The organism is Vagococcus changpingensis, from assembly GCF_058211775.1.
On the sequence record NZ_JBYVZB010000004.1, the window covers coordinates 1 to 57,671 of the forward strand.

Annotated in this window: 52 protein-coding genes, 1 tRNA gene, 1 pseudogene and 2 riboswitches (1 of these 56 running past the window's edge); of the genes and pseudogenes, 16 read left to right on the top strand and 38 right to left on the bottom strand. The window is 32.8% G+C overall.

Annotation, left to right across the window (positions count from 1 at the left end):
* Positions 1 to 153, top strand: a pseudogene (locus AC37UB_RS08360) (IS5/IS1182 family transposase); the annotation flags it as partial.
* Positions 154 to 212: 59 nt separating this feature from the next.
* On the opposite strand, the gene AC37UB_RS08365 reads toward AC37UB_RS08360, so the two are convergent.
* Complete coding sequence (locus AC37UB_RS08365) at positions 213 to 1,946, bottom strand: pyruvate oxidase (protein ID WP_490685594.1); 1,734 nt, start codon at positions 1,944 to 1,946, stop codon at positions 213 to 215.
* Between the two features lie 201 nt (positions 1,947 to 2,147).
* Entirely contained in the window at positions 2,148 to 2,756 is a 609-nt protein-coding gene (locus AC37UB_RS08370; RefSeq protein WP_490685622.1) for a carbohydrate-binding domain-containing protein, read from the bottom strand.
* Positions 2,757 to 3,271: 515 nt separating this feature from the next.
* On the opposite strand from AC37UB_RS08370, the gene AC37UB_RS08375 reads away from it, so the two are divergent.
* Positions 3,272 to 3,475, top strand: a complete 204-nt coding sequence (locus AC37UB_RS08375) for a GNAT family N-acetyltransferase (RefSeq protein ID WP_490685595.1) — start codon at positions 3,272 to 3,274, stop codon at positions 3,473 to 3,475.
* 626 nt (positions 3,476 to 4,101) lie between these two features.
* On the opposite strand, the gene add is transcribed toward AC37UB_RS08375, so the two are convergent.
* The 12 genes from add to rlmH form a co-directional block, all read right to left on the bottom strand.
* Positions 4,102 to 5,103: an adenosine deaminase gene (gene add / locus AC37UB_RS08380; RefSeq protein WP_241699691.1), complete on the bottom strand. Its 1,002-nt coding sequence runs from the start codon at positions 5,101 to 5,103 to the stop codon at positions 4,102 to 4,104.
* Positions 5,104 to 5,367: 264 nt separating this feature from the next.
* On the bottom strand, positions 5,368 to 7,476 hold the full coding sequence (locus tag AC37UB_RS08385; protein WP_158559452.1) for a transglycosylase domain-containing protein: 2,109 nt from the start codon (positions 7,474 to 7,476) through the stop codon (positions 5,368 to 5,370).
* A 138-nt stretch (positions 7,477 to 7,614) separates the two neighbouring features.
* A complete protein-coding gene (locus AC37UB_RS08390) occupies positions 7,615 to 8,871 on the bottom strand; it encodes a PASTA domain-containing protein (protein WP_490685596.1) in 1,257 nt (418 codons plus the stop codon).
* Positions 8,872 to 9,242: 371 nt separating this feature from the next.
* The gene (locus AC37UB_RS08395) at positions 9,243 to 10,406 is read right to left on the bottom strand and encodes a hypothetical protein (protein WP_490685597.1); all 1,164 of its coding nucleotides are present in this window, start codon (positions 10,404 to 10,406) and stop codon (positions 9,243 to 9,245) included.
* A 643-nt stretch (positions 10,407 to 11,049) separates the two neighbouring features.
* Positions 11,050 to 11,217: a hypothetical protein gene (locus AC37UB_RS08400; protein ID WP_490685598.1), complete on the bottom strand. Its 168-nt coding sequence runs from the start codon at positions 11,215 to 11,217 to the stop codon at positions 11,050 to 11,052.
* Positions 11,218 to 11,522: 305 nt separating this feature from the next.
* Positions 11,523 to 12,881 (bottom strand): HAMP domain-containing sensor histidine kinase, encoded by a 1,359-nt coding sequence (locus tag AC37UB_RS08405; RefSeq protein WP_490685599.1) that lies wholly within the window; start codon positions 12,879 to 12,881, stop codon positions 11,523 to 11,525.
* Positions 12,878 to 13,537, bottom strand: coding sequence for a response regulator transcription factor (locus tag AC37UB_RS08410; protein WP_071456210.1), 660 nt, complete (start codon positions 13,535 to 13,537; stop codon positions 12,878 to 12,880). The genes AC37UB_RS08405 and AC37UB_RS08410 overlap by 4 nt, the downstream gene beginning before the upstream one ends.
* A gap of 15 nt (positions 13,538 to 13,552) precedes the next feature.
* Positions 13,553 to 14,764, bottom strand: coding sequence for an ABC transporter permease (locus AC37UB_RS08415; protein ID WP_490685600.1), 1,212 nt, complete (start codon positions 14,762 to 14,764; stop codon positions 13,553 to 13,555).
* Positions 14,765 to 15,451, bottom strand: coding sequence for an ABC transporter ATP-binding protein (locus AC37UB_RS08420; RefSeq protein ID WP_118251243.1), 687 nt, complete (start codon positions 15,449 to 15,451; stop codon positions 14,765 to 14,767). It lies immediately after the preceding gene.
* Between the two features lies 1 nt (position 15,452).
* Positions 15,453 to 16,688, bottom strand: a complete 1,236-nt coding sequence (locus AC37UB_RS08425; protein WP_490685601.1) for an HlyD family secretion protein — start codon at positions 16,686 to 16,688, stop codon at positions 15,453 to 15,455.
* A 19-nt stretch (positions 16,689 to 16,707) separates the two neighbouring features.
* Positions 16,708 to 16,956 (bottom strand): hypothetical protein, encoded by a 249-nt coding sequence (locus AC37UB_RS08430; protein ID WP_084657150.1) that lies wholly within the window; start codon positions 16,954 to 16,956, stop codon positions 16,708 to 16,710.
* Between the two features lie 544 nt (positions 16,957 to 17,500).
* Positions 17,501 to 17,980 (bottom strand): 23S rRNA (pseudouridine(1915)-N(3))-methyltransferase RlmH, encoded by a 480-nt coding sequence (gene rlmH / locus AC37UB_RS08435; protein WP_490685602.1) that lies wholly within the window; start codon positions 17,978 to 17,980, stop codon positions 17,501 to 17,503.
* A 299-nt stretch (positions 17,981 to 18,279) separates the two neighbouring features.
* On the opposite strand from rlmH, the gene AC37UB_RS08440 reads away from it, so the two are divergent.
* On the top strand, positions 18,280 to 19,647 hold the full coding sequence (locus AC37UB_RS08440; protein WP_490685603.1) for a S1C family serine protease: 1,368 nt from the start codon (positions 18,280 to 18,282) through the stop codon (positions 19,645 to 19,647).
* 61 nt (positions 19,648 to 19,708) lie between these two features.
* Here the strand turns inward: AC37UB_RS08440 and AC37UB_RS08445 are convergent, their stop codons facing one another.
* From AC37UB_RS08445 to AC37UB_RS08480, 8 genes are all read right to left on the bottom strand, one after another.
* Positions 19,709 to 20,524 carry an MBL fold metallo-hydrolase gene (locus AC37UB_RS08445; RefSeq protein ID WP_490685604.1) on the bottom strand — a complete coding sequence of 272 codons (816 nt, stop codon included), beginning with the start codon at positions 20,522 to 20,524 and terminating at the stop codon, positions 19,709 to 19,711.
* A gap of 12 nt (positions 20,525 to 20,536) precedes the next feature.
* Complete coding sequence (locus AC37UB_RS08450) at positions 20,537 to 21,370, bottom strand: two-component system regulatory protein YycI (protein WP_490685605.1); 834 nt, start codon at positions 21,368 to 21,370, stop codon at positions 20,537 to 20,539.
* Positions 21,370 to 22,659 (bottom strand): YycH family regulatory protein, encoded by a 1,290-nt coding sequence (locus AC37UB_RS08455; protein ID WP_490685606.1) that lies wholly within the window; start codon positions 22,657 to 22,659, stop codon positions 21,370 to 21,372. Before AC37UB_RS08455 ends, AC37UB_RS08450 begins: the two co-directional genes overlap by 1 nt.
* On the bottom strand, positions 22,656 to 24,482 hold the full coding sequence (walK, locus tag AC37UB_RS08460; RefSeq protein ID WP_117973461.1) for a cell wall metabolism sensor histidine kinase WalK: 1,827 nt from the start codon (positions 24,480 to 24,482) through the stop codon (positions 22,656 to 22,658). Before walK ends, AC37UB_RS08455 begins: the two co-directional genes overlap by 4 nt.
* Positions 24,483 to 24,494: 12 nt before the next feature.
* Entirely contained in the window at positions 24,495 to 25,199 is a 705-nt protein-coding gene (gene yycF, locus AC37UB_RS08465; protein ID WP_241699562.1) for a response regulator YycF, read from the bottom strand.
* A gap of 433 nt (positions 25,200 to 25,632) precedes the next feature.
* On the bottom strand, positions 25,633 to 25,938 hold the full coding sequence (locus AC37UB_RS08470) for a hypothetical protein (RefSeq protein WP_117973463.1): 306 nt from the start codon (positions 25,936 to 25,938) through the stop codon (positions 25,633 to 25,635).
* A 189-nt stretch (positions 25,939 to 26,127) separates the two neighbouring features.
* Positions 26,128 to 26,200 (bottom strand) — tRNA-Lys (locus AC37UB_RS08475).
* Positions 26,201 to 26,253: 53 nt separating this feature from the next.
* Entirely contained in the window at positions 26,254 to 26,820 is a 567-nt protein-coding gene (locus tag AC37UB_RS08480; RefSeq protein ID WP_117973464.1) for a hypothetical protein, read from the bottom strand.
* A gap of 415 nt (positions 26,821 to 27,235) precedes the next feature.
* On the opposite strand from AC37UB_RS08480, the gene nrdH reads away from it, so the two are divergent.
* From nrdH to nrdF, 4 genes are read left to right on the top strand one after another with little or no spacing between them, the layout of a single operon-like run.
* A complete protein-coding gene (gene nrdH / locus AC37UB_RS08485; protein WP_117973465.1) occupies positions 27,236 to 27,469 on the top strand; it encodes a glutaredoxin-like protein NrdH in 234 nt (77 codons plus the stop codon).
* Between the two features lie 2 nt (positions 27,470 to 27,471).
* Positions 27,472 to 27,852 carry a class Ib ribonucleoside-diphosphate reductase assembly flavoprotein NrdI gene (nrdI, locus tag AC37UB_RS08490; protein WP_117973466.1) on the top strand — a complete coding sequence of 127 codons (381 nt, stop codon included), beginning with the start codon at positions 27,472 to 27,474 and terminating at the stop codon, positions 27,850 to 27,852.
* Positions 27,830 to 29,992 (top strand): class 1b ribonucleoside-diphosphate reductase subunit alpha, encoded by a 2,163-nt coding sequence (gene nrdE / locus AC37UB_RS08495; protein WP_117973529.1) that lies wholly within the window; start codon positions 27,830 to 27,832, stop codon positions 29,990 to 29,992. The genes nrdI and nrdE overlap by 23 nt, the downstream gene beginning before the upstream one ends.
* A gap of 13 nt (positions 29,993 to 30,005) precedes the next feature.
* Entirely contained in the window at positions 30,006 to 30,977 is a 972-nt protein-coding gene (gene nrdF, locus AC37UB_RS08500) for a class 1b ribonucleoside-diphosphate reductase subunit beta (protein WP_117973467.1), read from the top strand.
* A gap of 155 nt (positions 30,978 to 31,132) precedes the next feature.
* Here the strand turns inward: nrdF and AC37UB_RS08505 are convergent, their stop codons facing one another.
* From AC37UB_RS08505 to AC37UB_RS08530, 6 genes are all read right to left on the bottom strand, one after another.
* The gene (locus AC37UB_RS08505; RefSeq protein WP_490685607.1) at positions 31,133 to 31,363 is read right to left on the bottom strand and encodes a hypothetical protein; all 231 of its coding nucleotides are present in this window, start codon (positions 31,361 to 31,363) and stop codon (positions 31,133 to 31,135) included.
* A gap of 172 nt (positions 31,364 to 31,535) precedes the next feature.
* Positions 31,536 to 32,096 (bottom strand): energy-coupled thiamine transporter ThiT, encoded by a 561-nt coding sequence (gene thiT / locus AC37UB_RS08510; protein WP_117973469.1) that lies wholly within the window; start codon positions 32,094 to 32,096, stop codon positions 31,536 to 31,538.
* A 62-nt stretch (positions 32,097 to 32,158) separates the two neighbouring features.
* Positions 32,159 to 32,260, bottom strand: a riboswitch (TPP riboswitch).
* A gap of 542 nt (positions 32,261 to 32,802) precedes the next feature.
* Entirely contained in the window at positions 32,803 to 33,315 is a 513-nt protein-coding gene (locus tag AC37UB_RS08515; protein ID WP_117973470.1) for a DNA topology modulation protein, read from the bottom strand.
* A 100-nt stretch (positions 33,316 to 33,415) separates the two neighbouring features.
* Entirely contained in the window at positions 33,416 to 34,297 is an 882-nt protein-coding gene (locus AC37UB_RS08520; RefSeq protein WP_241699564.1) for a hypothetical protein, read from the bottom strand.
* Between the two features lie 15 nt (positions 34,298 to 34,312).
* Positions 34,313 to 34,981 carry a class D sortase gene (locus tag AC37UB_RS08525; protein WP_242094028.1) on the bottom strand — a complete coding sequence of 223 codons (669 nt, stop codon included), beginning with the start codon at positions 34,979 to 34,981 and terminating at the stop codon, positions 34,313 to 34,315.
* Positions 34,981 to 35,550, bottom strand: coding sequence for a hypothetical protein (locus AC37UB_RS08530; RefSeq protein ID WP_490685608.1), 570 nt, complete (start codon positions 35,548 to 35,550; stop codon positions 34,981 to 34,983). The genes AC37UB_RS08525 and AC37UB_RS08530 overlap by 1 nt, the downstream gene beginning before the upstream one ends.
* 262 nt (positions 35,551 to 35,812) lie before the next feature.
* Here AC37UB_RS08530 and AC37UB_RS08535 point away from each other — a divergent pair, with 262 nt between their 5' ends.
* From AC37UB_RS08535 to AC37UB_RS08560, 6 genes are all read left to right on the top strand, one after another.
* Complete coding sequence (locus AC37UB_RS08535) at positions 35,813 to 35,908, top strand: S26 family signal peptidase (protein ID WP_371821052.1); 96 nt, start codon at positions 35,813 to 35,815, stop codon at positions 35,906 to 35,908.
* A 44-nt stretch (positions 35,909 to 35,952) separates the two neighbouring features.
* Positions 35,953 to 36,114, top strand: coding sequence for a S26 family signal peptidase (locus tag AC37UB_RS08540; RefSeq protein ID WP_371821051.1), 162 nt, complete (start codon positions 35,953 to 35,955; stop codon positions 36,112 to 36,114).
* 16 nt (positions 36,115 to 36,130) lie between these two features.
* Positions 36,131 to 36,544: a helix-turn-helix domain-containing protein gene (locus tag AC37UB_RS08545; protein ID WP_490685609.1), complete on the top strand. Its 414-nt coding sequence runs from the start codon at positions 36,131 to 36,133 to the stop codon at positions 36,542 to 36,544.
* A gap of 308 nt (positions 36,545 to 36,852) precedes the next feature.
* Positions 36,853 to 37,956: a YibE/F family protein gene (locus AC37UB_RS08550; RefSeq protein ID WP_117973475.1), complete on the top strand. Its 1,104-nt coding sequence runs from the start codon at positions 36,853 to 36,855 to the stop codon at positions 37,954 to 37,956.
* Positions 37,946 to 38,692 (top strand): YibE/F family protein, encoded by a 747-nt coding sequence (locus tag AC37UB_RS08555; RefSeq protein WP_158559456.1) that lies wholly within the window; start codon positions 37,946 to 37,948, stop codon positions 38,690 to 38,692. Before AC37UB_RS08550 ends, AC37UB_RS08555 begins: the two co-directional genes overlap by 11 nt.
* A 35-nt stretch (positions 38,693 to 38,727) precedes the next feature.
* Positions 38,728 to 38,892: riboswitch (M-box (ykoK) riboswitch) on the top strand.
* Positions 38,893 to 38,963: 71 nt separating this feature from the next.
* Positions 38,964 to 39,104: a hypothetical protein gene (locus AC37UB_RS08560; protein ID WP_158559457.1), complete on the top strand. Its 141-nt coding sequence runs from the start codon at positions 38,964 to 38,966 to the stop codon at positions 39,102 to 39,104.
* 499 nt (positions 39,105 to 39,603) lie between these two features.
* Here the strand turns inward: AC37UB_RS08560 and AC37UB_RS08565 are convergent, their stop codons facing one another.
* Together AC37UB_RS08565 and AC37UB_RS08570 are read right to left on the bottom strand one after the other, a co-directional pair.
* The gene (locus tag AC37UB_RS08565) at positions 39,604 to 40,710 is read right to left on the bottom strand and encodes an NADH-dependent flavin oxidoreductase (protein WP_117973531.1); all 1,107 of its coding nucleotides are present in this window, start codon (positions 40,708 to 40,710) and stop codon (positions 39,604 to 39,606) included.
* Between the two features lie 105 nt (positions 40,711 to 40,815).
* Complete coding sequence (locus tag AC37UB_RS08570) at positions 40,816 to 41,184, bottom strand: transcriptional regulator, SarA/Rot family (RefSeq protein WP_117973477.1); 369 nt, start codon at positions 41,182 to 41,184, stop codon at positions 40,816 to 40,818.
* A gap of 454 nt (positions 41,185 to 41,638) precedes the next feature.
* Between AC37UB_RS08570 and AC37UB_RS08575 the strand changes: the two genes are divergently transcribed.
* Positions 41,639 to 43,072 (top strand): catalase, encoded by a 1,434-nt coding sequence (locus tag AC37UB_RS08575; protein WP_117973478.1) that lies wholly within the window; start codon positions 41,639 to 41,641, stop codon positions 43,070 to 43,072.
* A 206-nt stretch (positions 43,073 to 43,278) separates the two neighbouring features.
* Here the strand turns inward: AC37UB_RS08575 and AC37UB_RS08580 are convergent, their stop codons facing one another.
* The 5 genes from AC37UB_RS08580 to AC37UB_RS08600 all read right to left on the bottom strand — a co-directional run bounded on the left by AC37UB_RS08580 (position 43,279) and on the right by AC37UB_RS08600 (position 53,819).
* Complete coding sequence (locus tag AC37UB_RS08580; RefSeq protein ID WP_117973479.1) at positions 43,279 to 44,994, bottom strand: ABC transporter ATP-binding protein; 1,716 nt, start codon at positions 44,992 to 44,994, stop codon at positions 43,279 to 43,281.
* An 81-nt stretch (positions 44,995 to 45,075) separates the two neighbouring features.
* Positions 45,076 to 48,294, bottom strand: a complete 3,219-nt coding sequence (locus AC37UB_RS08585) for a DEAD/DEAH box helicase (protein ID WP_241699568.1) — start codon at positions 48,292 to 48,294, stop codon at positions 45,076 to 45,078.
* 11 nt (positions 48,295 to 48,305) lie between these two features.
* Positions 48,306 to 51,437, bottom strand: a complete 3,132-nt coding sequence (locus AC37UB_RS08590; RefSeq protein WP_490685610.1) for an AAA family ATPase — start codon at positions 51,435 to 51,437, stop codon at positions 48,306 to 48,308.
* A gap of 10 nt (positions 51,438 to 51,447) precedes the next feature.
* Positions 51,448 to 52,581: an exonuclease SbcCD subunit D gene (locus AC37UB_RS08595; RefSeq protein ID WP_117973482.1), complete on the bottom strand. Its 1,134-nt coding sequence runs from the start codon at positions 52,579 to 52,581 to the stop codon at positions 51,448 to 51,450.
* A 599-nt stretch (positions 52,582 to 53,180) separates the two neighbouring features.
* Positions 53,181 to 53,819, bottom strand: a complete 639-nt coding sequence (locus tag AC37UB_RS08600) for a lysophospholipid acyltransferase family protein (RefSeq protein WP_117973483.1) — start codon at positions 53,817 to 53,819, stop codon at positions 53,181 to 53,183.
* Positions 53,820 to 53,947: 128 nt separating this feature from the next.
* Here AC37UB_RS08600 and AC37UB_RS08605 point away from each other — a divergent pair, with 128 nt between their 5' ends.
* The gene (locus AC37UB_RS08605; protein WP_490685611.1) at positions 53,948 to 54,694 is read left to right on the top strand and encodes a tRNA1(Val) (adenine(37)-N6)-methyltransferase; all 747 of its coding nucleotides are present in this window, start codon (positions 53,948 to 53,950) and stop codon (positions 54,692 to 54,694) included.
* Positions 54,681 to 54,944, top strand: coding sequence for a GIY-YIG nuclease family protein (locus AC37UB_RS08610; RefSeq protein ID WP_490685612.1), 264 nt, complete (start codon positions 54,681 to 54,683; stop codon positions 54,942 to 54,944). The genes AC37UB_RS08605 and AC37UB_RS08610 overlap by 14 nt, the downstream gene beginning before the upstream one ends.
* A 218-nt stretch (positions 54,945 to 55,162) precedes the next feature.
* Here AC37UB_RS08610 and acpP read toward each other — a convergent pair whose 3' ends face one another.
* The 3 genes from acpP to recG all read right to left on the bottom strand — a co-directional run.
* Positions 55,163 to 55,402, bottom strand: coding sequence for an acyl carrier protein (gene acpP, locus AC37UB_RS08615; protein ID WP_117973486.1), 240 nt, complete (start codon positions 55,400 to 55,402; stop codon positions 55,163 to 55,165).
* A 66-nt stretch (positions 55,403 to 55,468) separates the two neighbouring features.
* A complete protein-coding gene (gene plsX / locus AC37UB_RS08620; RefSeq protein WP_490685613.1) occupies positions 55,469 to 56,473 on the bottom strand; it encodes a phosphate acyltransferase PlsX in 1,005 nt (334 codons plus the stop codon).
* A 45-nt stretch (positions 56,474 to 56,518) separates the two neighbouring features.
* On the bottom strand, positions 56,519 to 57,671 hold the 3' portion of the coding sequence (gene recG / locus AC37UB_RS08625; RefSeq protein WP_490685614.1) for an ATP-dependent DNA helicase RecG. 887 nt of this gene lie beyond the right edge of the window; the window shows 1,153 of its 2,040 coding nt (coding positions 888–2,040); the start codon falls outside the window, past its right edge; it ends in the stop codon at positions 56,519 to 56,521.

Here is a 57,671-nt window from a genome sequence, read left to right on the forward strand (position 1 = left end):
TGAAAATTGGGCTTACTTTCGCATGTCTTAATATAAAAAAATTAGCAAAAATGCTTAAATTAAGAGACCTAGAGGGCTCTATTTTTAATTTTTTACCTACATTAATCATAGAATATAAAAAAGACAATCCAATTACTCTTAATGAGTAATTAGTTTGTCTTCACTCTAAAACTACTCATTATGATAATGAGTAGTTTTTTTATTGCCATTTATTAAAAAAATTGACGTATAATCTCTTTTAATGGCGGTAATGTTGGCATTTTATGCTCTTGAACAATCGATTCAACAGAAAATTTTCCATACCCTTTTGCTTCATCCCAAACAATTTTTCCTGGTAATGGTGCATCATCTGCTACATAAACATTGACTAGAGTTGGAATAGTCACTTCTTTTAAAGTAGGGAGTAACTTTTCTAATTCTTCAGGTGTACGGGCAGTATAACCTACCCCTCCACATGCCTCAGCTACCTTAGCATAGTCTATATCATGTAAATCAATCTCATAATTAAGTTGACCAGCTGATTGTTGCTCATATTCAATAAAAGCAAGTTTTTGATTATTTAAGACAAATTGAACAAAGGGCAACTTATATTTTACTGCTGTTACAAAATCTTGCATCACCATAGAAAATGCCCCATCTCCTGCGATTGAAATAGTTTGTCTCTCTGGGTAATTTAATTTAGCAGCCAATGCTCCTGGTAGGGCACACCCCATCGTTCCTAACCATGCTGAAATAAGGTAAGATTGAGTTGGTTGCACCTTTAGGAATCTTGCTCCCCATGAGGTAGATGTCCCAACATCAATTGAGAAAATGGTATCTTTTTTAGCTATTTTTTCAATTGAATCCATAAGAAACGCAGGATGAATAATTTCTCCTTTTCTACTTCTCTCTTCTTCCATCCAATTATTCCAATGACTCATAGTTTGTTGGCAAGCTAATAAAAAGCGATCATTTTTGTATACCTCACCATATGACAAGATAGCCTCTAAAAAATCTTTCACGTCAGCTTCTATTGCTACATCTAATGGGAATCTAGTACCCATCACATCGGGATTAATATCTACCTGAATACCGCGACACCCTTTGTTAGGTAAATAATCCACATAAGGATAGTTCGTTCCAAGCAATAAGATTAAATCTGCCTCTTTCATTGCTTCATACGCTGGTTTTGTTCCTAATTTACCAACATTTCCTAAAGAATTTGGATGATTATCAGCTATAGTACCTTTACTTGGCATCGTTTGAATGATTGGTAAATGATTTTTTTCAATAAAATCCTTTAATTCTTTACCACTATTTTTTGCACCAACTCCGGATAATACGATTGGATGCTGAGCTTCTTGAAGTAATTGAATAACTTTTTCAATGTCTTGCTTTTCAATGGCTGGTGTTTTAAAAATATTTTCTTTCCCAGTAACATTTTTATATGTATTTGGAATCATTTTAGCTGGTAAATCATCTGGTATTGTTAACACTGCAACACCATGTTGATTAATAGCTGTACGAATTCCTTCATCTAATAGGCGAGGTAGAGACTCTGCTGATTGTACCATCTTATTAAAAACAGCAACATCTTGAAACATCTCTGTTGTATCTACTTCTTGAAAGAAATTTGAATTAACTAAAGAGGAACTTACTTGTCCTACAATAGCTAATACTGGGACATGATCCATTTTAGCGTCATATAAACCAGTTAAAAGATGAATAGCACCAGGTCCGCCAATTGATAGACAAACGCCAATATTACCTGTCAACTTCGCTTCACTGGCCGCCGCTAAAGAGGCTACTTCCTCATGTCTAACTTGAATAAATTCTATTTCATTCTTCTTTTTTCGAAGGGCATCAACTGTTGTATCCACCGAATCGCCCGGTAAACCATATACACGCTCTATATTCCAAGATTCCATAACTTCCATCATGATATCAGATGCTTTTGTTTTTCCCATCATTCATTCCACCTCTCCTAGTTATAAGACTTATTTTACATCTTAATTCAAAAACAAACAAAAATTTAAATCTAAAAGAGATTATTTTTTTTTATATATTTTTTATATTTCAAAACAAACATAAAAGAAATAAAAAATCGATTATCGTATTGGATAATCGATTTTTCATTATTTTTATTATTCGGCTAATGGTTAAAATAATTAGTGTCTGCCACCCCCCATTCTTGCACCGCCTCCCATCATATTCTCAGGAATCTTATTAACTTCTTCACCATTTACAATTATGTCTCCATTTGAATCAATCGCGTCCGTATCGCCTTCTCCCACCGTGATATCAATTGTTCCATCATTGATGGTTATGATAGGCTCTGAAAAATTAGAAGCTGCAGCGTTAATAGCATCGTCAGACGCTTTTATTGTGATATTACCACCATTAATTGGCATCAAGGTTGCCTCTAATCCTTCTACACTAATTTGAATGTCAATAGTACCATCATCTATCACCATTTTTTCCTCTGCATGTATAGCATTATCTTCGCTTTTTATAATGTAATTACCAGAAATAAATTTCAAATCATCTTTCGATACAATACCGTCAGCAAAATTGGACACAACATTTAGGGTTCCAGTCCCCGTAAAAATTAAGTCATCTTTTGAATAAATTGTACCATCAATACTCTCATCACTTCGTGTTGCCGAATCTTCTAATGTGTTATTACTACCCTCAGATAATTCAATAACTGTATTTTTAGCTTGCTCTACGTAAATAGCTTCTCCTTCATTACTTTTAATTGTAACACCATTTAAAATAAGGCGAACATTTCACTCCATATTAATATGAACTCCAGCTATTAATGAACCTGTTAACTCATATGTGCCAGCTTCAGTTATATTAAGAGTTTCATTATTTAAGGTTATTTTTTTAGTTGGCAGACTATCCCAATCAATGTCTTCGTCTCCATTATCTAAATCAACCTCATTTGTTCCAGTTTGACTATCTTTAGTAGAAGTTGATATAGCACTTGTGACAATACTTTTAATTGATTCAGACGAATCATCTTTAGCAGTTAAATTGATTTGGGTAAAGAAAATTGTCCCAATAATAATGAAACATGCTCATCCAATATACAACCATTTTTTTATAGATTTCATTATAAGTTCCTCCCTAATAAATTATAGTTATTTAACTTAAGACACATTTTAGCGTTAAAAACTTAAACTAACCTAAAAAAGAAACTCTCTATTTTCCTGATAAACAGTATTTCTATAATAAATTAAAAGAAAGAACATTTTTTGGCTATTTTAAAAAAGGATTCTTTAAATACATGTATTTGTGTGATTTAAAAGTTAATTCGAACTATCGTCAACAAGGAATTGTGAAACAACTAATAAAAAGAGGATTATCATTGGTATTAAATCAAGGTTATAAAGGTATTTATACTCAAGGGCAGGATAATAATCTATCAGCTTGTCTGTTCTACCTAAAATGCGGTTTTAATATAGGCGTACTTGACACTAAAGTATATTAAAGAACTACTAAAGAAGATAAAAAAGACATCTATTTCTATTTAGATGCTTAAATTTTATACTAAATTATCCAAAATAATAAAAAGTTAATAATTTATAAAAAAGTCAGATAAATCAATGGTTGATTTATCTGACTTTTTTATTTAAATATCATAGTTTCTATCACTTTTTGAACAAAATGGTTATCTAAATAAAATGAGCAATAGATAAAATAAAAGGCTCAAGCAAAACAATATAATAAGTATGAGCAACCATTTGGATAAATTTTTATATGCATTCTTTAAAGTAGAGTATTTTCGTGCATCAAAATGATTTTGTAAATTTTTAGCTCCTTGTTTTGACCAATTATCTTTGTCTGCCATATTCAATAAAACATTAAAATCCTTATCATATTGGAGAATTTCCCAGATTGATAAGGTATAGAAGTAGCTTCAACGATATAAGACTTCGATTGCTTATCGATATACATATTAAAATGATACACATACGGTTTTATCAAATCTTTTTCAACTTCTACTTTATTAATTTCTTTTATGTTTACATAATTATCCAATACTTCCTCCATAGAAAAGTAGACAGGTTTCAATTTATAACCATTCATCAGTAGATAATACATAAAATAAACTCATTAATATATATACTCTCTATGTATCATATTTTTTAACCTTTCTTTTACTTCCGCACTTGAAAAAGATGCTTCTACAGCATTTAAATTCAATTGTTTCATCTCAGCTAATGTAAGATCAAAATAGGTTGCTAATAAAAAAAACTCATTAGTCAAATTCGTATTAGAGACTGTGCGATTATCCGTATTTATAGAACATAAAATATGATGATCTAAAAATAACCTAAAAGGGTACTCTTCCCATGTTTCTATAGCATTAGTTTGAATATTACTAGTAGGACATAATTCCAATAAGACATGCTGATTAGCACAATATTCCATTGCTTCGACACTATCTTTAATAACCACACCATGACCAATCCTCGTTGCTCCCATCTCGATTGCTTCAATCACATGTTGAATACAGCCACATTCTCCCGAGTGCAAAGTTATATTCAACTTTGATTGTGTCGCAATAGAAACAACCTCCTTGATTTGTCTATTTGATACAGCTTTCTCATCCCCAGCAAAATCAAACCCAGCAACTGGTTTATCTTTTAACTGATTAATACTATCTACAAGCTCCATATTCTTTGTTGTTTGATGGTGCCTCATAGCAGATACTAACAAGTTAACTTGTACATCAACTTCCTCCTGAGCCTTATCTATCCCTTTCATCACAGCTTGAATAATCTGCTCAACACTTAAGTTATTTCGCTGATGGAGTAGTGGAGCAAACCGAATCTCTATGTAACGAACATTTTCTTCTCCAACTTGTTTAACTAAATCATAAGCCGCTATTTCTAGATTTTCTTCATTTTGAAGTAATGCCAACACACTATCAAAGCTCTCCAAGTATTCTCTCAAATCTAGACATTTTTTAGGTGCTACGACCTTATCTAATTCCTTTAATGGAATTTTTTCTTTAATTGCTAGTTTCTTTAAAGTTTCCATTGAAATCGAACCATCTAAATGACAATGTAACTCTATTTTTGGTAATTGTTTGATTTTTTCTCTTGTTAACAAACTATTTCCCCTTTCTTATTCAGCCATGCTTGTATTTTTTGCAATTATTCATAGAATCATACTAAAATCTGTTGGTTTAAGCAAATTATTATCATTTTAAATATAGGTACTTAATCACATAGATAGTTTCATGATGATAGAAAAAAAGTTCATAAAAACAGTATATCAAAGATAAGATAAATATAAAAAATATCCCCGCTGAATTCATGTAATAGAAATCAACAGAGATAGTTTTTATCATCATCATGTAAAATTTATATTCCCCTAATCTTGATACGTTTGATCTAATATTTCTTTTGTTTTTAAATAATCTTCTTCAAGGGAATGATATTTGTCTATATCTTTTTCATCAATTTTCTTATTTTGTATCTTTAATTTGTCTAAATCAGTATCAGATAAAGTGTCTAATTTAGGAATAAGTGGATTAGATTGTTGGTTACTTTTGAAAACTTCATTTCCAAATTCAAATGATTTAGCTTCTCTACCATTCATCATGACTTTAAAAGCACTATTCATTAAATATACTCTTCCTTGATTTGCTGTCTCATGTGGATAAGTCGTTGGTGCATAAGTCGCATCAACATAGGTTGGACTTCCTAGCCACGTAGCAATTGAAATCTCAGGTGATGCCATCACCAGAAGCGAATCTGGAGATTTAGTTTGACTGTTTGGTACAGAACTCTCAAAATTGCTTGAACCTGACTTCATCACATAAGTATCTTGACTAAAACCTGTATATTTAGGTCCAGCATACGGCTCTGATCCATTCTCTCCAGTCACTTCTTTTAGCATACTCACTATAGTTTTGGTCGTGCTTGAACTCATCGTTCGCTCGCTTTCAACATCAGAAAGTTTTATTTTGACAGAGTCCGTTTCAATACTTTCAATAGTTGTAGGCTCAACTCGAACGCCGTCATTTCCAAAAACGCTAAATGCAGATGACAATGCTAAAACATTCGTTGGATAATTAATTGCTTGCTCTGCTGTGTAAGTTGAGCCTTTTGGGTTATAAGATGCCAAACCCAAAGGTTCCATCATGCTGTTTTTTTGTTGGTCATTTGTCATTTGAAATGCTTCTACTGCAGCCGTATTAAGTGATAAGCCTAAAGCAAAAGAAGCACTTACCTGACCAAAATTTTGATTGCCATAGTTATTAACTTTCCAGTCGCCTACTGTGAAAGAACTCCCCTTTTGCCTCGTATTTGGTGTCAGTCCAGCATACTCAACGGCTGGAGCATAATCTAGTAAAGGTTTAATCGTAGAGCCTGATGAACGTGTTGCAGTATATGGAATGAGTGGGTTATCTGAATTAGTTGCAAGACCAAGGATGTGTCCTGTTTTCGTGTCTACTACTGAAAGAGCAGTCAAACTTTCTTTATGCTCAATATAGCCATTAGGTAATCGGTCATCTTGAGGATAAGTTCCCTCTACTATATTGTGCAATTCTTTTAATTGATGACTATCTGCATAAGTTTTGACTGTAATCGTTGTATTTTGTGGTAAATTTAATCTGCTTAGTTCATCTTTAACTTTTGAAACGTAAGATTGATATTCTTTGGGTGTGCTTTGTTGTTTGTATCTTTTTAATGTAAACTCTTCATTTTCACTTTTAACCATGTCTACTGTTTGCTCATATATTTTTTTACTAATGAGTTCTTTGTCTTTCATAATAGATAGAACAGTAAGAGTCCGCTCCTTTCCACTTTTTTCAAAGTCTTGAACATAGACTGAAGGAGATTGACCTAAACCAGCCATATAAGCCATTTGAGCGACTTGTTTTGGGTCATTCTTATCTATATTAGACATATCATTACCAAATAGCTCAATTGATGCTGCTCTAACTCCTACAGTATTAGGTGTTAAACGTAATTCATTTAAATACGCTTTTAAAATCTCATCACGATTATATTTTAATGATAATTTTCTAGCATCAATTAATTGAATAATCTTATCTGACAATGAATTTTTATTGTTTGAACCAAACACCATGATTTTAACCAATTGTTGCTCAATGGTTGAAGCACCTCTAGAAACAACTTTTTTCCCTAATTTCTTTCTAACTTGAGAAACTACTGCCCCCATTGTGTCTTTGATAGAAAAGCCATTTGTTTTTCTAGTATAAAAAGAAGCATCTTCTACTGCTAGTAGTGTATCTAAATATAATTGATTCACATTCCAAGTTGGATTGTGTTGAACTGGATCAAATTTAACGACGACATTATTTTTATCTAATGGTTCACCATTTTTATCTAAAATAATGAAAGATTGTGTAATCTTATCATCAATGTTTTGAATTTCAAGTAAAGAACTATAAGGACTATATCGTTTGCTCATACTATAAGTTCCTATCGACATAGATAATATCATCATCATGGCTACCATCCCTAGAATGATTACGGCTAAATGGCGACGATTAAGAAACGTTGAACGTTTCTTAGAAACTTTTTTTTAGACATTGTAGACCTCCTTTTTCCTATTTATTAACCATACTGTTTATAAATAACAACATGATTAATCACTTGATTCTGTTGTCTCCTCTGTACTGGGTGAGGTAGTTTCACTAGTTGTCGAAGAGATAGAAGTAGAGGTAGAAGACGAAGTAGACAAGCTACTCGATTCTGAAGAAAATGCTTTTTTGACAATAGGTTGATTCTCCACTACTACTTGGATGGTAGATCCTTTAACAATAAATTGATAGGTTTGAGGTGAAGGTTCTTGTTTTAAAATTTTATCTTTTTCATCCCTATCCCAACTTTCCGTATCACGGATATCATCAGGGGCTGTTTCACCATTTTTATACGTCGTGTTAGTATAACCTTGTATACTTAAATTTAAGTTTAATTGGTTCATTTCTTGCTTAGCTTCTCTAACAGTCATCCCAACTAAATCTGGCATGTCGACTGATTTTTTAATTAGTTTCTCGTTAGTTTCTAAATTAGATTGAAGGTCACTATATTTTCTTTTAAACTCCTCTTCCATAGTTTTTGACTGAAGATAATTATTTGCCAAATCAACATATCCACTTAGTTCCATTCCAAATTTAGTATTCGGTGCGGGTATAGCTTCTAAAAGATTACGATAAGAATAAACTTGATGTTTAATGTTATTCGCTTCAATTATATTGTCATTTATTTCATCTAATAAACTAACAGATTTTTGAAAGCTTTGCTCATTTGTGACTGTTAGCATCCCTTCTTGATTATATATTTTGTTCAATAAATCTAGTAATTCTTGTCCATCTGTACTCATCTTTTCAGCATTTGTAACAGTTGCTTCTTGAAAGATATCCCTTAATTTATTATATTGTCTCGGTAGGACACTTCTGTAGTACATAATATACAATTCTTCAATATCTTCATCTTCTATAATGTCGATATGTTTCCTTAGATTCACCATAGTAGCATCAATATCTGAAATAGCTGTTTTTCCCTCCATTACTTCTAATAGTGATGCTTCATTTTTAGATAGTTGTTTAACTTTTTCATCATTTGCTTCATATAACCAAGACTCAAATGCATTATTTTTTAAAGCTCTTATTAATCTGGTATCTGTCTCTTCAATCTTAGTGAGAAGATAGATCTCTTCTTGAGTGATATTTTGTGCCTCAGGTATATCATTAATATAATGATATGCTTTGAAAAATAAATAGGCACTGACTAAACTAATTATTAGAAAAAATGAAATAATAAATCGTTTCCAAGATTTACTTAGTTTCTTATATTTTTTATTCTTTGTTTTAGATATCCTCACACGTTTTTTCTTTTTCATTTCGGATAACCTCATGTATCTTTTATGATTAATATAATTCTATATTTTTTTGATAAATATGTAATTAATTATACACTAAAATAGAACAAAAAAGACAAGATACCTATACTCAAAAAAATAGATTAATAGCTACCTCATAATAACTAATAAAAAACTAAGATAGACATCATCCCAAAAACTCTTAGTTCAATCAATTAATTCCATTTACATTTGAATAATGATTACTCTTCATCTATCGTCTTTTGCGTGTTAAAGAACATTCTTCCTGTCAATAAATATCCTACAGACTGGTTAATACAGAGTCGTTTTCTCAATAAATATTGATAGATAAATGATTTAATAAACTCTTACAGTAATTCATATAGCAGGTCTTACTCAATTTTCTTATACGTTGTTTCTCCCATTTTAATCGTTTGATCATCAATTAATTCTAACGTCATAGTTTTATCTGTCAAAACAATGGTTAGTGTATTTACATCAAGTGTTACCTCTTCCACTTGTTTTTTCTCAATTGGTTCACCTGGTCCTCTGAAGATTTCCACTTCACTATCTGAAACAATTGTAAAGAAACTATCTCCTGGTACAACTCCCCACTTACCTACCATCTCTTGTAACTTTTCTTTTCCTTTATTAGCTGGTGATTTAACTATTTCCCCCGCTGCAATATCTGTGTCTAATATTTGATCCCAACTTGTATCACGACTTAAATTTCTAGGTTGACCATCTCTTGGCATATCATTATACATATTGCCATCATAATCAATCGCAATGGTTGTTCCAGGTGCTTTTTCAAAACCTGGCACATAAATATTAACACTGTATCGATAATCACCCTCTGTATTTTCATCCGATAATACACGATATGAATAACCATTGGATTTTGATTGATACATATGAGCTAATACCCATTCTCCAAAAGCATCAACTGTTTTAAACAAGGCTCTAGTATCTTTGGTAGGCTGCATCTCTTTTTTTGCTTCATCAAACGTTTTAACTGCTGTTTTATCCTCTGAAAGAATACTATATGTATCATCACTAACTGATTGATTTTTAACCTCATCTTTTTTCAACCCATATGTTAACAAGATTGATCCGTCATCTTCTAAATATAATCTTTCAAAATCTGATTTAGTACTATGTTCATCTAGCGCTAAATACTTTGAAGGGTTAGTTGGCAACACAGTATAAGTTTTATTAGTAGATGGTCTTAAAATAATTTCATCACCGTGAATGAGATATTCTCCTTCAGTATATGTTATACTTTTTTCTCCAACCACGCTATAGTCACTAACTTCTTTATATTTATTTCCCTTAAGAAACGTAAAAGCTAAAGTATGTTTCCCCATTTTACCCTGAAAATTCTTTCCAACAATTGATGCTTGTTTATTCTCTGTAGAATTTGTTGTCTTTATCTCTTTCATCACTGAACTTGTTGACTCTATAGTTGAATTTGTAGCACCCTGTTCTTTGCTTGTACATCCAGATAAAACTCCCCCCATACAACAAAGCAATACCAATAATACACGATAACTCATTTGTCTCCTCCTAATAATTTAATTTATAATTTTTTATTAAAAATAATAAAATTATTTTACCATATACTTCACTAATAATCGTACTGATTTTATAAACTAATTAGGTTTATAACAAAAATAAATCGGATGCTGATAATAAATAAATTAGTCTTTATAAAAATTAATATCCTCTCACGAAAACAAGGCGCCTTTAATAGTCCTAGAAGTGCTTATTATATGTATACTCTTCTCTAAAGAGATTTCCGCAATAGACCATCCACCAAAATTCGAGAATCTTTATATTTTTGCTACTCTGACCCATTTATTGTATTTCTCAATCTATCATCAATTTTTTGTTAACTGTTAATTGTTCTATCATATCAGGTGTATCCGAATGCTACTGTTGTATCTGAATTACACTAACTTTCCAACTTATTCATACATCCTGAAAATAAAACTAAACTACTAAATAAAAAACTTACTTTCATTATACATACTCATCCATCTAATCTACTCTATCATTCTTCAGTATCTATACTAATAACAATTGATTAGTCGTACCTCCTACAACTTATTCTTCTGTTTACTCTAAAATAGTATATTAAGAATACGTTTTTAATCAATTATTTTTAACATTAAAACAAAAATAACGTTTATTATATATTTATTTTTCTAGTTCGCTTATATGTTGATTATTCATAAAGCATATTAAAGATAGTCTAATAAATCCCTTTGTTATGTAATAATGATTATTTCTATCTAGTTTCATTTTCATAGCTTCTACTTCTACTTCTACTTCTACTTCTACTGGATAATAAATTCTTTTGACCATAAAAAAAACACCTCCGTTAATTTCATTTTACATGAATTCAACGAGGGTATTTTTAGATTTGTCTTGCCTTCTGGGGTCAGTTCCGTTCCTAATCTAAATGGATTGCCCTTTGAAAATCTTGTTCTTATTTGTAATACTCTAAACTCACCTTGATAAACAAGGTTTATTTCATTAAATATTTTACTAGTTGTAGAATCAAGTTAACCACCAAATAATAAATAACACACACATATAACAAAATCCTATATATCGTAAAGTATCATAAATATAGACTGATTTCTAATTACTTATGATTGACTGTCATATTAAAAGACAACTGTTACAACAAATAGCTGTTGTTCATCGATAGTTATATCAACCTTCCAATTGTTTTTATCAGCGAGTTGCTTAACGATAAACAATCCTAAGCCTGATCCACCATCTTGTTTATTTCTGCTATAATCGGAACGATAAAACGGTTCGAATAGCTGCATAGGGTTATCTAATTCAATATTTGAACACAGATTTTTAACACAAAATATATTGTCCTCTAAAATAACTTGAATAGTGGTCTGAATCGTACTATACCGAAATGCATTACTTAAAATATTAGAAATAACACGTTCTATCATTAAACGGTTTCCCAAAACATTAGAATTTCCAGAAAACTCTTTCGTTACTTGATAATTTCCCAATTCTGATAATAATAAATAAGATTCTAATTGCTCATTCACAATTTCTTTTAGCGATACCGTTTCAACATTATCTTCTAATTGTTTTATGTTATCTAGAGAGGAAATAGATAAAATATTTTGAACCAAGTTAGATTGATTGATTAATAATTCACGACACATTTTTAGATACGTATCGTGGTCTTTAAACTTACCAACATTATATATCATCCCTTCAACAATACCCATCATTCCGGCCAAAGGGGTCTTTAATTCATGTGATGCCATTCTCATAAACTCAGATTTGGATTTTTCAACTTGTTCGACTTTGTCTACCTCTTTTTTTAGTGCTGAAATGGTTCGCAGATGAGTGTCATATAAACGATTAATATTGGTCGCTAACTGTGTGATTTCATCTTTACCAGACATATCACACGCAACATCTGGATTTAGACTCATCATATTCGTCGTTGTTTCCAACATTTTTAAAATACGTTTTGTCGAATAACGACTATAAAAAAATGCTGCTATTCCTCCTAAAACTAACGACGTTACTAATAGTAGGGGATATAATTTAATTAAGACTTGTCGTGCTTCTGATATTGGTTGAATTGAATACTCGCCATAAACCGTCAATGCTTTTTGGTTTGAATCAACAATTGATTCTTTCATCACTTTGTTAGTCGTAGTTTGTATGGGTTCAGATAAATTAATTTCCAAATCTATCCGACTCACATCAATTGTCGGGTAAATTGTTTGTTTTTCTTTATCAGAAAAGACAGAAATGAGCAGTCCATCTCGACTTCTCTGAGAATGGGATAATATTGTTTGGATATCTTCAATGGATTTGCCTTCAATACTCTTTACAACTTCGCTAAATTCTTTAGTCGCTTCTTTTTCCTTCGTATACAAATAATATCTAGGCATGATAATATACAAAGTACCTAACAATAATGTCGCTACAAGAAAAATAATAGACACAGTGTATAAAAAGTTTTTCGTAAATAACTTCATAGTGGCGCCTCTAATCTGAAACCTCTACCTTTTATTGTCTTAAGTGGAAGAGATGGCAATTTTTTTCGAATATTTTTAATATGATTATCGAGTATTCGGTCATCCGAAAAATAATCATATCCCCATACTTTCACTAATAGTTGTTCTCTAGTTACGACTCTACCAATATGCTCTGATAATTCTAATAGAATACCGAATTCTTTTCCTGTAAACTCAATTACTTCATTTCGGTACAAAACCTCAAATGATTCTTTTTTAATTAGAATATCCGGTGTAACGCGAACGGTTTTTTCTTCATTTTTATTATTTCTTAACGCATTTTCAATTCTTTTCATCAAAACCAATGGAGAGAATGGCTTGACGACATAATCACTAATGACATGATTAAAACTTGCCAGTTGTGTGACATCATCATCAAGAGCTGTCAGCATGATAATAGGAACATCTGATTCTTCACGTATTTTTTTTAATACTGTTAACCCATCTATTTCAGGTATCATAATATCTAGTAACACTAAGTCGAACGTACCTTGACTAAACGACTGCAGTGCTTCTGATCCAGAGATAACAGACGTGACATCATAATTATTTTCCTTCAAAAATTCTGTCACGACTTGATTAATGACTTCATCATCTTCCACTACTAAAACATGCATATACTCTCCTCCTTACTACTCAAATCTTAATGCTTCAATAGGATCTAACTTAGATGCCTTCATAGCAGGCAACAAGCCAAATACAACACCAATAATCGTACAAAACACTAAGCTTATACCAACGGCCAAATACGATACAATATATGGATAATTGAGATATTGTGTGATGAGATATCCTGAAATCAATCCTAGCATAATTCCCAGTATACCTCCTAAAACTGTCATTAAAATAGCCTCTACTAAAAACTGTCTCAAGATGACAATCCGACGAGCTCCTAAAGCTCTTTTCACACCTATTTCTCTGGTTCTCTCAGTGACAGATACAAGCATGATATTCATCACCCCAATCCCACCAACTATTAAAGAAATACTGGCAATACCAGCCAACAAAATAAAATTAGAGCGATTGAATTGTTCTAACTGTTGCTCAAATTGTTTAAAATTGCGAATTCCATAGGTATAATCAGATTTAGGTAAGGTTTCATTTAGCATATTTGCGACCTTTTGTCCTGATGTTTTTAGTTGGTCAGTTTTTTCTGTTTGCAATAAAAAAGTTGGTGCTACATCAATTTCTTCAAATACTTTTGACTTTTCTGATAGTGGGATAATCGCGGAATTTTCTGTTCCATATTTACGAGATTTTTCATCCTTATTACGGTAGACACCAATCACTTTGAATGGAGTGCCATTTATTTCAACATATCGTCCAAGCCCATCATCTTCTGGATATAGTTTATTATACGTTAGTTCATGCAAATAAGTAACCTGATTTACAAATCCTTGATCACTTTTTTTATTGCCTTTAATTATATCAAATAGTTTAAAATCGAGTAGTTTATTGGTACTTGCATATATTGTAGCACTTGTTTTTATATTACCATTAAATAGCTCATTTTGTTGTACATAGCTTTGCAGGATATCTTTTACACCTTCTTGTTTTTTGATATTATCCATCATCTCTCCACTAATTTTTGGAATATAATTTGGTGTGACAGGATTCTTTTTATCTGCGATAGTCGAGTCAAAAACAGATTTTTTATTGTACTCTATTTCAGTGATATTATTATTTCCACCAATTAGTTCGGTCTTCATTTTTGCTGTGTTTCCTTCAATGATGCTAAAAATCGCTATGATAGAAGTTATACCAATTATCACACCTAACATTGTCAAAATAGTTCTCATCTTATGAGCAAGAATTGACTGCAGTGCAGAAGATACTTCCTCCATCTACTCACCTCCACCAATGACTGCCTGTTCTAACAAAAGACCATCTCTTAACACAATCGTTTTATCACATAAATCAGCTACTTCAGGCTCATGCGTAATTAAAACTATCGTAGTCCCTTGATTATTTAATTCTCTAAATAAGGACATAATCTGAATACTATTTTTTGTATCCAATGCTCCTGTAGGTTCGTCTGCTAAAATAAAACTTGGTTTACTAACCAATGCTCTAGCTATCGCGACACGTTGTTTTTGACCGCCTGAAAGTTCGTTTGGGAAATAATTAACATGATCTTTTAGACCGACTAATTCTAATAATTTATAAGCTCTTTTTTTGCGTTCATTTTTTGATACACCTGAATAAATGAGTGGCAGACAAACATTATCAAGAATGGATAGTTTTGGAAGAAGATTAAAATTTTGAAAAACAAAGCCTATCTTTTGATTACGCAAATCAGCAAGGTCATCATCACTGAAATTACTGACTTTTTCTTCTTCAATAAAGTACTCACCTCGACTAGGTTTATCTAAACAACCAATAATATTCATCAAAGTAGACTTTCCTGATCCAGACGGTCCCATAATAGCGATAAATTCTCCATCTAACACTTCAAGGTCTATTCCCTTTAGTACTTTTTGTTCATTTTCGCCTTGAAAATAACTTTTCTGGATATTTTTTAATGTCAACATGTTACTTAATCTCAACCCCTTCCTTTACTTCAGATGTTGGCTTAACCAATCTATCTGTCATGGTCATACTTTTTGTAACTTCCACTGCATCATTATTTTTTTGCTTGAACTCAATTACCTCTTTTGTTGCTTTACCATGCGTAACCTTCCAAACAGACGCTGTTTTTCCTTTGATATCAAATAAAAACTTTTTTTCCACGATCATTTTCCCTGCGTCTTCATCATTAGATAAAAAGTTAGCATAAACATGTGTCCCTATAATTGGCATTTTATCTGATTTTTCAAGTAATATTTTATAAGGATATTTCGTGACATTTGGGTTATCCTCTTGTTTTTTGTTGTCGCCATCTGAGCCTAAATTAGCTATTTGTACTACTTTACCTTTCCAACGAATGGAAGGATTTTTTCTATCCACCAATTCGACTTGTTTATTTAACTCAACTTTTTCTCTGTCAAATTCGTTTACTTTTCCTGTCACGTACAATTCCGTTTGATCAACAATTTCCATAAACGTTTCTTCTTGTTTTTTTTCTTGAGATAATTTTGGTAATTCTTGATTGATGTATGTCACTTTTCCCTCACCGTCTGATGTCACCACGTCGTAAGACAGGCGTTCCTGTTCTACTTTTTCAAATTCTGTTAATTTTTTTAATTCAGCTTCCGCTGTTACTATGTCATTATCTCCTGATAAGGCTTCAGAATATTTCATCTCTATATCATTTTCTAACGTGTTTATTTCTTGTGACAATGTTTTTTTTTCTTCTTCGTCAGTTGAGTTATTTCTTTTAGTTTTTAATTCTTCTAACTCTGCAGCTTTTTTATTATATGATTCCCATTTTAAAGAAGCAGTTGTTCGAGCTGCTTGTAATTGACGTTCTTTTTCTTCTTTAGAGTATGTTGCTTCTTTCGTTTTTAGTTGTTGTTCTGTTGCATAAGAAAATAATTCTTGACCATTTTTAATTGTATCTCCTTCCCTAACTTTAATATCTTTAACTTGCCCTTTCGTTGAATCAATTTTTATCTTTTGGCTATTTTTAGCTATAACCTCTCCAGATAAAGTCAAATTAGGTTTAGTATATGATTCTGTCATCTCTTCAACTGTTCTTATCTCAAAAGGGGAGTTGCTACTATCTGGTTTATTCCCTTTATAGTAGCGATATCCACCATACGATACTATTAAGACAACTAACGTACTCATAAAAATTGTCTTCCATTTATTTTTTTTTATTCGCTTCATACGTCTCTCCTAAACGATATTACTCTGATTGTGCGTCTTGATTTTGCATTTCCGGGTCCATCTGAATAGTCGTTCCATCTTCCATAATATATTCTTCAACTTCTTTACCATCAACTGTTTTAGTTTGTTTTTTCCCTTTTGACTTAATATCATCTAAATTGACTTCTTTTACTGTCTCACTATCCTGCTTCTCACCATTTTTACTACAACCTACTAAAAATAAACCTGTACATAATAATAAAACGCTCATTTTTTTAATTCTCATCATTAACACTCTCCTTAAAATTTATAAACAAAGAATACCAAAGAGATTTGTAGTTCAAATAGTTTTAATCTGTAGTTTACCTGTATTTTTAGATCATGAGAAAACAAAAATATGGCATTTTTAGATATATGGAAGAATAGTAATTGCCTAAAATTAATGGTTAGTTTTAATATAGAGGAAATAATTATAAAAAAAACGACTGTTTAAAATCAGTCGAATTTAAATATCTAGGGAGATTTATTAATGGATAGACATAAAATTGATGACATAGAAGTTACTGAAAAATGCTACTAAGAGTAAATTATAAAATAATACGTTAGTGAGGTTATCGACTTTTTGAATAGTAAGGACGTTTGTTAAGATACCAGAAATTGTATTCGAGTAAACGTAGAAGTTTTCAAAATTGGTGGACGTCCGTGTCATGTTCCATAACCTAAATGGTTGTTGGACTCATTGTTATAATATATAATTGAAAACAAATTTATTACACCATACGTCGACTCTACACCTTGATATCAGAGAAGACCAAAAATAAGAAAAAACCGCATCATTTATGATACGGTTCTCCATTATTAATCCTGAAAGTTCGATAAATTTGTTCTGTTAAAATCAATTTCATTAATTGATGTGGATAAGTCAGTCGACCAAATGATAGTTTTTCATCACTTCTCTTTAACACATCTGTGGATAACCCAAGTGATCCTCCTATAATAAACACAAACTGACTTTTCCCACGTGTTGTTAATCTGTCTAGTTCACTAGCGAATTCTTCTGATGATAATTGTTTGCCTTCAATAGCTAAAGCAAAGACGTAATCTTGGTCACTTACCTTACTTAAAATGCGTTGTCCTTCTTTGTCCTTAACTTGTTTCATCTCTATCTGGCTTAGGCTTTCTGGTGCTTTTTCATCAGACACCTCTATCATCTCTAATTTGCAATATCGACTCAAGCGTTTACTATACTCATCGATCCCCTGTCTCAAATATTTCTCTTTTAATTTGCCTACCGTAATGATTTTTATTTTCACTTTTATCCATCCGTTCTCTTTATTTTTATACTAAAAAAATTATCCACAGTTTTACTCACAATCAAAAAATTTCTATTATAAAGATTTTTTACTTACCCACTAAATTGTGGATAAGTTATGTTGATAACTTTTTTATTTCTCGCCTTCACATTTTTTTCTTAAATTCATTATTTCTTCATATTTTAAAAAAATATCTTAAGTTTTTCAAGTATTGTTCCAATATAACCACTAATATTAGACTAATACCACGTTCTTATCTTATAATAGGTTAAACATAAATTTAAAGGAGGATGACATCTATGAGAAAAGACGTCACACCAAACGAAGAACAAAAGCGTGAAACGATACATAAAAAAAATAATCCTACTCCATCAAACCCCTCTCTTTTTAAGCGTTTTGGTATTTCATTAGCCGCTGGTGCATTGGGTGGGCTACTCGTAGTAGGGGGTTCTGCTTATATAAATGACCATAATGCGTCAAGCTCCAATAATGCGTCAACTACAACTGCACCTGTTGAAAAAGGAAAAACAACTGTCAGCAATGTGAATGTCAATGTTGAATCCGAAGTAACAAAGGCAGTTGAAAAAGTTGAAGATGCTGTTGTATCCGTTACAACTTACCAAAAAAGTAATTCTGAATTATCCGATATAGAAAAAATATTTGGTCCTGCTTCTGGTTCACAATCATCTAAAGATGAATTACAAGAAGCTGGTGAAGGTAGTGGTGTTATCTACAGAAAAGATAATGGAAAGGCTTATATTGTAACTAATAATCATGTTGTTGCTGGTGCTAGTGCTGTCAGTATTATGTTACATAGTGGTAAAAAAGCTGATGCCAAAATCATAGGAACAGATACCTATAGTGACTTAGCTGTTCTTGAAATTTCCGATAAAGACGTTACCACTATAGCTGAATTTGGTAATTCAAACAACGTAAAAGTTGGTGAAACTGTTCTAGCAATCGGTTCTCCTCTTGGATCAACTTTTGCAAACTCTGTTTCTCAAGGAATTATCTCAGCAAAAGATCGTATGATTACAAATCAAACATCTGATGGTGCGATTATTAATAGTAAAGCTATTCAAACAGATGCGGCAATTAACCCAGGTAACTCTGGTGGTGCTTTGATCAATACTGCTGGACAAGTTATTGGAATCAATTCAAGTAAAATCGCTCAAGCAGCTTCTGGTGTGAGTGCTGAAGGGATGGGATTTGCTATTCCAAGTAATGAAGTAGTTAATATCATTAATCAACTTGAACAAGGTAAATCTGTCGCTCGTCCTATGCTTGGTATAAAAATGGTTAATTTAAATGTATTAAAAACAGAAGACAAGAAAAGTGTTCTAAAATTAGATGATAAAATTACTAATGGTGTCGTAGTTGCCTCTGTTGAGAAGGATACACCTGCTGCAGCTGCTGGTTTGAAGCAATATGATGTCATTACTAAAATAGATGGGAAAGACATTTCTAGCACAACTGAACTACAATCCATTCTTTATTCTAAAAACATTGGTGATAAAATAGAATTGACTTACTATCGCGATGGAAAAGAAGCAAAAACAACGGTTAACTTGACTGAAGATTCCAGTAAATTAGAAGAACAACAAAAACAGGCTCAAGAACAACAAACAGAACAAAGTGGTAATAACTCAACTAACCCTTTTAACTAATATAAATTAAAAACGCCCCAATCAATCATGCACTATGACTGATTGGGGCGTTGCTTTTTAACTAAATTGCAAATAAATCACAGGCTTTATCAGGGTCAGTGTCCATAATGTTAACTTGACCACCTGCATCAATACCATGTTGTTGTAAAATACCTGTTACTGTCATATTAGCTAACTCTTTTATATTATTCTCTTTACTTAAATGCCCTAAATAAATGTGTTTGGTTCGATCACCAATAAATTCAGTAGCAGCTAGTGCACCATCTTCATTTGATAAATGGCCTTTATCACCTAATATCCGTTGCTTAGTATTCCATGGATAACGACCCATCCGCAACATATTAGGGTCATGATTACTTTCTAATAAGTAAGCATCAGCATTTTTTATGATGCCTTTAACTTGTTCACTGCAATATCCAGTATCGGTTAAAACAACAAACGATTTATTATCCTTATAAAATCGATAAAATTGTGGCGCTATTGCATCATGGGATACGCCAAAACTTTCAATATCCATATCACCAAAAGTCATAATTTTTCCCATATCAAATATATTTCGTTGTTCAAAAGGAACATTTCCTATTGATTTTTCCATCGCTTGCCAAGTTAATTCATTAGCATAAATATCTAAATGATATTTTCTTGCTAAAACACCTACCCCATGAATATGATCACGATGTTCATGAGTTACCAAAATTGCATCTAAATCTTCTGGCGAGCGATCAATGGATGATAGTAAACTCGTGATTTTTTTTCCACTAAGACCAGCATCAACTAGTACTTTTCGTTTATCTGTTTCAATATATAACGAATTACCAGTACTTCCACTAGCCAGTACACTAATATTAAAACTTGTTTCTGACACTATTAAATGCATCCTTCCCACTAGCTACTTATTAATAACCTCTGATACAGAAGATGAAATGACCGCATTAGTAAAAGCGTTCACACGTTCTGTTTGTGTCACATTTTTACTACTTTCAACTGAAACAAACCACGCTGGAATATAGACATCCTTTCCTCGAACCGAAAAAATACGCGTATAACCTAAGTGTATCCATTTAATTGTATCGCCAGATTGAATGCGATTATTAGTATATAAACTAATAATCGCATCACGCTCAGAAATGACACTTTGTATTTCACGTAGTGGCTCAATGCGACTAATGTGTGTTTGCTTATAGCTAGATATATGATTATTTTCAAATTTATCTTGAGAAACAATCACAGATAATTGAGCTGTTTCATCATAAAATGGAATACCTTCATATGTTTGATTGTAAATATAATTCTTTAACGGAATGGTTTCCTCTTCGTTTAATACATAATCTATTCCATATAATATATTGGATGAATTACGAATAAAATTATCAAGTGACTCAATGGCATTTGTTTTTTTTATGACGACATCAGATTGAATCATCAGTTGACTAGTCAGTTGATGATTGTTCACTTGCCATGATTGGTCAGTCAATTTTTCACGTGCATCAGTTGCTAAGTCATCTTCTTCTGCTGAGAGATAGTATCCCTCTTTTTTCACTTTTGACAGATTGCTAGGGACTTCAATATGTTCAGCCTTTAAACGTCCTTCTAAATTTTCTGAAATACTTCCTGTTGAAATATAATCTTGAGGCTCTCTTCCTTCTTGATAGATATAGAATAAAAACATGTTCAAAAATAAAAACACAATAAAAAAGATGCCTTCAACTCGTCTAAAATCCATTAAATCTGGCCTCCTTTAGCCAGTGTTTTTTCTAACTCTTCTTGAGTCATCCAATTGTCATCATATTTTATATACCAAGAAGGGACTAAATCAATGGCTTGTTGCGTTTCTTTATTTTGCTCCCACTTGTATCCTATCTGAATATCTATTATTTTAGACATATCTGCACCTTGATTTTTCAAATGATCAACTAATTCTTGAGTGGGTACAAGAGTCACAGAATCGTCTGAAGGTAAAGGAATTTGCAAGGTATCTTGATTGGCTTTAATAAACACATTTTTATTTTGAACAGTCGTTGCCAGACACCCTTTCATATTATCACCAAATACAGGGAATCCTTCTACATAATTTCTATATACCACTTCATTACTAGTATCTGAAAAATATCGTAGATTACCTAAAGATGTCCCCATGTCTTCTACATATTGAAACGTATCATAATATAAGCTATTTTCATTTCCAACATGACTCTGTTTTAACTTACCAAAATAATTCACTTCACCTGTTTGACTATCAATAGTTAATGACTCTCCCTCACTATTTGACAAACTTAAGTTTTCACCTTCATTTGAAAACAAATCATTTGGTTGATTGAAAAAGCCATGTGAAAACGTCGTAAAAGACTGTGTGGCAATAATATAACTATAAGTTTTGAGCTTGGCACTATCAGCTAAATAATAGATACCTGCGACATTATCTGTAGATAATAGGGCGTTTACATAATTATTATTTTCAGCATCAAGTATTGAAGTAATACTAGAAATATTTCCTTTAACCTCAACTTCTACTCCTAATTTATTTTTGTAATTCACAAAGTAAATTTTTCCATCATCTAGTGACATAATTAACCAATTAAACATTAAGTTTTTACTATCACGTGGCAAGGAGATAGATAAATTATTCATATTGATGAATAAAGAGGCTGGAATAGCACTTGGATAAACCAAATTAAATAAATCGCGTTGCGTAATTAGACTTTCTACTTGGCCTGTTGTCATAGTCCGAGCAGTCCCAAATTCAAGTGACACAATTTTCTCATGCAAACTTGTCATGGTAGATTCTTTATTAGAGTACAGAAAACGATCTCCATTCCCGTGATGATAAAATAACTTGGTTGGCATATATACTTCCGTCATATCTTTTTTCTGCACAACGGCTTTGACCTTCGCTGTTCTATCTTGAAAACTGCGATTAGCAGGTTTTGTCCAAATTTTCCAAGATAAAAATAAACTAAGTAGCACCATTAAAATGACACCAATCTTTAACAGATTCTCTCCTAATTTACTCATTCCCATAGATCCTCCTCGTAGGGTTCATAAGGTAGTGAAATAAAGAATGTCGAACCTTTATTCTCTTCGCTTTCTGCCCAAATATTTCCACCGTGTGCTAGTATTGATTCTTTTGATATAGCCAGTCCTAAACCAGAACCGCCCATTGCACGGGAGCGTGCTTTATCAACACGGAAAAAACGATCAAACACTCTGCCAAGATTTTGTTTTGGAATACCTAATCCTTCATCAGAAATACTTAATACGACATTTTTGTGTGTTTCAAGTAAACGACAAGTAATCGTTCCACCATCTGGCGAATATTTCATGGCATTATTTAAGATATTATCCAATACTTGAATCATGCGATCAGTATCAATATCGACCCAAATCGCTCGTTGAGTAAATTCTCGTTTAATCACATAATTTCTATCACTATCCTTAATCACCATATCAAAACGATCTAACACATAATTAAACAATTCATTTAAATGGACTAATTCTTTTTGTAACTCAATTTTATTGGCATCCATACGTGATAATTGAAGTAAATCATTAATCATCCGAATCATGCGATTGGTTTCTTCTTGTGTAACTTTTAAAAATTGTGGGGCAACTTCTGAATCTTGCCATGCGCCATCAAGTAAAGCTTCAATGTAGCTTTTCATACTTGTTAGAGGTGTTCTTAACTCATGAGATACATTTGAAACAAATTGGCGACGTTCTTCTTCGTCTTTTTCTTTTTTGGTCACGTCATGAAGCACACATACTAATCCACTGATAAAACCAGACTCTCGCCGAATCATTGAAAACTCTGCACGAATAAGAGTTGTTTCACTAAAATCTTCACTAAAATCAAGTAACACATCTTCTTGTACTTCTAGTAAGTCCCTAAAGCTATACTTATCTCCTAATTTTAATAACTCTAAAATGGATTGATTGATGACATCTTCAGTACCAATTCGCAGTAAATTTAACGCTGTGTCATTAATTAAAATGATGTTTCCACGACGATCGGTTCCGATAACACCATCAGACATATGAGTTAGAACGCTATCTAAGCGACGCCTTTCAGCATCCATGGTTTCTTGTGTTTCTTTAACACGATAAGACAGTTCATTAAATGTCTCCCCTAATTGTCCTAATTCGTCTTTCCCATAAACTTCCACTTGTCCTGAATAATCACCATTAGCAATTCTATCTGCTTGTTGTTTCATTTCGCCAATAGGCTTTGTAATCGTTCTAGATACAAGCAGCGCTATGATTAACGTAAAGATAAGTGCAATCATCGATGCATAGAAAAATATCAACGTAATCTCACTAACTTGTTGATACTTACTTTCTATATTGCTTTTAACATATAATGAACCAATTACCGTATCACCAGTGGGAGAATATATTTGTTCAATATTAATAAATACCCTCTGCCCCGTTTTTGGGTCTGTCCGTTCTTCTTTTTTTTGATTAAATGAATTAAATAATTCATAATCATTTTTTTTTCCAACATCTCCTTGTAGATTTGGATCACTTGTTGCCATAACAATCCCTTTATCATCTACTAAACGAACTTCTAAAATTTCGTTTTTAGAAAATTCATCTAAAATTCGCTTTAAATTAGATTCTTGTTGTGAATCATTTTTTTTGCTAATTTCAGAACTTAAATTGGTCGCGAGTGTTTCAACTTGGTTAGTCACATTTTCCTCAAACGTTTGAATGGTTGATGTTTCAAGCACTCGGATAAAAATAGCTCCGACAATCTCAATCGAAATCATCAATAATAGCACAAACACCAAAGCAATTTTAAAGTGAACAGATGAAAAAAAGGGCGTTCTATTTTTTTTCATTATATGCTTCACCTAATCTTGTTCTGGATTTCTAAGATAATAACCAACACCACGTCGTGTAATTAACCAATTAGGATGACTAGCATTATCCTCTATTTTTTCTCTCAAACGCCGTACCGTCACATCCACTGTACGCACATCACCAAAATAATCATACCCCCAAACCGTTTGAAGTAAATGCTCACGTGTCATAACTTGTCCAATATGTTTTGCAAGATAATGGAGCAATTCAAATTCACGATGCGTTAACTCAATGGTTTCACCTCGTTTTGATACCACATAAGCATCTGGATGAATAGTTAACGCACCAATTGTTAATTCATTACTTGGTGCTTCTTCCGTTTTAGACGTTGTATTACCATGTCGACGTAAATTAGCTTTCACACGCGCCACTAATTCACGATTAGAGAATGGTTTTGTCACATAATCATCTGCTCCAAGTTCCAATCCTAACACTTTATCTATTTCGGAATCCTTGGCTGTTACCATAATAATCGGTGTATCATACTTTTTACGCACATCACGACACACTTCCAAACCATCTTTTTTGGGTAACATTAAGTCCAAAATAATTAAATCCGGATTTACTTCATCCACCATTTCAACTGCCTCTTCACCATCAAAAGCGGTAAAAACTTCATATCCTTCTTTTGTTAAATTAAATTTTACTATATCTGAAATAGGCTTCTCATCATCTACAACTAGTATTTTTTTCACTATTGGTCACCATCCTCAATTCTTCATTATCATAAAAGTCATCCCCACTATTATACAACATTTTGAATACTTAAAAAACATTTCCGATTTTCAGAATCATTTCAAACTTTTTTGACAATTTTCAGTAAATATCACTTATTTTTTTCGGTATTTTGCATATGCATAAGAAAAAAATGACGATTTTATATTAGTTGATATATCAATGTTTATAAACATTCTAATCTGTGTTATTTAATTAACTTGTTTTTTTCATTGTGACTTTCCTGTATATAACTTAAACTTAATATATAAATTAATTCATTTAATTTATTCGGCTAATAATTGAAGTAAGACTAGGTTTCCCCTTCCCTTACAAAGTCTAGTCTTATAGAAGCAAAAAAAGTTGAGATGTGATCTCAACTTTTTTTGTATCCTCTTTTATTATGCTAAAAAATCAAGCTTTCACCTGTGTTTTAATCGCATTTAATTTTGACTTCAATGAATCAATATGGCTTTCCGTTGGCTCAACTTCTAGTCGTTCAAAGACACTAACCATTGTTTTTAACTCTTCATCATCTAATTCATCGATAATATCTAATAAATTTTGATTGTCTTGTAATTTATCTTTTACTAACAATTTATACTTTAGGCGATTTACAGATTCTGTAGTTTTCTCAATCCCTCTTTTGGTTAGTTTAGTGATAGTGATTAGACCTATGACACCTGTTGCTACAATGGCACATTTTGTTGATTTTTTCATACTAATCATCCTCCATCTCTTTACAAGTTATTATAACATCAAAGAATTTTTTCTTGTACTAAAACCCCTTCTTTATATAACAACACTCTTATCATCTCTCGACAGATTGACTGTTTAACGGCGTAAAAATAAAAAAACATTGACAAATAAGTTCATACTCACTCATTCCACAATGTTTTTCTTATTTTATGGGCTGTAAGGGGCTTGAACCCTTGACCCACGGATTAAGAGTCCGTTGCTCTACCAACTGAGCTAACAGCCCAATAGTTAACGGGTCTATTATATCACTTGTTATTTTTTCACGCAAGAAATTTTCTAGATTTTACGTACTTTCATTGGAACGATATTTCTAGACCTTTCTCCCTCATTCTGTATTAATTCGGCTAATTGATATAAACAATCAATGTCTTCTAAGTTGCCTATATCGAGGCCTATTTCTTCACCTAATGTTAATAAATCTGCTTCTGGAGTTCCTATTAATAAATTCTCGACTTCCAGTAAAACCAATTCTTTTAAATTTTTAGTCGTCTCGGCTAATTGTAGCCCTTGTGAACATTTTTCGTGAAAATATAGAAATTCAAAAAATTTTACCAAAATGAGAAGAATTTTCTCAAAACATTTCTTTCCTGCAATAACTTCATGGGGAAAAATATCTAATAAGACATCTTGTAGCGCTTGCTCATTCCAATTATCTAATGTCTGAAAGTGATAATCAAACATATATTCACTAAAGGACATAATAACTCTTCGAGACATTCTCCGTTCAGAATAGTTAAGTTGTCTATAATAAAATGTTTTTTCAAATACATTTAATTTTTCTTTGGTATCACTCATCGCTTCTTCAAATAAATGATTCGCTTTTTCTAAATAATCATTTGCCATTATCTCACCATCTTTTCTGATATCATCTATTTTTCAAAAAAGGGGATTAATACCTTATTCATTAAACGTATCATGTAAATTTTAAGGTAACCACCTTTTATAAAAGTCATCTATACTATTTATTATTATATAGATAATTTAATATAAGTTTATGAATAGTTTCGTCTGATGAGACGACAAATTTGGTTTTTTTCAAATTTTTTTTCTATTTACTTTTATACTTAGTATGTCTATACTAGAAACTATTGGTTAAGCATTTTTATTTTATGAGAATTTTTTCTTTTTCACCTAAAACACAATAGATAGTAGCTTTCAATAATCCAAACACAATATCTAGTGTTTCATTATTGACTTTTTTTTATTTCAAGCTATACTTATATTTATATTAAGAAGAACAAATTAGGAGGAAGAACTCATGAATACAATCACACTATACACAAAAAACAATTGTCCACAATGTTTAATGACAAAGAAATTTTTAGCACAAAAAAATGTTGAATTTAATGAAATTAACATAGATAAAGAACCACAATATATTGATTCATTGAAAGAACAAGGTTTCCAAAGTGTGCCTGTTTTAAAAACAATGGATGAAAATATGACAATTGTTGGTTTTAGACCTGATCAATTAAGAACGTTGGCGGTTTAATCATGAAACTAGTCTTTTTTTCTTTAACCGGACAGACAAGACGTTTTATTAACAAACTAGACCTTCCTTTTCATGAAATTGACACAACCAATCCTTTTCATGAAATCAATGAAGACTATCTATTAATCGTTCCTACTTATGACAAAGAAGTCACAGAAGTAGTGAACGATTTTATTGAGTACAAAACCAACCAAGAGCACTTACTAGGTGTCGCTGGTGGTGGCAATCTTAACTTTGGAGACTTATTTGTCTTTACTGCAAAAGACATTGCAAAAGATTATGGCATTCCTCTTGTGTTTTCTTTTGAATTTAGTGGCACAAATGACGATGTAAAAAATTTTAAGAAAGTAGTGAATGAATTTGAGTCTAAAAGATCTGACTGACGTAACTTATTTCGAATTAAATAACGAAATCAACCGCCCCGTAAATGATCAAATTCCCTTATATAAAGATAAAGAGGCTTTAGATGCCTTTTTTAAAGAAAACGTGGAGCCAAATACGAAACAATTTTCTTCTATAAAAGAAAAATTGACATTCTTAACTGAAAATGAGTATGTAGAAGAAGAATTTTTATCTCTTTACTCACTAGAGTTTATTGAATCACTATATGCGTATCTAGCGTCTCAATCATTTACCTTTAAATCATTTATGGCAGCTTACAAGTTCTACTCTCAATATGCCTTAAAAACAAATGATGGCACACAATATTTAGAGCGCTATGAAGACCGTGTAGCGTTTAACGCCTTGTACTTTGCTAACGGTAATGAAGAACTGGCTATGAGTTTAGCAGATGAAATGATTCATCAACGCTACCAACCAGCAACACCATCCTTTTTAAACGCTGGACGTAAACGTCGTGGTGAATTAGTGTCTTGTTTCTTAGTGCAAGTAACTGATGATATGAATAGCATTGGTCGCTCAATTAACAGTGCACTACAATTATCACGTATTGGTGGTGGTGTTGGAATCACACTATCAAACTTGCGTGAAGCTGGAGCACCAATCAAAGGATTTGAAGGAGCAGCAAGTGGTGTCGTTCCTGTCATGAAATTATTTGAAGATAGTTTTAGTTATAGTAACCAACTTGGTCAACGTCAAGGTGCTGGTGTGGTTTACTTAAACGTCTTCCATCCGGATATTGAAATGTTCTTATCAACAAAAAAAGAAAATGCTGACGAAAAAATTCGTGTTAAAACATTATCACTTGGTTTGTTAGTCCCAGATAAGTTTTATGAATTGGCTCGTAACAATGAAGACATGTACTTATTCAGTCCATATAGTGTGGAAAAAGAATATGGCGTACCATTTTCTTACATTGATATTACAGAGGAATATGACAACTTAGTTGCTAACCCACGTATTAGAAAACAAAAAATTGACGCTCGTTACTTAGAAAATGAAATTAGTAAATTACAACAAGAATCTGGTTATCCTTATATCATCAACATTGACACTGCCAACCGTACAAACCCTATTGATGGTAAAATCATTATGAGTAACTTATGTTCTGAAATCTTACAAGTCCAAAAACCATCTGTCATTAACGATCGCCAAGAATATGACGTCCTTGGAACAGATATTTCTTGTAACTTAGGCTCTACAAATATTGTCAACCTAATGGATAGTCCAGACTTTGGAAAATCTGTTAAAACCATGACACGAGCTTTAACTTATATCACAGACGCTTCTGATATCGAAGTTGTTCCATCAATCCAAAACGGCAACCGACTAAATCATACAATTGGTTTAGGGGCTATGGGATTACATACTTACTTTGCTAAAAATCAAATGGAGTATGGTTCAGAAGAGTCATTAGAATTTACAGATGTGTATTTCATGTTATTAAACTATTGGACTTTAGTTGAAAGTAACAATATTGCAAAAGAACGCAACGAATCATTTGATAACTTTGAAAAATCAAAATATGCTACTGGAGAATACTTTGATCTCTACATTAATGAAGAAATTAAACCCTCTTCTGATAAAGTCAAAGAATTATTCGATGGTATTTTTATTCCAACAGCAAAAGACTGGGAAGAATTGAAACAATCCATTAAAGAATTTGGTTTATACCATCAAAACCGTTTAGCTGTAGCACCTAATGGCTCAATTTCTTATATCAATGATACAAGTGCCAGCATCCACCCAATCACTCGTTTGATTGAAGAACGTCAAGAAAAGAAAATTGGGAAAATCTATTACCCAGCACCTTTCTTATCAAATGACACCATGCCGTATTACACGTCCGCTTATGATATGGATATGCGTAAAGTCATTGACGTGTATGCAACAGCTCAAAAACATATTGATCAAGGGATGAGTTTAACGCTATTTATGCGCTCAGATATACCTGAAGGCTTGTATGAATGGAAAACAAAGACAACAAAACAAACAACACGTGATTTAAATATCTTACGTCACTACGCATTCCATAAAGGCGTTAAATCAATTTACTACGTTCGTACTTATACTGATGACGATGAAGAAATTGGTAGCAACCAATGTGAAAGCTGTGTTATTTAAGGAGGAACAATAAATGACAACGTTAGACAATAGCTATTACCAAGCAATTAACTGGAATGCTGTTGAAGACATTATTGATAAGTCCACTTGGGAAAAATTGACAGAACAATTTTGGTTGGATACACGTATTCCTTTATCAAACGATTTAGATGATTGGCGTAACTTTAACGACGATCAAAAAGAAAATATTGGCCTGGTATTTGGTGGTTTAACACTACTAGATACGATTCAATCTGAAAGTGCTATCGAAGCCTTACGCAAAGACAGCCGCACACCTCATGAAGAAGCTGTGTTAAACAATATTCAATTTATGGAATCTGTTCATGCCAAAAGTTACTCATCCATCTTTAGTACACTAAACACTAAGGCTGAAATCGAAGAAATTTTTGAATGGACAAACACCAATCCTCAACTACAAAAAAAAGCTGAGATTATTAATGAAATTTATTTAAATGGATCCCCATTACAAAAAAAAGTAGCGAACGTGTATGCTGAAACGTTTCTTTTCTACTCTGGTTTCTACGCACCTTTGTATTATTTAGGAAACAATAAATTAGCAAACGTAGCCGAAATTATTAAATTAATTATCCGTGACGAGTCCGTTCATGGGACTTATATTGGGTATAAATTCCAACTAGGTTTCAATGAATTAAGCACGAAAGAACAAGAAGAAATGAAAGAATGGATGTATGACTTACTCTTCACTCTTTATGAAAACGAAGAAGTCTATACCGATTTGTTGTATGATAAATTAGGTTGGACAGAAGAAGTCAAAACATTCTTACGCTATAATGCAAATAAAGCCCTAATGAACTTAGGGATGGATGCCTTATTCCCAGATACAGCCAATGACGTCAACCCTATCGTTATGAATGGCTTATCAACTGGAACAAGCAACCATGACTTTTTCTCTCAAGTAGGAAATGGTTACTTACTTGGTACAGTGGAAGCCATGGAAAATGATGATTATCTAATTGGTATGTAACATTAAAAAGACTCACCCATTTATTACAAAACTATAAAAACATACCCGTTTTATTTCACATAAATTCAACGGGTGTATTTTTATAGTTAAAAGAATATCTCACCAGTAGAAGTAAAATAAAAAAAGCCCTCCTTAATTATCAAGGAGAGCAATTATTAATTAAAAAAGCGATTATATCTTTTTGTAATAGATGTCATGGCTAATAAACAGAGACTAGAAATGATAAATACCATATTAACACCCAGCTTATCTGATACAATACTTAACAAGATTAAACTTAAAGAAAAAATCAAGGAGTATAATACACTACTGGCTGAATAAACTGATGCAATTTTTTCTGAGGGTATTGTTTGTTGTATGACTGTCACTTGAGGAATATTTTTCATTATTTTTCCTACTTTCACTTAGGTGAATAATTCATCACCTGTTTAAAGTATTTACACTAAGCGAAATAGTCTAACTTTGTCACATAGGATACTACAATGGATTTGTTTCAGTCCACCACTTTTAAATTAAAAAATAAAACACCCCTTTATAAAGAGTGTTTTTTCAAGCAGGTTAATTATCTGTCATCATAAATAGGCTTTTATTTTTATTCAAGATTAATAGTAGAATAACCATCGTCACAACACCAGTCAGTAAACCACTTATCCCATTTGCCACTAATGAATACGTCACTGGAGATAGTCCCCAAATGGCATATTTACCCCAAAAGATAAACCCCGCAATAAAATGAAAAATGTAACGTGCTAACACACCGACAAATGTCCCTGAGACGACATAACGCCAAGCATTTGATGGATTAGTTTTCAGCGTTATTTGTAGTTTTTTATTGAATAAACCAGAAAAACCAGCCGCTGCAAAAGCAAAAATGTATTCAACAATAACTTGAGAGACGGTTAAAAAATAAACTTGTCCCATTAAAAAATGTAGTAAGCCCCAAACTAACCCCGCATATATTCCCGGTATAGTTCCACGACGTAATGCGTATAATGTTAAGGGAATCATTCCTAAAGAAATGGAAAATCCTGTTCCTATATTTAATGGGATAAACGATAATGACATTGATAATGCGGCAACGATCGTCCCCTCTAAAATAATTCTTGACCTTTTCGACATAAAAAAACTCCTCCTATTATCGATTCATACGTGACCAATCAACAAAAGAGCAGTGCTTACTTGCTACCACTTCACACAATTCCTACGATTGAATTAACAATATCAGGTTCGAGGGTTTAGAGTCTATACTCATTCTCAGCTTGAAGGCTCCCCTTTGTGACGGTTATGTATTTAATTTATTTCACACACAGTATGTCATGTATCCGCTTAAGAGTCAAATTAATCACTCAGATTCTGTTAATCATCTAGTTATTTAATTACTCAGATACAAGATTTTTACAAATTTGAATAACATCAGTCATCCCTTGTGCTAAGCGATGATGGTTATTAACAAGTAAGTAGCATATTTCCTCTATCTTTTTTGCATTCTTTAACAAAATTCTACTCCTTAGTCATCACACAATCGTACAAATATTACGTTAATACACAAGGAGATAGTTGTTGAAATCCCTTACCCGTATCTTTTGCGACATCAAAAAACGCTTCACAATACTTTTTTAAACTTTTCCAGTCTTGATTTTCCTATGCCTTGTCTGAATTTCCCATATATTTTATATTACTTTTCTTCTATATTTTAGCGTAAAAACTCAATAACTCGTAACAAGTTCTCTTATAAATATCAAATTTTTATCATCGTTATATGAAAAGAATCGACTTTTGATAACATAATTTCTTCTACATAACACACCACATACATTTTTCTATTTCACATATTTTCTAAAGAATTTAAGAAATCATCTATTTCTTTTTGGTTCATTAATTTGATTAAAGTTTGTTCACTAGTTAAATCCTTAAGATGCTCCTCTATCAACGGCTCATGATTTTTTGGAAATTGCCAAACCCATCTGATAAACGCCCAATCTAATTTCTCTGGGCAATTTTCTTGCATATCAGGACGCGTTTTTCCTCGGTAACGAATAAAACGTTTGAACACATGATACAAACAAGTCAGTCTTGAACGTTTTAAATAAATGATGGTATCTGCTTCTCTTATTCGAATATCTAACGTACTACTATAATTTCCATCAATAATCCAAAAATTTTGCTTAACTATATCATATAATATCTCTCGTTGCTCTGCTTTTGTACTCATCTTCCAGTGTGGTTTCCAAAACAATTTATCTAAATGATATAAGTTTATTGCTAAACTATCCGCTAATTGTTTTGCTATGGTACTTTTTCCTGTACCAGGAGAACCTATGACTATCATTTTTTTCATCGAGCATTACGCTCCTTGCCGTTATATTAATTAGCTCCATAGCTGATTACCTATACACATGTTGAAAAAATCCAACCGTTAATCTGGTTGGATTCAGTATTTAATATTCTATTTCGTCCATTACTTGTTGCTTTCGTCTAAACCCACGTTTCTCTAAACGTTTATATTCTTTATAAGAATACACACTTAATAAAATACCTAATATTAAAAATACTAGACTTACTATAACTTGTACTAGCATTGGTAATTTAAGGCTTTCTATAATCCATACTTTCATGTGATCGTCAATAATCGATAAATAAGTCAGTGGATTTTTCATTGATAGAATAACGGTAAAAGATACAAGTAACAAACCTGTACTCGTTATCACATAAGCAATATTTCTTACAAACACATGCTTATATCGGCCGCTTGCAAAGTACAAACATAAAATTAATAAACACAATACGATAAGCGACACAATCAAAGTAATCGTAGTTAATCGTTTAATTAAACTAACCCGTAAACCAATTGTTGAAATAATTTTATTATGAATTTTTCCATTATAAATCTCGATGCTTTTTGTAATGAATTGGTCGACAGACGCTTGATTTTCTGCTGTAATAGGTTTATTTTCTTTTTTAGCATAATCTTCTACCGCAGTCTTTAGCCTTGATTCAACTACATCTTGTTTTATTTCATAAGATTCGCCTTTGAACGCCTTAGTTATAAATTGGTCAAAATCTTTTGTTACTTCCGATTGTGATATTATTTGATTTAATCCGTCTTGTTTTATACCGCTAGCCATCCCGATATCTTGAATGGATTGATTAATTGAATCAGTCAAACTTTTAGTGTAATCACTCTCCATAGCTACCTTTATCCAATGATTTGAAGATAACAAAAACGGTTTTGCAATCAATATCTCACTAGCAATCAATAAACACAATACAGAAAGTAATGTTAGCAAAAATTGATAGACATGCTTTATCTTTTTATTCATCTAAACATCCTTTCTCTATTGGTTTTGATCAATCATTTTTCCAGAAATTCGTTCAGCATAGACAAACAATCGATTATCAGTTAAGCCAATCATATCTATCGGATAACACGTGTATAAAATTAATTGATTATTATCTGATTTTTTATAGAGAGTTTCGATGGCAGACTTATCATCAAATCGAGCAACTTTTTTATGAGTTACTTTATACTGATACGTTTCATAACTTGTTTTAATAGTAATTGTGTCATCTGATTCAACTCCATCTAGAGCTGCTAAATCTGCTGTATTATGACCACCTATAAGTGTTGTTCCTTCTTCACCAGGAAAAACACTCCCATTAAATTGCCCTACTCCTTCTCTCAAATCTTCCTGAGAATCACCGTAAATTAATCGTGCTTGAACATTATATTTATCTATATTAACGACCCCGTACTCCGCTCCTAGGCTAGGATATTCAATCTGACTCGAAGGGATTTTATTTTTTACAGAGGTAATATTTTTTTGCTTCGCTTCATCAAAGATAGAACTAACTTTTGTATTTTCTGCTTTTTCTGTAATGCTAATAGCACTGACAAATAAGTCAACTGTCTCTCTAAATGGCAAGAATAACAAGAATAAAATGACATAGGCAGAAATAAAAAAGAGTACTGGCATATAAACATATGCCAGTACCCTTTTATTCATTAACAACTAGCTCCTCTTCTTTTTGAGAAGAAACCTGTCGCTACTGTTAATGCCACTAAACTAGCAATTGTCACGATGGCACTAGTTAGTGAAATACCGGTTGTTTTTACAACTGGATTACTACTTGTTGTAGCAACAAATACTTTTTGTCCAGCATTATTTGTAACATTTCCTTTACTATCCACAGATAAGCCTAGTGCTTTTGCTGCTTCTAAAATATGATTTTGAATTTGATTTTGTATATGTTTAGGTAACTGTTTTAAAAAGTCTTCCAAACCTGTTGCTTTAATACCTGCTGAATTATCAACAGCTAATTGTTTAGCCGCTTCAATATGACCAACTACAGTATTAACAGTTTCAGCACTATAATCATTGGTTTTTAAATCATTTTCAGCTTGCTGAATATCAGTTGCTGAAAAGAAAAAACGCTGGCCTTCTTTAGTCGTAATCCCCGCATTCAAAGAATCTAATATACGTTGTTCATCAGTAGAGATGGCTCCAGCAGCACTCGCTGTAATCGGTAACATGACTACTAACAAAGTAAAAATAAGTGATACTAATTTTTTCATTAATTAAAACCTCCTTTTTATACTGTTATATTATATCACAACCTAATGATACAACCTACCTTTTTATCTATTTTTTCTCATATTTTTCTAATCATATCTATTGTTCATTCCTTTATATAGCTATATGACTACTTTTTTGATATTACATTATAATAAATAAAAAGAGGTCGAACATGAAAAAAATTTTAAAAAATAATATACTATTATTATTCAGTATTTTTTTATTCTATTGCTACCATTATTTATTGTTTCCTCAACTAAGGTGTCTAGCGAAGAAAAACAATATGTAGAGCGTATTATTGGTTTACCTGGAGAAACTGTTTGCTATAAAAAGAAGCAACTTTTTATCAATAATTAACAAGTAAGAGAAGCATTTGATTAAAAAAACAGAGTACATACTGGATTTTTTCTTATAAATTAAATCGTCATGAATTTTTTGTTTTAGATGACAATGGAGGAAATTCTATCGACAGTAGACATTTTGGTTGTATTAATAAACGCAATATTGTGGGAAAAATGATTTATCTTTTCTTTCCACTTCCTTCTATTGGAAAAATAAATTAAAGGAGTGTGAGATAATATGAACTTAGGAACCATTATTACAAGTAAACGAATTGAGAAACAGCTAACCCAGGATCAATTAGCGAAAAAATTACACGTTACAAAAGATACGATTATAGAGTGGGAAGATGATATTCTCTATCCAGATATAAGTGATTTAGTAAAACTTGCAAAACTATTAGGCTTTTCATTGGATGACCTATTCCTAACAGACAATCAGACACCTTTAAAGTCTATCATGAAACAAACAAATAAACACTATTTTCAATTTTCCATCATTATTTGCCTAGTGACTTTAATTATTTTATTGGCTGTTTTATTCGCATCATTGCTAACAGAAAATTCTAAACTGATTATTTCTGGAATGATTATGTTAGGAGAATTAGTGAATCTATTTGCACTGACTTATTATATAAAAAAATTCATTAATTAAAAAATTACAAATCTATATTTTGTGATTTTTTAATATACTCAAGTAAATCTATCAAATCTTGCTACTTAAGTCTAAATTCAATAGTTCCATTTTCATCTACTTAATATTAATTTCTCCCTGTCAATGGTAATACCTTATATTCTTTTTAATTTAGCTCTTTCGAGAATATTTTAAAAAAATGATATTCATTACTTTTTATTATAAAATGATTAAATAATTAATAAATAATAAATATCATTAATCTTCTAATGAAAAACTATCATAATATGTCTATAATTATGGTAGTTTGATTGATAAGGAGGTTTACTTTGTTACAAAAATATCTATGGGGCTTTTTTGCCGCCATCCTTTTAACCTTAAATGTTTGGTGGATTTATCAAACATTGCAATATAATCAATACCATGATCCTTTAGGGAAAATTACTAAAATTGAAACAAGCAATAAACAAGACACTATTGATGAACATCAAAATAAAGACGTCCTAACAACTCAAAAGATAGAATTAATTGTATTATCCTCTCAATATAAAGGAAAAAAACTAACTCTTTCAAATACCTTTAGTCAATCAAAAATTAAGGATCAAGATTATAAAAAAGGCGAGTTAGTATTTTTATCTATCAAGGATAGTAACATGTCACAAACTACCATTCTCGATACTAAACGAGACACAGGTTTGGCTATCATGATGTTTTGTTTTGTTCTTTTACTAATACTTATAGGAAGAAAAAATGGGGTTACGTCTCTACTAGGACTTATAATAAATACTGGTCTTTTTTACTGCTTATTAATCATTTATGAACAGATTTCTAGTCAATCTCTTGTGTGGCTTTGCTTACTATTTTTTCCTATCATTGTGTCTAGTACCTTAATTATTTCAAATGGTTGGAATCAAAAAACTAAGATTGCTATTTTAGCAACAATTTGTAGCACACTGGTGACTTTTATCGTAGGAGTAGGCGTAATCACTTTATTAAAACATAAAGGACTTCGTTATGAAGAAATGGAATTGATTACTAGGCCCCAACATGTTCTCTTCATCTCTAGTTTATTAATTGGGACGATGGGAGCAACAATGGATATTTCCATTACACTCAGTACTGCCATGAATGAAATCGGTCAAAGACATAAGCAATTACCCCCTCAAGCATTGTATCAATCAGGGATACAAGTTGGATCTGATGTCATTGGTCCAATGATTAATATTATGTTTTTTTCTTATTTAAGTGGATCCATTCCTTTAATCCTTATTTTTTTAAGAAATGATATGTCCTTTAATTATACGTTTCCTATTTCTCTCTCGCTCGAAGTGACCCGCGCATTAATTGGAAGCATTGGGATTATCTTAACTATCCCCATTACCAGTTTCATTGCAAGTATTTTTCTGACAAGGAGGAATGAACATGAGTGTTAACTTAGTCTTACTTCTAGTTCTTATCTTGTTATTCTGGTTTTTTCAAAAAAAAAGGGGATTACTTACATTAATCACATTGGGGATTAATTTAGCAATGCTATTTTTCATGATTTTAGGGTTTAACTTAGGCTTTTCTCCAATTATATTAACCGTTATAACCTCTATTTTAATCAGTGCAAATAATCTATTTAATATTAATGGGTTTAACCCTTCAACAAAGTCAGCTTTTTTAAGTAGTACATTCATTATTTTACTCATGGTTTTTCCGATATTTTTTACCACTTCCTTATTGCATCTTCAAGGAATCCCTCTTGAAGGATTAATGGAAATGGATATGTACTCGTTACATATTGGAATATCTTTTGTTGATTTAAGTGTGTCTGTCCTTCTTATGACTGTCATTGGTGCTATTAACGACATTGCTATTTCAATTACCTCATCCATGATTGAAATTAAAGAACAACTTCCTGACCTGTCTCTTTCTGAATGGAAATCTTCTGGTCTAACAGTAGGTAAAGATGTTTTAGGACCAACAATTAATACCCTCATTTTCGCAGCTATAGGTAGTCAGTTTGCATTATTAATTTGGGTATTTGATTTGAATTATAGTCTAACACAACTGGTAAACAGTAAATTAATTGTCACAGAATGGGTTGCAATTATTTTTAGCGGGATTAGTATTGCCATCACGATTCCCATTACGATTTTCTTACTCATAAAACAAGTTAAAAATTGACAATGCCTTATATTCCGTTAAAATAAAATACGATAAATGAATTTTGTTAGGTGAGGCTCCTATGCAAACACAGGCTATTGCCCAAAAACGTCGAGAGACACCAATGGGTAGAACAGGAATTGTCGTTAAGGCTTTTCATAAGATAGCTAAGATGTTTCTTTACGTTGCATAGTGCTAAAGCTCAACATATTACTTAAAATATGTTCGTTCTTTCAAGTCCTAACCTCTTTATTTAGTTAGGGCTATTTTTAATTTTAGGAGGTGGATGATTATGATGATAGTTTTTGCCATTGCAATTGTTGTGGCTCATATTGTGGGACACAATGCCACAGAGATAGTTACAGATATACCAATATTATCTGACGATTTTGACCCTCATCCCACTCTAGTTGGTTGTCGTCAATTTAACTAAGCCTTCCTAACAATTATTTATCGAACAAAATACCTGTAAAGAAAAACAGAAGCTAAAAACGGCTTTTGTTTTTCTGTTTCTTTGTATAAAAGATAGCTGAAAAAACATATACCACCTAAATGTAATCGTTTGCATTTTTTTTAGAGACAGGTTATTATAAGCATATAAGGAACTACAATTCCCACAATTAGTTAACAAGATATTTAGATCTTATCAGCTTTAAACGAGAAAGGTAATATTTAAAAGATTTGTAACTGGTTGACATGTAAACAGAAACACATGTAAGTGAATTAGAAGTTTAAACAAGATAGAAAGGCGTGGGAATTTGAAATCTTCCTTATTAACAAAATAAGACCTAACAGGTGTTTAAGATTTATTGGAGAAACAAAAGGCACTCCAATGTGAAACGTACGACAAAAAGCACAAAATCCTGTTAGGTCTATTTTTTATCAAAAAATAACTAAATCCTATTATAAAAAAAGAATGATGAGTCATCTCATCATTCTTTTAATCTTTCAGGCATCATAAATTCAAGAAATTCAGTCAACCCATCTTGAATAAACAATTCTTCTCTGTCATACATAGATAAAGACGTTCTAATCAGAGGTTCTTTATTATCCAATATTTTTTGTGCCCAATGAGGATCAATAATCATAGAACGACCAACTGCTACAAAATCAGCATTCTCTAGAACATTTTGGACATCTTTTGAAGTTCTCACATCACCTATTCCAATTAAAGGGACTCTATTATTTATTTTTTGATAAACATATTCAAGCATCGATTTATCCTGATAAGAAGGAGAAACAGATTTACGATTATAATCATTTAAAGAAATATGAAGATAATCCAATCCTTTATTAGATAATTTATCGATTAAGAACAACGTATCTTCAAATTTAATACCAGGATTTTCAAACTCCTCTGGTGAGAATCGATACCCAATAATAAAATTTTCTACATCTGATTGATCAACTGTATCAATTATTTCATCAACAATAGTATCAATAAAATGGTATCTTTTTTCTAATGTGCCACCCCATTCATCTTTTCGTCGATTAGAATGTGGTGAGAAAAATTGTTGAATAATATAAGTATTTGCTCCATGTATTTCAACTCCATCAAATCCTGCCTTGATTGCACGAATTGTCGCTTGCTTGAAGCTATCGATTAAATGTAAAATATCACTTTCAGTCATTTCACGTGGCATTTCCGCATCTGGTCTTTCTGCAGCTATACTGCTTGCTGAAATTGGTTGAGTACCACGTAAAATCTGAGAATTAGTCATTCTTCCAGCATGAAAAATTTGTAGAATAGCCTTGGTGCCATTTTTTTTAATACTACTTGCAAGTTTACTCAAACCAGGAATCTGTCTATCGTCATAAACTCCCAATTCGCCTTCCCATCCTTTACCATCTTCTTGAACATTAGCTGCAGCTGTGATTACTGCTCCCACGCCACCTGAGCGCAACCCATAATAATTTGCTTCATCCGTTGTAATAACACCATCGTAAAAAGACATCTTAGTTGTCATCGGGGCCATAAACAATCTATTTTTTAATGTTAATCCTCGCTTAAATGTTACACTATCAGTAAAATTCTTCAACATGATCCTCACCTTTCATGAAAGTTTTATATAAATGCATGCGCACGCATTTTATGGATAGTATGTTATAATAAAAAAAGTCTATGAGCAAGCATAATGACTTAATCATAAACGTTCATTTAGGATAATTTCTATATATCTCTCAGCTTCAATCAACATATTTTTTCCTTTTTTTGTTAGATGGATATATATACCACGTTTGTCATCTAGACACGTCGTTCTTTCTATCATACCATAATCTTCACTTTCCATTCTAACCATCATTCTAGACATCGCACTTTGACTTAAATTAAAATATTTACTTATATCAATCAATTTAATACAGTGGCTAGGTGTCTTTCCCAAATAATATAAAACATAATATTCATTTAATGATAAATTCACTTTTCTTTTTAGTGTATTTTCTAATTTTTTTTCTAGCTTATTATGTTGATTGGTATAATCTAACCATCTCTCCATTAATTTATTTTCCATACTCACATTCCTCACCGTATTATGTATCATATCTACACTATACATCATTTAATTAACTAATAAAATGAATAATATTTTTAATGTATTAGCCTATTATTATCTAATGTAATAATAGTAACTTTAACAATTATTTATAATTATTACACTATTTATTAACAAAAAATTCACAAATTATAGATATTATATAAATGTACCAACAAAACAACCCTAACAAACTTTTTCATTTTATTTACTCCTCCAAAGTAAATAAAAACAACTCCTTCCTTGAATGGTTAAGCCATTCAAGGTTTTTTTATTTCTCAACCTATAAAAACAATAATGATTTAATTACTTCATTATTTCCTATTTCTAATGGTTATGAACAACAAATTATATCATCGTAAGTTAGAATCTTTGACATTCTTTTTACTTGTACATAGTATTAGCGTTAAGAAATAAGAAGGGGGGCATTGAAATGAATGAAAATTATTTAACTACATCTCATGGGGCACATGTTGGAGATAATCAAAATTCCTTAACTGCAGGGGAATTTGGTCCTGTCTTAATTCAAGATGTTCATTTATTAGAAAAATTAGCACATTTCAACCGAGAACGTGTTCCTGAACGTGTTGTCCACGCAAAAGGAGCGGGTGCTCACGGTATTTTTAAAGTAACAAATGATGTTTCTCATTATACAAAAGCAAATTTTTTATCAGAAGTTGGTAAAGAAACAGACATGTTTATCAGATTATCAACTGTAGCTGGAGAATTAGGTGCTGCTGATACATTACGTGATCCTAGAGGTTTTGCAATTAAATTTTATACGGAAGAAGGAAATTATGATTTAGTAGGAAATAATACACCAATCTTTTTTATCCGTGATCCTCTAAAATTTCCAGATTTTATACATACACAAAAACGTGATCCAAGAACCCATCTAAAAAGCCCGACTGCTATGTGGGATTTTTGGTCTCTTTCGCCAGAATCATTACACCAAGTGACTATTTTAATGAGTGATCGTGGTATTCCTGCAACGTTTCGTCATATGCATGGTTACGGCAGTCATACATATACTTGGGTAAATCAAACAGGTGAAAAATATTTTATTAAATACCATTTTAGAACAAACCAAGGTGTCAAAAACTTAGATTCTTCATTAGCTGCAAAATTAGCGGGTGAAAATCCAGATTATCATATTGAAGATTTATCAAATGCTATCAAACATGATGACTTTCCTTCTTGGACACTCTATGTTCAAATCATTCCTTTTGAAGACGGACTAAATATGAAAGAGACTCTATTTGATGTCACAAAAACTGTATCGCAAAAAACTTATCCTCTCGTTGAAGTTGGAGTCATGACATTAAATCGTAACCCGGAAAATTACTTTTCTGAAGTAGAACAAGCCACATTCTCTCCTGGTAACACTGTACCTGGTATTGATGTATCACCTGACAAATTATTACAAGGTCGTTTATTTGCATATGGAGATGCTCATAGATACCGTGTTGGTGCTAATAGTGCTCAACTTCCAATAAACATGCCAAAAGCAACCGTTCACAATCATCAACAAGATGGTGCTATGGCGTATAAAAATGTAAACGGAAGCATAAATTATGAGCCAAACAGCTTTGATAGAACAATAGAAGATAAACAAGCTAAATCTACGAATTACGAAGTCACAGGCGAAGTAGGTAATTATAGTTATAATGATGATTTTTATACTCAACCTGGCATCTTGTACAATATTTTTTCTGAAGAAGAAAAAGAGCGTTTAACCGATAACATCGTTGCATCGCTATCACTTGTTGAAAATGAAGAAATCAAAAAACGTCAAGTGGCGCAATTCTACAAAGTGGATAAAGACTACGGAGAACGTGTAGCTAAAAAGTTAAACTTAAACATATAACTAAATCATTCACTATAAACGTGCCAAGTATTAAAAAAAGGAAATAATAAAGTATCCAATCTAAACAATAGATTATAAATTTTAGTATAATGCTTGATGTAATTCGGCTATAGCCTTTTTAGGTACCATTTTTATTAGTAGGTATATTTTATCCTATAAACCAAGCACATAAAAAAGCCAAGAGTAACATGACTCTTGGCTTTTCATTAGTTTCTAAATTGTGCGTCATATAATTTTTTATATGCTCCTTGTTTTTGCATTAACTCTTCATGTGTGCCACTTTCAACGATACCTGTTGTATCAATGACAACAATGCGAGTTGCATCCTTAATTGTCGCTAAACGGTGTGCGATGATCAGAGTCGTGCGTCCTTTAGCCAGTGAACCTAGTGACTCTTGAATCACTTGTTCTGTTTCTGTATCAAGAGCTGATGTGGCTTCATCTAAAATTAAAATTGGTGGATTCTTTAAAAACATACGAGCAATCGCCACACGCTGTTTCTGTCCGCCTGATAATCTCACACCACGTTCGCCGATGACTGTGTCTAACCCATCAGGCAAGCCGTCTATAACTTGTTCTAAATGAGCGAGTTTCACGGCCTCTAGCATATCTTCTTCTGTTGCATCTAATCTTCCATATAAAATATTTTCCTTAATCGTTCCTGGAAATAAAAAGACATCTTGTTGGACTAATCCAATTTGTTCACGCAATGATTTTAATGTAACGTCTTGAATGTTTTGACCATCAATCAAAATATCACCACTATCAATATCATAAAAGCGTGGTAATAAATGGCATAAGGTTGTTTTCCCTGCCCCACTTGGCCCAACAAAAGCCACTGTTTCCCCTGATTTTATATCTAAAGATAAGTTATCAAATACTTGCGTGCCATCACTGTAGCTAAATGAAACATCTCTGTATTCAATGTTTCCTGTCACTGGTTTTAAGTCAACTGCCGTGTCACTATCTTGGATAGAGGGCTCTTTGTCAATCTCTTCAACAAATCGCTTGAATCCGGCAAACCCTTTTGGATAACTCTCAATCATAATATTGATTTTCTCAATTGGTCTAGCAAACACATTTGATAACAAGATAAACCCAACGAAATTCCCATTGGTTATGTCCCCACGTATCGTGTAATAAGACCCAAATAATAAAGCAAATAAATTAATCAACCGAATCATCAAATAGTTATATGATGAACTCACTGCCATCGTTTTATAAAAAGCTAGTTTTGATTGACGATATAATTCATTTAGTCCGGCAAACCGAGTGACCTCATGTTCTTCATTGGCAAAAGCTTGCGTCACACGAATTCCACTCACACTGGCTTCAATTCCTGCGTTAAATTCACCAAGATTTTCATAAATCGTTGTATTGACTTTTGTCATTTTTTTATTGAAAAAGACTAATGCAATCGTAATGAAAGGCACCATCACAGCTGTCGCAAAAGCTAGTTGAGGATGAATTTGAAACATCAATAAAAATGCCCCTACAAGTGTCATAATCGTGATGAACACATCTTCTGGTCCATGATGAGCCAGTTCTGAAATTTCAAATAAATCACTCGTTAAACGTGTCATCAACTTTCCTGTTTTTTGGTTGTCATAATAATCGTAAGGTTGTTTTTGCAAGTGCGTAAATAACTCATTACGCATATCCGTTTCGATATTAACCCCTAACTTATGTCCAAAATAAACCACGACATACTGTAATGTGGTATTGATGACATAAAATCCAAACAATGCCGCACTGACTAATAAAATCAAGCGAATATTTTTTAACGGCATAATTTTATCAATCACTTGATTAACAATAACCGGAAATGATAATTCAAGTAATGCTGCGATAATTGCACCTGTAAAATCGACAATGAATAATGCTTTATACGGTCGATAATACGAAAAGAATCGTTTTACCATCTAACTCCTCCTAAATAAATGCTGTAAAATAAACTAACTATAACATACAAAAAGAAAAACATGAAAGAGTGGCCTTTCATGTTAATCCTCATCACCAATGGCTAAAATATGTTTAATATCATCCATCGTCATTGATGACAATTCTGGTGCATCTTCTGAATGAAGGACTTTTTGGAACAAGGCTTTCTTTTCTAATTGAAGTTGATTCATTCGTTCTTCAATGGTGCCTTCAGCTAATAATCGCCATACTTCTACTTTTTTTGTTTGACCTATACGATGAGCTCGACCCGTTGCTTGTTCCTCAACTGCTGGATTCCACCATAAATCATATAAAATGACCGTATCTGCTCCTGTAAGGTTTAATCCTGTTCCACCAGCTTTAAGTGAAATCAAGAAAACATCTTTTTCGCCACGATTAAATCGCTCCACTAATTCTTGACGCTCTTTCACCGGTGTACTGCCACGCAAGTAAAACGTGCCAACGTCTCTTTTTGCTAACTCATCTTCTAAAATGCTTAGCATTCCAGTAAATTGAGAAAATAACAATACGCGTCGACCATTACTTTTGGCTTGTTCAATCAAATCAAGTGCTTGATCCATTTTTCCCGAACCACCTGTGTAACCATCAATGAATAATCCTGGATGACAACAAATCTGACGCAGCCGAGTAATACCAGCTAAAATTGACATACGTTGTTTGTTGAAATCTTTTTCATTAAGCTGTGACATAGATTCTTGAATTTGTTTTAAATAAGCCACGTACACGGTTTTTTGTTCCTCTGTTAATTGAGAATATCGATCTGTTTCCACTTTATCTGGTAAATCTTGTAAGACTTCTTTTTTCACTCGACGTAATACAAAAGGCTTAATCATTGTGGCAACTTCAGTTGTTTCAAGCTGCTTAAACCGACGTTTTGGTGGGAAAAATCCCGGCATCAATAATTTAAATAATGACCATAATTCTTCTAATCTATTTTCAATTGGCGTCCCACTTAAAGCAAATACGCGATCTGATTTTAATCCAGATATTGATTGGAACGTTTTTGTTGTCGAATTTTTCACCATTTGTGCTTCATCTAAAATCACACTGTGACAATCAATTTTTCTAAATTCTGTACTATCTTGACGTAACGTTGAATAAGAAATAATCGCCACATCAACATCATCAAGTGACGCAATTTGTTCGTTTCTCTCTTCTTTTCCACCGATAATCAACTTAGATTTTAAACTTGGTGCAAATTTTTCTAACTCAAGTTGCCAATTATACAACAAACTAGCTGGAGCTACGATGACACTTGGTTTTGTCAGCTCGCCATCTTCTTTTTCTGACAGTAAATACGCAATAGTCTGAATGGTTTTACCTAACCCCATATCATCAGCTAATATGCCACCAAAATGATACTTACTAAGTGTTTTAAACCATTTAAATCCCGTGATTTGATAGTCACGTAACGTGGCATTTAATTTATTCGGTAAAGAAACTTCAACCTTTTCAGGATGGGTCAACTCGTCAACCATCGTTTCAAAATAATCACTCGTCTCAACATCTGATAACTGTGTCATAGCTTCACTCAATACTAAACTACGATACGTTGGGACTTCTAAACGATTACCATCTAGACGAATATCTTCACGCAACAAGCGTAGCATTTGATTGGTTTCTTTATATGCATCATCATCAAGCATCAACACCTGACCATTGCGTAGCTGATGATACTCTTTATTTTTCATTAAACTACTTAATACGTCATTGACTTCTGTTTCATCAACAGATGAAATATCAAATTGGATATCAAACCATGACCCATTTTCAATAATACGAGCTTTTGGTTGATGCTCATCTGCTGTTAAATACAAAGCTTTAATATCATCTGAAAGATGCACAGTCGTATATGTTTCAAACGTTGGAATTTCTCTTGTGAAGAAGTAAAAACGTTCCAAATCATTTGGAAAAGTTTTGCTATATTTTTGTGCATAAGTTCCGTACCCATAATGACGTAATAGTGTCAGTAGCCGTTCCTCTTGTACTTTATCACGTAACACGACACCTTCTTCACCGATGGACGTGCTATATTTCGATTCATTTGAAAAGACATAATCCCCGTAACAAAAATCAACACGAACTACTAATGATGCCTCTTCTTTGTGGAAGTACAACTTAATATCTAATGGATATCGTAATACCTCATCATCTAATGATTCGGGTAATTCAAAGTCACACAACAATGCTAGTTGAGGTAAAACATACGAAAAGAGTGAACTCACCTGATCTTTGGTATAGTAAATTGTTGGCTTATCAAGTCGTTTCAGCATTTGGGTTAATACTTGATAACTAGATGCTTGCTCTTCTGTTAATTCGTAAAAGCCATCTGTTCCAACTAACCATTGGTATTCTTCTAAAAACACAATAAACGGATCAATAATTGTCAATTCGTAATCCGTTAAACCCACTGGTGATAAAGTTACTGTCAACGGAATCTTCCCTTGATGAATCACCGCACGTTTAATCTGAGTATCAAACCCTTTTATAACAAATGACTTGTCATGTTTAAAGTGATCAAATAACTCACGTGCTTCTTGCTTACTTAATATCATATAGCGTCTATCAATCACAGATTTAGCTTGTGAGCGACTATTAACGACTAATGTTTGTTGTTCTTTCATAGCCAACATACTACGAATCAATGCATTATCTTCTGAATTAAATGCAGTTGCTCCGACTTTCCAATTAATCGTGCTAATCCGAATTTCCCTATCTTGTTTATATGCTTCTAAAAATTCATCCATATTTTTTACAACATACGTTTTATTTGGTGTATCTCGTCTTCCGATTCTTAAATGGAGTCCCAAAACGGATTGTTCATCATGATACTCAGACGTTGGGACAATGTCTATTCCATATGTTAAAAACAAATCATCTGTTTGTCTAATCAGTTTTCTAAGTTCTGCTTCTTGCAGTCGTTCAAATCCTTTTGTGAAAACAACCGCTGGAGAAATAACTTTTGGTGCATCTGTTTCTTTTAATTCCGTACGAGGAATAAATCGTGATACCCCTTGTTCACGCATTGCAAGTTCTACTGCTACTGTGTGCTTGCAATAACCATGTTGTTCCCAATACATACACTGGCATACATCATCTTCTTTAGCTGTTCCGTCTAGTTCAACATAAAGCATGTCACTTCCGATGACTTCAGCGTACCATACACGTCTTTCTAGATTTTTAGACCAAGAGACAACCCTGCCTTCTTTGGCACACTCTCGTCCTTCTTCTATTACTTTTTCCGGTATGGACCACTTCATTTTACCACTCCTTACGTGAATTCTAGCTGTGGTGTCGCATGACTTCGATTGTCTTTAGACACTGATATTTTTAATTGTTGTGGGATTCTTTCTTTTAATTCATTAACATGAGAAATAATGCCAATCAATCGATTACTCTCACCCATTGTTTCAAGCGCACGAATCGCTGTTTCAAGTGCTTCCTCATCTAGCGAGCCAAACCCTTCGTCAACAAACATCGCATCAATTTTCACACCGCCTGCTTCACTTTGAATCACTTCAGCTAGTGCCAATGCTAATGTAAGAGACGCAATAAAACTCTCGCCACCTGACAGAGTATTGACTCCTCTTAGTTGCCCCACATTGTCATCAAAAATATCAATTTCTAAACCTGTTTTTTTCTTCGAGGATTGTTTAGCATCTCTTAATGCAAAGGTATATCGACCTCGTGTGAGTTTTTTCAATGTGTGGTTTGCAACGGCCAAAATTTTACGCAGATAGCTTTGCAACACATATCGCTCAATGCTTAATTTATGGTCACTATCTCCATTTAACACATCTGATAACACACTCAGCTCATGCAATACTCGCATATCTTCTTTGATATCTGTCATCAATGTCTGAATCGTTTGAATTGTTTTATTGTTATTCTCCAATTTAATTTCTTGTTGACGTTTATCATCTATCACTTGTTCATACTTTTGGTTTGCTACTTGGTATAGTTTCTCTAATTTTGTTAAATCTGGTTTATCTGCTTCTTTCGTTTTATCTTTCAAGCTCGATAACGTTTCTTTTAATGAGTAAATTTCTTTTTCAAATTGAGCAATGGTTTCTTCATACCTGACTTTATTTTCTTTATCGGCTAAGATAGTTTGAAGCATCTCTTCATCCCACTGATAATCAAATAAAAAGGCTGTTTTACTTTTTTCAAGTTCGGTTAATTCGTTTTGTAGGACTTGTTTATTATGTTCTAATTCCTCTAGCCTTGTTTGTAATTTCGTTTTATCAGTCATCATCTCAGATAATGATTTGTCACATTGTTTGCTTTCTTCATACCAAGTATCAATTTGTTGCTTGATTGTTTTCTGTTCTTTTTTTGCTTCTTCAAAAGAAGTGATATCTGTTCCTATACGTTTTTTCAACTCATCATTACTATGTTGACACAATCGTTTTTCTTCTTTGATTTGCTGGATAGTAACCTGACTTTCACTTCGTTTTTTATCAAGCTGACCTAACTCAGCCTTAGCTTGTTCCAACTCTTCTTGTTTGACTTCAAGTTCTGTTAGCTGTTGTGTATAATCACTCACTTGTTGAGTGGTTATTTTAACTTGTTTAGTCACTGTTTCTAACCAATGTGTCTTATCTACCTCTGCCATATTAGTTGATATTTTCTCTGATAAACTGGTTTGTTTGGATACTAAACTAGTTACTTTATCTTGTATCGCATCTTTTTGTGCTTGTAGATGACTGATATCTTGAACTAACTGCTCTTCTTTTGTTGTGAGACCTTCTATTTCCTGTTCTAAGACATCAAACTCTTCTTTGGATAGTTGTGTTACATGAGCAGGTTCTGGATGGTCAATCGCGCCACAAACTGGACAAGGTTCACCGTTTATCAAATCTAAACTCAATCTAGCAATTTGACCTCGTGCCCACGAATCTTTTTTCTCTGCTAATTTAAGCTTTAAGTCCTCTAATTCTTTTTGTCGTAACGACATTGTCTCTTCATGTTTTTCATACTCTTTTTTTAAAGACTCTTCTTCACCAAGATAAGTTTGAAAAGATGTCACATCGTCTAATAATGCTGTTTCTTTCACTTGTTTTTCTTTTAAGTTAGTCAGTTCCTTGTATAAAGAAGGAATAGTATCCACTGCTTGTTGCAACTCATCTTGGCTTTTCTTAGCTTTTTCAACATGTGTTTCAAACTTTTTTAATTCAACTGCTTGTTTTTCTTCTTCTATGACTAACTCTGCTAGTTTTTTAACTAACTGTGCTTCTTCTTCAAATAATGGCAGACGTTCTTCTAATTTCACCAAATAAGTTTCAAGCTCTTTTATCGTTGTTTCTTGATTATCTAGTGCTCTTTTCTTATCAACTAATTCCAAGTAATGTTTTTCTACCTCGTGGAGTTCTGTTTTGGTTATCGTTTGTTGTTGCTCTTGTTCATCTAGCTTTATCTGAGAAGCGCTGATATCAATCAGTACTTTTTCTAATGGTTCTAATTGAGAAAAACGTGTCATACGTTGTTTCAAGTCATTGATTTTCTCTGTTTCAAGCAATCGTTTCTCTAGCATTTTTTCGGTTTCTTCTTTTTCGACAAATAATTTTTCTAACGCTCGAGCTACTTCTAACCTAGCAAGTTGGTCATCCCGTTCTTTCTTAACTAACGTCACATTATCATTTAAATCAGCAATGTGTTGCTCTTTTTTTTGTTTTTGTTTATCATATAACGCTAATTTTTCTTCGATTGTCCTATCACCTGACACAGTTTCTAGGAATTCTTCATCCCATTCGACTTGTTCAAAGAGCGTTTGTAATTTTTGTTGTTCTTTCTTTAACTCGTTAGATTGTTCTTTTTTCTTATCTTTAAGCTTTCTAGCGATTTCTTGATACTTAGAAGTATCAAATAACTGGCGTAAAACTGCTTCTTTATTGTCACTATCAGATTGTAGAAACCGTTGAAAATCACCTTGTGGCAACATCACGATTTGCGAAAATTGTTTTGCACTAAGTTGTAATAACTCTTGGATATGAATGTTAACATCCATTTGTTTGGTATACTGTGCTTCTTCTTTCCCATCTTCATCAAAAATCGTCAAAACTGATTTGGCTTTTTCTAATTTTTCTCCCTCACCACGTAACCTTCTACGTAATTGCTCCGGCTCACGAACGATATGATACGTTTTTTTGTCATGTTCAAACACAAATGTTACGCGTGTCACATCATCAATCGTCGAAAAATTTGACCGCATTTCTTTTGCTTCACGAGCGTCACCTGATGTATTTCCGTATAATGCATAACTCATCGCATCAAAAAGTGTTGTCTTCCCAGAACCTGTTTTACCTGAAATTAAAAACAATGATTGTGCGTAAAAAGAAGAAAAATCAATCGTCTCATCTTCATATGGTCCAAAATGTTCTAACGTTAATGTTAAAGGCTTCATGATTTCCCTCCTATTTTTCTTTTTCTACATCAATCAATACTTCTTCTAACCATTCATGTTGCTTTGTGGTTAGAGATTCATCGGTCACGTCTTCAAAGTAGTTTGCAATGACTTCTTTTGGGGAGACTTTTTTTATCTCGATATCGTCATAGCGCTCATCCGTGATATCTTTTTGTTCGCTGATACGTTCTAAACTAATCATTCGTGGATAAATTTGTCTAAGTTCTGATAAAGCATTTGGCACACTCGTTTTATCAGTTAACTCAACTGCAATATAATTTTCACGATTTACGTCTTGATAGAACTCATAATCTGTTAATTCTGAAAATTCGCCACGTAAAAGGGCCACATCTCGTAAAGGGGCTATTGGAATAAACTGACTGTCTACGCCGTCATCTTTTAGAGTCACTACACGGACACCTTTATCCTGATTTCTCTCAGATAATGAGTATTTCAGTAATGACCCACTGTATTTAATCAACGCTTGATTGCTTAATGCATTTTTATCATGCAAATGCCCTAATGCCACATAGTCAAACAGCTCAAACATATCAGCTGGTACACTAGAAAGCCCTCCAACTTCAAGCGGTGTCTCAGATTCACTTTTACACGCGCCAGTCACAAAAAAGTGGCTAACTAACACATGGTATTTATCTGGTAGAAATAATGATTTTGCTTCTGTCATAAGACGTTCCATAACAAGTGGAATAGTCACTAGTGTATCGTCATTAAAATACAATCTTGCATGAACCGGCTCAATGTAAGGCAGTAAAAAGAACTGTGTATCACCTACCACAACAGGAGAGAAAAATTGTTCCAACTGTGTGTATAAATAGAATTGCTCTTTTTCCAGCCAAGGAGATCCTGTTGATAATCTTGTCGCACTGTCATGATTGCCTGAAATGGCTAAGACAGGAAATTGATGCACCAGATTCATCTCAATCATCATCGTATTTAACAACTCAACTGCCTCAACAGACGGCATCGAGCGATCGTATAAATCTCCTGCGACAACAATTGCATCGACATCTTGTTCTGTCGCAACCTGTAGCATTTTATCAAATGCATCTCGTTGTTCTTCTAGTAGACTGAATCCATTTAATTTACGTCCTATATGCCAATCAGCTGTCTGTAAAAATTTCATCGTATTCCTCCAAAAAGGTCTTCTCTCCATTATAACAAACTTTAATCAGATTGTTTAATGGATTCCTTATCTTGACCTACTTACTTTTTTTACGAAAACTTTTTCTCACATTTCATAAATTCTATAGACTTTTTTAAGCTAAATTTAAGGGGTTCACGCTAAACTATGTTTATAGTTAATTGATACAACTTAATTATGTTGTGGGTGAACGAGGTGTTTTGACTCATTGAGATTTAACAGACAGTTCATTCTTTATCCTTTGAGGTGTAGGTTCGAATCCTACCATCCACGTTATTTCTTTTCCCCCAAAAAGAAATAAATAGCTAAATAAATTTTTTATTTTTTCCTTCCTTCTCTCATCATTTTATGGTGAGAGTTTTTTATTTTTTACGATCATATTAGTCTTATTTTAGTATTTCTGTTAACTTCTTTATATACAGATTTTTGAACAAAACTACTATGACCTTACAAATAATAACCTATTAGTTAAGAACACGACCTCTCATTTTTATTCATTTAAAATTTAAATATGCCCATCAAACGTGATGTTGTATTAACTACATGTCAACAATAAAAAATAAAAACCCTTAGAATAATTTCTAAGAGTCTATTTTTTCTTTTTTAACTGGTGGCACATAAACGAAATCTGGATTGACTTGATAATCTAATTGATTAAATGCTTCTTGCATACGTCTTTCCACTTCTGCAATGCCATCTTTGTCCATTTTTTTAATATCTGAGATATCAATTGGCGTTCCATACGCAACTGTCACACGACGTTTTGTAAACAATCCACCGAATGTCAATGGTCCTTGGTACACAGCTGGAATAATATCAACTTTCCCCATTTTTGCGATAAGTGCCGCACCACCTTTTAGTTCGTCAGAGTAACGACTGCCACTAGGAAAGACCATGACGCTTAAATCAGTGTTTTTCAATGTTTTAACTGGTGTTTTAATCACACTAGGGCCAGGATTATCACGATCCACAGGAAAAGCATGACATTTTTTCAAGATATAAGATAAGATCGGATTTTTAAATAATTCTTTTTTTGCCATAAAAGCAAATTTTTTCGGCCAAGCTCCCATAGCAAAGTACAATGGTTCAAACCATGTTCTATGTGGGCTGACTAGGACATAATTTTTATCTTTTGGTAGATTGTCTTTACCAACAAATCTTGAGTTAGTATTAATAACAAACGTTAAAAATCGAACAACCGCTAAAAGTACTCGATACATTTTTTTCATCCTTTACATTAAATTCCCTATTAGTATGCCGAATTCTATCAAAACTTGCAAGTTTTTCTTATTCTATTTCGAGGTATCTTTGATATAATATACAAATGATATCAAAGGATGTGACTTTATTGACTACCAAACTTTTTCCAGGGGAACGCATCGATCAGCTGTTGTCCCAGAATATACAAATCATTCAAAGTTCAGAGGTGTTTTCATTTTCTTTAGATGCCGTTTTATTGGCCTATTTTGCCTCGATTCCTAGAAGAGGGACTATCGTCGACTTTTGCGCTGGAAATGGTGCTATCGGCCTATTTATGCGCCCTAGAACACACGCAACGATTACTGGCGTTGAACTACAAGAAAAGCTCTATGATATGGCGAAACGCAGTATCGAATTAAACCAGTTTAACGACTCTATGACCATGATTCATGCTGATATTAAAAACATCACGCAATTTATCAAACCCGATTCAGTAGATTTTATCACGTGTAACCCACCTTACTTTAAAGAAGCACCCAATAGTAAAAAAAATCCTAATCCTTATTTAGCCATTGCGCGTCATGAAATTCATTTAGGAATTGATGATGTGTTTCAACAAGCCTCTAAGCTATTAAAAATGAATGGGAAAATTGCGATGGTACACAGACCGGATCGACTGATTGATATTTTACATAGTATGGAAAAAAATCGTATTGCCCCAAAACGAATCCAATTTGTCTACCCCAAAACGAATAAAGAAGCCAATACATTACTTATTGAAGGAATTAAAGATGGGAAAACAGATGGATTAAGAATTCTTCCCCCTCTTTATGTTTATGGTGAGGATAATGAGTATTTACCAGAGATTAAGGGGATGCTTCATGGCACAAGCTAAACATCACTATTTTTACGTATTATTATGTGCTGACAATACTTTTTATGCTGGTTATACCACAAACTTAGAAAGACGACTAGATGAGCATAACTCTGGTAAGGGGTCAAAATATACTAGACTAAAAAAAAGACAACCGGCAAAAATGATTCACCATGAAGTATTTGAAACAAAAAGTGAAGCCATGAAAAAAGAATATGCCTTTAAACAATTAACACGTCTTAAAAAAGAAGCGTATTTAGCCGATAATTAATCGAATTTTATTCAAATAATTGCACACATGTCTTCATATTTATTTCATAGCTAAGATTTATTATTCTTTATGTAGTAACAAACAACCCTACATTTTTTTACTTTATTTACTCCCCCAAAGTAAATAAAACAACTCCTTTTTTCTACCAGTCATATGACTGGTAGTTTTTTATTTTATGGCAATAAAAAAGAGTACCACTTTATGTGATACCCTACTTATTATTGGTTTGCAACGATATAATCAACTGCTGCGCCAACTGTTTCAATTTTTTCTGCATCTTCATCAGAAATTTCTGCATCAAAGACATCTTCTAATTCTAAAACAAATTCCATAATGCTAATTGAATCTGCATCTAAATCTTCTTTGATATTTGTTGTTTCAGTCACTTTATCTTCATCTACTTCAAAGTGCTCAACGATAATTGTTTGGATTTTACCAAATACGTCATCTCTAGACATGTAAGTTCCTCCTTTTATTAAGCCACTCACTCTACTTAGTATTTTACTTGTAAATGCTTTTTTTGTCTATGCTTGATGCTCATCAAAATAAGTAACTAAATTATTTACTACATCTTTTTCAAGCATCGTATGGATTTGTCTAATTGTGTGTCTCACCGCATCTGGTCCTGTTGAGCCATGTGTTTTAACAACAGGTGCTTTGACACCAAACAAGACAGCTCCGCCATGATTTGAGTAGTCCATTTTTTGTTTTAATTCTTTTAAGCTATCTTTTAATAGCAATGCGCCCATTTTGCCTTTTAATCCACTATCTAAAATTGATGATTTTAAATTACTCATAATAGCTTGAGCTGTTCCTTCAATGGATTTTAACACGGCATTTCCAGTAAACCCATCTGTCACAACCACATCTGCGACACCATTAAATAAATCTCTTGCTTCAACATTTCCGACAAAATTTAAACTTGGTTCTTCTTTTAATAATTCAAATGCTTTTTTCGTTAGCTCGCTTCCTTTAGTATCTTCCGTCCCATTGTTTAAAAGACCGACACGAGGATTTTTCACGGCACGAACTTGACTGGCATAATAAGACGCTAAAATACCATACGTTAACAAATGTTCTGGCTTATTATCAGCATTTGCTCCCATATCAATAAAATCAAATCCAGCCCCTTTTTCACCTGTAAAAACTGGCATCGTTGTCATCAAGCCTGGTCGCTCCACTTGTTTGATACGTCCCACAATAAATAGCCCAGCTGCTAAAAGAGCACCTGTATTACCTGCAGAAAACAACGCGTCTGCTTGTTTTTCTTTAACAGCTTGAGCTGCTAAAACCATTGATGCTTGTTTTTTTCGTCGAATCGCTCTAACTGGCTCATCATCACTTTCTATTTTTTCATCTGTGTGAATAATCGTAATATTTTTATCGTCTGTCACATATTCTTTAATGGCTGATTCTTTTCCAAATAATAAAAATTCAATATCTGGAAAATCTTTTTTGGCTAACATCACACCTTCAACAATTGCTTTTGGCGCGTTGTCTCCACCCATAGCATCTACCGCTATTTTCATGATTGATTTCCTCACTTTTTTACAATTTACATTCATTATATCATGTTAATCTAAATGATTTAATTGATATGTTGTGCTCTTGATACTCTTAGCTAATGGTACAAACGATTTATCCTGTACCCAATCAGGCGTTTTCCAAAGACTGATGGCTTCTTCTCTTGCTGTTTCTAACATAATAAAATCAGCTACCATATCCCCCACTTTAAATTCAGGCAAACCAGATTGTTTGGCGCCGAAAAAGTCTCCAGGACCTCGCATTTCCAAATCTTTTTGACTCAATACAAAACCATCTGTCGTTTCAGTCATGATTTTCATTCGCTCTTTACCTTGCTCACTCTTTGGATTAGCTATCAACACACAATAAGATGCTTTTTCCCCACGTCCAACACGTCCACGCAACTGATGAAGCTGAGCTAAACCAAAACGGTCTGCATCAATAATAACCATCATCGTGGCATTTGGGACGTTCACACCCACTTCAATAACAGTTGTTGAAACTAATACTTGTGTATCATTGTCTTTGAACTTTTGCATGATAGCGTCTTTTTCATCAGCCTTCATCTTTCCATGTAATAAATCAACATGATACGTCGGAGAGAAAGAGGCTGATAAGTGTTCGTAAATTTCCGTTGCATTTTTTACATCTAGCATCTCTGACTCTTCAATCAACGGACAAATCACATACGCTTGTTGTCCTTGTTTTAGTAACTCACGCATAGTTGCTAAAATACTATCCAATTGTTTTGGCAAGGCCCAACGTGTTTCGATGGGTTTTCGTCCGGCTGGTAACTCATCAATAATCGACACATCCATTTCGCCATAAGCTGTGATGGCCAACGTTCTAGGTATTGGTGTCGCTGTCATAAACAACACATCTGGATGATTGCCTTTTTCTCGTAATATTTTTCGCTGATTCACACCAAAACGATGTTGCTCATCTGTGATGACAAGACCTAAATTTTTGAATTGAACTTCTTCTTGGATTAAGGCATGTGTCCCAACTAAAATATCAATATCACCTTCTGCTAATTCGGTTAAAATTTGTCGACGTGCTTTGGTCTTTGTCGAACCTGTTAATAATGATACTCTAACTGGCGTATTTTCAAACAATTCACTTAGACTTTCCATATGTTGTTCTGCTAAAATTTCGGTTGGTACCATCAACGCTCCTTGATAGGATGCCGTGTGGGCTGCAAAT

Bases quoted from the DNA above. Each gene is read 5' to 3' on its own strand.
- AC37UB_RS08580 (WP_117973479.1), bottom strand. From the start codon at position 44,994: ATGGTAAAACGATTCTTTTCGTATTATCGACCGTATAAAGCATTATTC.
- nrdF (WP_117973467.1), top strand. From the start codon at position 30,006: ATGACAACGTTAGACAATAGCTATTACCAAGCAATTAACTGGAATGCT.
- thiT (WP_117973469.1), bottom strand. From the start codon at position 32,096: ATGTCGAAAAGGTCAAGAATTATTTTAGAGGGGACGATCGTTGCCGCA.
- nrdH (WP_117973465.1), top strand. From the start codon at position 27,236: ATGAATACAATCACACTATACACAAAAAACAATTGTCCACAATGTTTA.
- AC37UB_RS08440 (WP_490685603.1), top strand. From the start codon at position 18,280: ATGAGAAAAGACGTCACACCAAACGAAGAACAAAAGCGTGAAACGATA.
- AC37UB_RS08560 (WP_158559457.1), top strand. From the start codon at position 38,964: ATGATGATAGTTTTTGCCATTGCAATTGTTGTGGCTCATATTGTGGGA.
- AC37UB_RS08375 (WP_490685595.1), top strand. From the start codon at position 3,272: ATGTATTTGTGTGATTTAAAAGTTAATTCGAACTATCGTCAACAAGGA.
- AC37UB_RS08575 (WP_117973478.1), top strand. From the start codon at position 41,639: ATGAATGAAAATTATTTAACTACATCTCATGGGGCACATGTTGGAGAT.
- AC37UB_RS08395 (WP_490685597.1), bottom strand. From the start codon at position 10,406: ATGAGTTATCGTGTATTATTGGTATTGCTTTGTTGTATGGGGGGAGTT.
- AC37UB_RS08400 (WP_490685598.1), bottom strand. From the start codon at position 11,217: ATGGTCAAAAGAATTTATTATCCAGTAGAAGTAGAAGTAGAAGTAGAA.
- nrdI (WP_117973466.1), top strand. From the start codon at position 27,472: ATGAAACTAGTCTTTTTTTCTTTAACCGGACAGACAAGACGTTTTATT.
- AC37UB_RS08520 (WP_241699564.1), bottom strand. From the start codon at position 34,297: ATGAATAAAAAGATAAAGCATGTCTATCAATTTTTGCTAACATTACTT.
- AC37UB_RS08590 (WP_490685610.1), bottom strand. From the start codon at position 51,437: ATGAAGCCTTTAACATTAACGTTAGAACATTTTGGACCATATGAAGAT.
- AC37UB_RS08425 (WP_490685601.1), bottom strand. From the start codon at position 16,688: ATGAAGCGAATAAAAAAAAATAAATGGAAGACAATTTTTATGAGTACG.
- AC37UB_RS08390 (WP_490685596.1), bottom strand. From the start codon at position 8,871: ATGAAAAAGAAAAAACGTGTGAGGATATCTAAAACAAAGAATAAAAAA.
- AC37UB_RS08600 (WP_117973483.1), bottom strand. From the start codon at position 53,819: ATGTATCGAGTACTTTTAGCGGTTGTTCGATTTTTAACGTTTGTTATT.
- AC37UB_RS08420 (WP_118251243.1), bottom strand. From the start codon at position 15,451: ATGTTGACATTAAAAAATATCCAGAAAAGTTATTTTCAAGGCGAAAAT.
- AC37UB_RS08525 (WP_242094028.1), bottom strand. From the start codon at position 34,981: ATGAATAAAAGGGTACTGGCATATGTTTATATGCCAGTACTCTTTTTT.
- AC37UB_RS08610 (WP_490685612.1), top strand. From the start codon at position 54,681: ATGGCACAAGCTAAACATCACTATTTTTACGTATTATTATGTGCTGAC.
- AC37UB_RS08545 (WP_490685609.1), top strand. From the start codon at position 36,131: ATGAACTTAGGAACCATTATTACAAGTAAACGAATTGAGAAACAGCTA.
- AC37UB_RS08430 (WP_084657150.1), bottom strand. From the start codon at position 16,956: ATGATGAGAATTAAAAAAATGAGCGTTTTATTATTATGTACAGGTTTA.
- plsX (WP_490685613.1), bottom strand. From the start codon at position 56,473: ATGAAAATAGCGGTAGATGCTATGGGTGGAGACAACGCGCCAAAAGCA.
- AC37UB_RS08445 (WP_490685604.1), bottom strand. From the start codon at position 20,524: ATGCATTTAATAGTGTCAGAAACAAGTTTTAATATTAGTGTACTGGCT.
- AC37UB_RS08365 (WP_490685594.1), bottom strand. From the start codon at position 1,946: ATGGGAAAAACAAAAGCATCTGATATCATGATGGAAGTTATGGAATCT.
- acpP (WP_117973486.1), bottom strand. From the start codon at position 55,402: ATGTCTAGAGATGACGTATTTGGTAAAATCCAAACAATTATCGTTGAG.
- AC37UB_RS08555 (WP_158559456.1), top strand. From the start codon at position 37,946: ATGAGTGTTAACTTAGTCTTACTTCTAGTTCTTATCTTGTTATTCTGG.
- AC37UB_RS08480 (WP_117973464.1), bottom strand. From the start codon at position 26,820: ATGGCAAATGATTATTTAGAAAAAGCGAATCATTTATTTGAAGAAGCG.
- AC37UB_RS08450 (WP_490685605.1), bottom strand. From the start codon at position 21,370: ATGGATTTTAGACGAGTTGAAGGCATCTTTTTTATTGTGTTTTTATTT.
- AC37UB_RS08570 (WP_117973477.1), bottom strand. From the start codon at position 41,184: ATGGAAAATAAATTAATGGAGAGATGGTTAGATTATACCAATCAACAT.
- AC37UB_RS08515 (WP_117973470.1), bottom strand. From the start codon at position 33,315: ATGAAAAAAATGATAGTCATAGGTTCTCCTGGTACAGGAAAAAGTACC.
- AC37UB_RS08470 (WP_117973463.1), bottom strand. From the start codon at position 25,938: ATGAAAAAATCAACAAAATGTGCCATTGTAGCAACAGGTGTCATAGGT.
- AC37UB_RS08455 (WP_490685606.1), bottom strand. From the start codon at position 22,659: ATGAGTAAATTAGGAGAGAATCTGTTAAAGATTGGTGTCATTTTAATG.
- AC37UB_RS08410 (WP_071456210.1), bottom strand. From the start codon at position 13,537: ATGCATGTTTTAGTAGTGGAAGATGATGAAGTCATTAATCAAGTCGTG.
- AC37UB_RS08405 (WP_490685599.1), bottom strand. From the start codon at position 12,881: ATGAAGTTATTTACGAAAAACTTTTTATACACTGTGTCTATTATTTTT.
- AC37UB_RS08415 (WP_490685600.1), bottom strand. From the start codon at position 14,764: ATGGAGGAAGTATCTTCTGCACTGCAGTCAATTCTTGCTCATAAGATG.
- walK (WP_117973461.1), bottom strand. From the start codon at position 24,482: ATGAAAAAAAATAGAACGCCCTTTTTTTCATCTGTTCACTTTAAAATT.
- AC37UB_RS08505 (WP_490685607.1), bottom strand. From the start codon at position 31,363: ATGAAAAATATTCCTCAAGTGACAGTCATACAACAAACAATACCCTCA.
- AC37UB_RS08595 (WP_117973482.1), bottom strand. From the start codon at position 52,581: ATGAAATTTTTACAGACAGCTGATTGGCATATAGGACGTAAATTAAAT.
- AC37UB_RS08585 (WP_241699568.1), bottom strand. From the start codon at position 48,294: ATGAAGTGGTCCATACCGGAAAAAGTAATAGAAGAAGGACGAGAGTGT.
- AC37UB_RS08385 (WP_158559452.1), bottom strand. From the start codon at position 7,476: ATGATGATGATATTATCTATGTCGATAGGAACTTATAGTATGAGCAAA.
- AC37UB_RS08530 (WP_490685608.1), bottom strand. From the start codon at position 35,550: ATGAAAAAATTAGTATCACTTATTTTTACTTTGTTAGTAGTCATGTTA.